Below are 57,127 nucleotides of genomic sequence, written 5' to 3'. Positions count from 1 at the left end.
TGAAGCACATGGTGATGACCACCGGCACGCCCAACGCCACCGACCGCGGTGCCCAGGTGCTGTGCGACAGCGCGTTTGCTATTCGTGCGGCGGTCGACATCCCCATCCAGGGGCAGTGCGAGCCGCCGGACAAAAATGTGTGGTTTGAGCGCATGCGGGCCTCGGGTATCGACACCCTGGGCATGCACCTGGAGGTGGTCACCCCCGCGCTGCGCGAAAAAATCATGCCCGGCAAGGCCCAGGTGCCCATCAGCCGCTACATGGAGGCATTTGAAGCTGCCGTGCGCGTGTTTGGCCGGGGCCAGGTCAGCACCTACATCCTGGCCGGGCTGGGCGATACGCGGGAAGTCATTTTGCAGATCTGCGACCAGCTTCTGGCGCTGGGCGTGTACCCGTTTGTGGTGCCGTTTGTGCCCATCAGCGGCACGCCGCTGGAAGACCACGCAGCCCCCTCGCCCGAGTTCATGCGGTCCATCCTGCAGCCCCTGGGCCGCAGCGTGGCCGAGGCCAATTTGCGCTCCAGCGACATCAAGGCCGGGTGCGGCAAGTGCGGCGCGTGCTCGTCCTTGTCCGTCTACGAAACGTAAGGGGAACGCCATGCTCTGCATCGACAACATCCTGGAAACCCCGCCCGCCTGGGCTCCGGTCGAGTTCCTGGTGCGTGCCGCCTGCCAGGACTGGGAGCGGCGCGAGGCCTTTGCGCTGCGCCGGGCGGTGTTTTGCATCGAGCAAGGCATCTTCACCGGCGACGACCGCGACAGCATCGACGACGATGTCCACCTGCTGGTAGCGATGTCGTGCCGTGGCGGCATGCCCGACCAGGTGGTGGGCACGGTGCGCATCCATGAAAAATCGCCCGGGCTGTGGTGGGGTTCGCGGCTGGCAGTGCACCCTTCGTTCCGCAGCCAGGGCCACCTGGGGGCCACGCTGATCCGCCTGGCGGTAGGCCGCGCCCACGCACTGGGCTGCCACACCTTCCTGGCCCATGTGCAGGCGCAAAACGCACCGATGTTTCGCAAGCTGAACTGGGAGCCACTGGGCGAACTTAGCATCCATGGCCGCCCGCACTGCGAGATGCAGGCGGATCTGGCCGCCTACCCGCCCTGCTTCGACCCGGTCAGCGGCTATGTGACCCGTGCCAGGGCTGCGCGATGAGCGCCGAGCAGCTTTGCAACTTTCTGCGCGATAGCCGGGGCTTTGCCCATAAGCGCGACATCAGCGACATCGTCACCGCACTCGGTGCCGCGCTGCCCGGCGGCAGCGCCGCATTGGCCCAGGCCGTGCCAGTGGGTGACGACTGCGCCGCCATCCCCGACGGCCAGGGCGGCTACCTGCTGTTGGCCATCGAGGGCCTGGTGGAAGACTTCATCACCCGCATGCCCTGGTTTGCAGGCTACTGCAGCGTGATGGTGAATGTGAGCGACATCTACGCCATGGGGGGCCGCCCGACGGCGGTGGTCAATGCGCTGTGGAGCCAAGGCATGGACCCGGCAGGCGCGATGCTGCAAGGCATGGCCCGCGCCTCCCAAACCTACGGCGTGCCCATCGTGGGCGGCCACAGCAACAACCGCAGCGAACGGCCCCAGTTGGCCGTGGCCATCCTCGGGCAGGCCAAGGCACTGCTGACCAGCTTCAACGCCTACCCTGGCGACAAACTGGTGATGGCGATAGACCTGCGCGGCGCGTTCGAGGAGCCGTTTCCCTACTGGAACGCATCCACCACCGCCCCGGCAGCTCGGCTGCGCGGCGACCTGGAGCTGCTGCCGCGTTTCGCCGAAGACCGCCTTTGCGATGCCGCCAAAGACATTAGCATGGCGGGCGCGGTGGGCACGGCCATGATGCTGCTGGAATGCTCGCGGGTGGGTGCCGTGATCGACGCAGATGCCATCCCCCGGCCCCTTGGTGTGCCGCTGCAGCGCTGGCTCACCGCCTTCCCTAGCTATGGCTTTGTGCTGAGCGTGCGGCCCCAGCACCTGGGCGAGGTGCTGACGCGCTTTGCCGTGCGCGACATCGCCTGTGGCGTGGTGGGCGAAGTCACCGCGCGCCGCCAGGTGCACCTGCGCCACGGCGGCAGCCAGGCCCTGCTGTGGGACTTTGCAGAACAGGCTTTCATCGGCGAAGCCACCGGAGTCGCCGCGTGAAAATTGGCCTGCTCACCCATTCGGTGAACCCGCGCGGCGGCGTGGTCCACGCCATTGAACTCGCCCATGCCCTGCAGGATGACGGGCACGATGTGACGGTGATGGCCCCGGCCATGCCCAGCCAGCAGTTCTTTCGCCCAGTGCGCTGCGCCACCGCGCTAGTGCCGGTGGCCAGCACACCTACCGACATGGTGGCGATGGTGGGCAGCCGCATCGACGCGTATGTGGCCCACCTCACACCCCAGCTGGAGCGCGAACCGTTTGACGTACTGCACTGCCACGACGGCATTGGCGGCAATGCCCTGGCCACCTTGCAAGAGCGGGGCCTGATCGACGGCTTTGTGCGCACCGTGCACCACCTGGACCATTTCGCCCAGCCGCAGCTCATGGCCTGGCAGCACCGCTCGGTCCACCAGGCCCGCCAGGTGCTGTGCGTCAGCCGGGTCTGGCAAGCTGCATTGGCCGGGCAAGGCATTGCGGCGCTGGAAGTGCCCAACGGCGTGGATGCCGCCCGCTACAGCCCGCTGGCACAGGCCACCGACACGGCATTGGCCCACCGCCTGGGCATCCGCACCGAGGGGCTGGTGCTGCTGTGCGTGGGCGGTGTGGAGGAGCGCAAGAACACCGTGCGCGTGCTGCAGGCCTTTTTGCAACTGCGCGCGCAAATGCCGGACCTGCAATTGGTCATAGCCGGTGGGGCCAGCCTGCTGGACCACAGCGGCTACGCAAGAGAATTCCACGCCCTGTTGCAATCCAGCGGTGCGGCCCCTGACGTGCTACTGACCGGTCCCCTGCTTGACGCCGACATGCCAGGCCTGTTCCGCCTGGCCGATGTGGTCGCCATGCCGTCCTTGAGCGAAGGCTTTGGCCTGGTGGTGCTGGAGGCGCTGTGCAGTGGCGTGCCGGTGGTGGTGTCCCACATCGCGCCGTTTACCGAATACCTGCAGCCCCAGGATGCCAGTTGGGCCGATCCGCTGGATGCCGCCTCCATCGCCCGCGCCATCCAGCACGCCTTACTGGGGCGCGACGCACACCGCATCCAAGCATCGGCGACACGGCTGGCATCGCAGTTCAGTTGGCAGCGCAGCGCCGGGCTGCACGCAGAGATTTATTTAAAAATGAGAGCACCTTCCCTATGCCAGTAATGCACTTCCACGTTGTCTGGCCCGATAACACGCAAACGCGCTGCTACTCACCGTCACTAGTGGTGCAGGAGTATTTACAGGTCGGCCAGAGCTACCCGCTCACTGACTTTGTGCAGCGCTGCCGCGAGGCGCTGCACATAGCGTCCGAGCGGGTGCGGGCCAAGTACGGCTTTGCCTGTTCGCAGGCCATGGACCAACTGGCCGAGATCGAGCACTTGGCGGCCCCCTTCCAAACCCAGGCCGACGCGCAGGTGTTGGTCACCGCCTTTAGCTAAACACCGAGTACCCACCATGGCCCACATCGCACCCCACACCACCCACTACGCCGTTGCCATCGTCGGGGGCGGCCAGGCAGGCCTTTCGCTCAGCGTCTACCTGCAACAGCGCGGCATCAGCCACCTGGTGCTGGAGAAAAACAAGCTGGTCCACAGCTGGCGCAGCCAGCGCTGGGACTCGTTTTGCCTGGTCACCCCCAACTGGCAATGCAACCTGCCAGGCTGGAGCTACGCGGGGGACGACCCGCACGGCTTCATGGTGAAGGACCAGATCAACGCCTGGCTGGAGGGCTTTGTGGCCCACGTGGATGCGCCCGCGCTGGAGGGGGTGACGGTGCACAAGATCGCCCGGCCCCACGCCCACAAGCCGTTTGCAGTAAGCACCAGCCAGGGCGACTTCACGGCCGACCAGGTGGTAGTAGCCTCGGGCGGCTACCACAAGCCCATCGTGCCGCGCCTGGCCGAGCGCCTGCCAGCACACATCACGCAAATGCATTCGGCCGAGTACCGCAACCCGCAGGCCTTGCCCGAGGGCGCGGTGCTGGTGGTGGGCTGCGGACAGTCGGGCTCCCAAATCGCCGAAGACCTGCACCTGGCGGGCCGCAAGGTGTTTGTGGCCACCGGCGATGCCCCACGCTGCGCCCGCTTCTACCGCGGCAAAGACGTGGTGGACTGGCTGGCCGACATGGACTACTACAACCTGCCCGTCACCCAGCACCCGCTGCGCGAGGGCGTGCGCGACAACACCAACCACTACGTCACAGGTCGCGACGGCGGGCGCGACATCGACCTGCGCCGCTTTGCGCTGGAGGGTATGGAGCTGTACGGCCTGCTCACCGATTTGCAGGGCGACAGCCTGCAGTTCCAGCCCAACCTGCAGGCCCACCTGGACCATGCCGACGGCATTTACAACGGCATCAACGCCAGCATCGACAGGTACATCGCCGCCCACAATATCGACGCACCGCCCGGCGGCCCGTACGTACCCGTGTGGCAGCCCACCGAGGAGCGCACCACGCTGGACCTGGCCGCCAGCGGCATCACCACGGTGGTGTGGTGCATCGGCTTTTTGCCCGACTTCGCCTGGGTGGATGCCCCGGTGTTCAATGGGCGTGGCGAGCCGGTGCATGTGCGCGGCGTAACCCACCAGCCCGGCCTGTACTTTCTGGGTCTGCCTTGGCTGCACACCTGGGGTTCGGGCCGTTTCTCCGGCGTGGCGCGCGACGCAGCGTTTGTGGCCGAGCAGATTGCGGCACAGCTGGATGTGCCCGCAGTGCAACTATCTGAAAAAATGGAAACATTTTCATAGCTACTTGCCTATGCAAAACATGCGCAACCTGCTGATTTAACGCCTTAAAAATGGCAATAAATCTATAGCACCCCTCAACCCCGGGGGTGGTGCGCCGCATGCAGGTCGTGCAGGCGCTGGCGGGCCACGTGGGTGTAGATGGTGGTGGTGGAAATGTCGGCATGGCCCAGCAGCATCTGCACCGCCCGCAGGTCGGCCCCGTGGTTCAGCAAATGCGTGGCAAAGGCGTGGCGCAGCGTGTGCGGCGATAGGGCAACAACGATGTCGGCGGCCAGCGCGTATTTGCGCACCAGCATCCAGAACATCACCCGCGACATCGCGCGCCCGGCTTTTTCGCCGCGCGAGCTGATGAACAAATCATTGGTCTGCTTGCCGTCCAGAATGTCCGGGCGGGCCTCGGCCAGGTAGCGCTCCAGCCAGATGCGGGCGACCTGGCCGAACGGCACCAGGCGCTCTTTGCTGCCCTTGCCCACCACCCGCAGCACGCCGTCGTTCAGGCTGAGCTGAAAGGTTTTGAGCAGCACCAGCTCGCTCACCCGCAGGCCGCTGGCGTACATCAGCTCCAGCATGGCGCGGTCGCGCAGGCCCAGGGGGGTGTCTACGTCGGGTGCGGTCAGCAGGGCTTCGACCTGGGCCTCGGTCAGGGTTTTGATGGCGCGGGGCTGCTGGCGGGCAGCTTGCAGTTTGAGCGTGGGGTCGGCGTGCACCACCCGCTCGCGCAGCGCCCAGCGGAAGTAGCGCTTGAACACCGTCAGCCGCCGGTTCGCCGAGGTGGCCTTGGTCTGGGCGTGGCGGGCGGCAAAGTAGGCCTGGATGTCGTGCTCTTGCGTGGCATCCAGGGCTTTGGGAATGTCGGCCAGCCAGGCGCTGAACAGGCTCAGGTCGCGCCGGTAGGCCGCCAGGGTGTTTTTGGACAGGCCTTGTTCCAGCCACAGGGCATCAATGAAGGCGTCGATTCGGTCGATGGTCACGGTGGAGGGCGGTGGAGGGCGGAGGAATGTGGGGTGAAAAATGGAAGCCAAGCGGCTGGTATTCTCAAGCGCATGAACTATGTGCAGCTCTTGTTTCCTGATTTTTCGCTGATTTTGTGCGGTTACCTGGTGTGCCGTTATACCGGGCTGAACCGCACGGTGTGGGAGCAGGTAGAGAGTCTGACCTACTATTTTTTGCTGCCGGTGCTGCTGTTCCAGTCGATTGTGAAAAACCCGCTGGACCTGCTGGCCGCCTCCAGCCTGATCTTGGCCGGGCTGGGCTTGAGCCTGTGCGCCATCGGCCTGGCCTACGCCCTGCCCTACCTGCCGTGGTTCCGCACCCATATTGATGCCCGTGAGCACGCAGCCAACGCGCAAATCGCCTTCCGCTTCAACTCCTTCATCGCCCTGGCCTTGGCCGAGCGCCTGGCCGGTCCGCAGGGGCCGCAGCTGATTGCGGTGCTGATCGGCGTATGCGTGCCACTGATGAACGTGGCCGCCGTGTGGCCCATGGTGCGGCACGCGCAGGGCGGGTTTGGGGCGGCGCTGCTGCGCAACCCGCTGATTTTGGCCATCGCCGCCGGGCTGGCCGCCAATTTGCTGGGCCTGGCGATTCCGCCCTGGCTGGAGCCCACCACCAGCCGCATCGGCGCGTCGTCCATCACCCTGGGCCTGCTGGCGGCGGGGGCGGGCATGCGCTTTGGCCCGCTGGCACGGGCCAAAGTGCTCGCGGTGTCGGTGCTGGGCATTCGGCATGGTGTATTGCCTGTAGTGGCGCTGGGCCTGGCCTGGGCGCTGGGCCTGAGCCCCTTGCACACCACCGTGCTGCTGGCGTTTTCGGCCCTGCCCACCGCGTCCAGCGCCTACGTGCTGGCGACCAAGATGGGCTACAACGGAGCACTCACCGCCAGCCTGGTCAGCCTGTCCACGCTGCTGGGCATGGCGAGTTTGCCGTTTGCCTTGGGCATGCTACGGTAAATATAGCTACTGGCGTAGGCAGAATATGCGCTAGAGCGCTAAAACACGCTTAATTCTCTAGGGCCCAGGCGACGTGCTCTCGCACCAGCGGGCTGGGATCCTCAACACGCTGCTGCAAGGCCTGGCGGATAACCGCATCCTCCCCCGCCCGCAGCGCATTCCCCATAGCCACCGCCACATTGCGCAGCCAGCGCTCATGGCCGATGCGGCGGATCGGGCCACCTTCGGTGTACCGCAAGAACTCGTCCTCAGTCCACCCGAACAGCGTGCCCAGCTGCTGGCCGCTGAGGCCCCGGCGCTCGTCAAAGTCGGGCAAGGCGCTGCGCTGGGCAAACTTGTTCCAAGGGCAGGCCAGTTGGCAGTCGTCGCAGCCGTAGATGCGATTGGCTATCAGCGGGCGAAATTCCAGCGGGATAGGCCCCGCATGTTCGATGGTCAGGTAGGAGATGCACCGGCGCGCATCCAGCCGGTGCGGGGCCACGATGGCCTGGGTCGGGCACACGTCGATACAAGCGCTGCAACTGCCGCAGTGGCCGGTGGTGGGCTCCGTCGATGGCAAGGCCCGGTCCACATAGATTTCGCCCAAGAAGAACATCGACCCCGCCTCGCGGTTCAGCACCAGGGTGTGCTTGCCACGCCAGCCCTGACCACTGCGGTGGGCCAGTTCGGCCTCCAGCACCGGGGCCGAGTCGGTAAACACGCGGTAGCCCAGCGGGCCCAGCTCGGCGGCGATGCGGTCGCTTAAGCGTTGCAGCCGCGCGCGCAACACCTTGTGGTAGTCCCGCCCCCGGGCGTAGACCGACACAATGCCCTCTCCGGGACGCTGTAACCGGTCAAATTCCATTGCCTGCCAACCCTCGGACGTGCTGCGCGGCAGATAATCCATGCGGGCGGTGATCACGCTGACGGTGCCCGGCACCAGCTCCGCCGGGCGGGCCCGTTTCAGGCCGTGGCTTTGCATATAGGCCATGCTGCCGTGGAACCCAAGGGCCAACCAGGCAGTCAGACCCGCCTCGGCGGACGTTAAATCCACCGGGGCCACGCCAATTTGGGAAAATCCCAGCTCGCGCGCCCATTCCTGTATCCGAGACACCTGTTGGAGATTTTCAAACTGAGCACTGTTCAACACCATCTGCCGATTGTAGAAACACGCCTACTGTGGCCCAGCGAAGCTGCTACCGAGGCCTTCGCCCAGTCGCTGGCCGCCCGGCCGGAGATCCGCCACGCCTTTATCACTCTGCACGGCGACCTGGGCGCGGGCAAAACCACGCTGGTGCGCCACCTGCTGCGCGCCCTGGGCGTGCAGGGCCGCATCAAAAGCCCGACCTACGCCGTGGTCGAACCGTATGAGTTACCGGCGCTGAATCCACCTCTGAACATCTGGCACTTCGACTTCTACCGCTTCAGCGACCCGCGTGAATGGGAAGATGCAGGCTTTCGCGACATCTTCGCCAGCCCCGGCTTAAAAGTAGCCGAATGGCCGCAGAACGCCGGGGCGCTGCTGCCCACACCCGACATTGCTATCTTTATTGACACCATGCCCGACGAATCCCGTATAGCCACCCTCATCGCCGCCACCGCCACCGGCCAAGCCCTGTTGAACGGGCTGGCCGCATGAAGCGCCGCAGCATCTTGCAAAGCGGCACGGTGGTGCTGCTGCTCGGCATCAACGAGCTGGCCCGCGGTGCCAGCATCGTCGCCGTGCGGGTCTGGCCCGCGCCTGAGTACTCGCGCGTCACCATCGAATCGGACACTGCGCTCACCGTGAAGCACAGCTTCGTCGCCAGCCCGCCGCGCCTGGCGGTGGACATCGAGGGCATCGACCTGAACCCGGCGCTGCGCGAACTGGTGGGCCGGGTGCAGGCCGACGACCCCAACATCGCAGGCATCCGCGTAGGCCAAAACGCACCCGGCGTGGTGCGGCTGGTGATTGACCTCAAACGCGCCGCCCGGCCCCAGGTGTTCACCCTGAACCCGGTGGCCGCCTACCAGCACCGCCTGGTGTTCGACCTGTACCCGGCGCAAGAAGAAGACCCCCTGGAGGCACTGATTGCCGAGCGGCTGACCGACCCGGCCCCCACCGCACTACCACCAACGGCACCACCGGCGCCACCACCCATGGCGATGGACGCGCCCGACCCGCTGGCCGAGCTGATTGCCAAGCAAAACACCAAACCGGCTCCCCGCCCCTACGGTGCCCCCAGCCCAGCCCCCGCACCCAGCGCCGCGCCCAAAGACCCTGCTATCGTTGCAATAGCACCTCCCGCACGTCCAGCAATCGCTGGCGGCCCAAATGATGTAAAAAACACCGCCCAGCGCACCGACCGCCTGATCATCATCGCCCTGGACCCCGGCCACGGCGGCGAAGACCCCGGTGCCATCGGCCCCGGCGGCACGCGCGAGAAAGACATCGTGCTGATGGTCGCCCACCTGCTGCGCGAGCGGATCAACGCCACCACCGTCAACGGCAACCCGATGCGCGCCTTTTTGACCCGCGATGCCGACTTCTTCGTGCCGCTGCAGGTGCGGGTGCAAAAGGCCCGCCGGGTGCAGGCGGACCTGTTCGTCAGCATCCACGCCGACGCGTTTTTGACTCCGGCCGCACGCGGGGCCAGCGTGTTTGCGCTCAGCCAGGGCGGGGCCTCCAGCAGCGCCGCCCGCTGGATGGCCAACAAGGAAAACGCCGCCGACGTGATTGGTGGCATCAACGTACAGGCCAAAGACGTGCAGGTGCAAAAAGCCCTGCTTGACATGAGCACCACCGCCCAGATCAACGACAGCCTGAAACTGGGCAGCGCGGTGCTGGGCGAGGTGGGCCGGGTGGGCAGGCTGCACAAACCGAATGTGGAACAGGCCGGCTTTGCCGTGCTCAAAGCCCCCGACATCCCCAGCGTGCTGATCGAAACCGCCTTCATCAGCAACCCCGAAGAAGAAGCCAAGCTCAACAGTGGCGACTACCGCGAGCAACTCGCCGATGCCATCCTGCGCGGCATCCGTGGCTACTTCGCCAAAAACCCGCCGCTGGCCCGCAACCGCGAGGTGTAGGTCGCAATACGCTTTTGATAGCTGCCTACGCCGATGGAATAAGCACCGGGGGCATAGAAGGTACTCAACGGACGTAGTGGCAACCGGTCCAGAAACAGCGCAGAACTGGCTTTGCCAGGCTGCTGCTGTTGCCCCCTGCAAGGGGGTTGGCGAAAGATGCGAAGCACTGCAGCCTGGGGGTGTTTAACAACTCACAACTTGGTTGCGGCCCTGGGCTTTGGCGGCATAGAGGGCCAGATCGGCGCGGTCGATGGTTTGTTCGATGGAATCGCCCGCCTGGTACTGGGTCACGCCGATCGACACGGTGATGCGGATTTCGCTCTCGCCCACCGCCACCACGGCCTGTTCCACCTGGGCCCGCACCCGCTCCAGGCAGGCCAGCGCCAGCGCAAAATCGGTGTCGCTCAGCAGAATCAAAAACTCCTCGCCGCCCCAGCGGGCCAAGCGGTCGGTGGTGCGGATGCTGGACTGCACCACCCGGGCAAAGGCTTGCAGGCAGCGGTCACCTGCTTGGTGGCCATAGCTGTCGTTGACGCGCTTGAAGTAATCGATATCCAGAATCGCCACCATCAAGGTCGCGCGGCTGCGGTCGGCCCGCTGGACTTCCTCACGCATCAGTTCCAGCATGTAGCGGCGGTTGGCCGTGCCAGTGAGTTCGTCGCGGGTGGCAATCTGCTGGATTGTCTCCAGTGCGTGGGTAAGTTGGACTTTTTGGTTGCGGATATGAGTCCGCATTAAGGCCAGACGGCGGGTCAAAACCGTGGTGCTGGTCAACACGATGACCACCATCAAAAAGTAGGCCAGATACAGTATGGCAGGTTCGTCGGTGAGTGCCTGGTCCATCGCCACCAGTATGGCCAAACCAAATAACAACAAGGCATATAGCGCCACGATTACTACCTGGCGCATCGACATACCAAACATGCCAAACATCAAGATCACGGCCAGCAGTGGCAAGCTGATCCCCCGGCCATGCCCGGCCAGCACAAAGGCCGTGGCATTGCAGGCAATGGCGTACAGCATCTGCACAAACGCCAGCGAAGGATCGGCCCAGCGCAGCGAGATGCCACTGCGGATCAGCCCAAAAAAAAGAATCAGCCCTGCGGCACTAAATACCGACCACAGCGCCGCATAGCGTATATCCGCCACGCCATACAAAACCAGCAGATACAGGTTACCTATGCTGGCCACTATCACCACCGAGGCCAACGCAGACTGGCTGGTACGGATGCGCATTGCCTTCTCCGTGCCCAGCAATCTGTCCAGAGCGTATTGAAGCCACGTCTTCCTGGGGTTATCCATGCACAGCTCTCCGGCGCGGCGCGCCAAATTCACCGAAATGGTCGATGGCCAATGGTGGCAAGGCTAACAGCTGGCAGCTAGCAGGGAACACCCGGGTTTCCTGCAACGCCACTAAGGCCAAAAATGCCAGTCCTGCGTGATAAATGCATACGGTTTGTTACCACTACGGGGGTGCCAAGCCTGCCGAAAAAGCGCAACATGTACGCATTATTACAATTCGTAACCAAGTAAGCACAGCCGAAACCTTCAAAGGATGACCGGAACCATGCCCACTCCCATGCCCCACCGCAAAAGCTTGCCGCCCCGCGTCGTCATCTGCCTAGGCTGTCTGTTGGTGTCTAGCTTGTGCGGCGCAGCGCAGGCTGCCGACTTCCTCTACACCGTACAAATCGGCGACCACCCCTGGAATCTGGCCGAGCGTTATTTGAAGAGCCCGTCGCTGGCCCTGGCTCTGCGCCAACGCAACCACATTGCCGACGACCACCGCATCCCGCCCGGCACGCAGTTGCGCATCCCCAAAGAATGGCTGAAGCTGGAATCCACCCAAGTGACCCTGCTGGCCGTGGCAGGCGACACCACCCTGCGCCAGGGCAGCACCCCGGCCCGCGCGGCCGTTGCGGGCGAGCGGCTGCAAGCCCCGTCGGGCCTGCGCACGGGTCCTGACGGCAGCGCCACCCTGCAGTTTGCCGACGGCAGCCGCGTGCTGGTGCGCCGCGACAGCGAACTCCAACTGCAAACCACCCAGAAAACCCTGCTGGGCCAGGCCAGCATCGTGGCCTTGTCGCTGGTACAAGGCAGTGTGGAAAACCAGGTCACTCCGGTGGGCGACAGCGGTGGCCGGTTTGAAATTCACACCCCGGCCGCCATTGCCGCCGTGCGCGGCACCCAATACCGTGTCACCACAGACGGCCAGAGCATGCGCACCGAGGTGGTGACAGGTGCGGTGCAGATCGCCAACCCCACTGGCCAGGTGACGGCCCAGGCTGCCCAGGGCACCCTCGCCCAAAGCGGTCGCAGCCCTGCCACCCCCATTCCGTTATTACCTCCGCCCAGCCTGGACGGACTGCCCGACACCCTTGAGCGCCTACCCATCGCCTGGCCTGTTCCCGCCCTGGCCGGGGCCAGCCGCTACCGCACCCAGCTGGCCGCTACATCCGAATTTAGCGCCATGCTGTCGGACGAGGTGACCGATGCCGCCCGCATCCGCGTGCGCGACATCGAAGACGGCCGCTACGCCGTGCGGGTGCGTGGCATCGACGCGCAAGGCCTGGAGGGCCTGTCGGCTGAGCGCACCCTGGTTATCCACACCCAGCCCGAGCCGCCGCTGCTGATCGACCCGGCCCCTGAAGCCGCCACCACCGCCACCCGCCCCAACCTGCGCTGGACCCAGGGCGATGCCAGCCTGCAATACCGGGTACAGCTCAGCACCGACGGCACGGCGGTAGACGAGCAAGTCGTCGGCAGCGCCAGCGCCCAGCCGCCGCAAGACCTGCCCCCCGGTATCTACCAATGGCGGGTGGCCGCCATCCACCCCGCCAAGGGCCAAGGCCCCTGGGGCGATGCCCAGCCGTTTCGCCGTGTGCTGCCCGGCCCGGGTGTCGATATTCCCCAGCCCCAGGACGGCAGCCTGACCCTGCGCTGGACAGCCCAGCCCCAAACCGCCCACTACCACCTGCAGGTCGCGCGCGACGGCAGCTTCACCAGCCCCCTGGCCGATGCCGACACCGACAGCCCCCAGTTCAGCCTGAAAGACCTGCAGCCCGGCCCCCACCATGTGCGGGTGCAAGCCACCGGCACCGATGGCTATACCGGCCCTTGGGGCAGCACGCAAACCTTTGTCGTCCCGCCTCCCCGCCCCAGCCGCTGGGGGGCCTTGATTCTGCTGATCATCCCTGCCATGGCGATTTTCTGACCCCTCTGCCTGCGCCCACCGGAGGCAGTGCCTCCCACCGGCTCCCGCCCCGCTGGGAGCATGGGGTGCTGCGCGCCCGCTGGTGGTTGGCAGGCATCGCCACGGCCTTGCTGCTGACCTGGCTCAATCCGGCCAGCGTACAGCGGCTGGACCTGCTGGCCTATGACCTGCTGCTGCCGACCCACAGCGCCAGCGCCCAGCCACCGGTAGTCGTGGCGATTGACGATGCCAGCCTGGCCGCACTGGGCCGCTGGCCCTGGCCGCGCGCAGTGCATGCCCAGATGATCGACCGCCTGCGCGAGGCCGGGGCCAGCGCCATCGGCATGGCGGTGCTGTTCTCCGAACCCGACACCCGCAACCCCGCCAGCGATGCAGCCCTGGCCACCGCCATGGCCCGCTACGGCCACGTGGTACTGGCCGTAGCCCCGGCGCAGCAGCCCGACGGCCGCATCGCCGCCGTGCCGCTGCTGCCCACACTGCTCCTGGCCGATGGCAAAACCCCACCCATCTTGGGCCACGTCGATGTAGAAACCGACCTGGACGGCCAGTCGCGCTGCCTCCACCTGATGGCCGGCAACGGCCAGGCCGACACGCCTGCGCTGGCACTGGCGGTGCTGCAACAGGCCGCCCCCGATCCGGTGTGGGAACGGCTGGTCCCCGTGGACACCGTCACCCGCCCGGCCACCACCTGGGTGCGCGCGCACGAAGTCATGCTGCCCCGCATGCGCGGCCTGCCCACACTTTCGTTTGCCAGCGTGTTGCAATCCCCCCAGGCCCTGGAGTTGGTGCGCGGCCGGGCGGTGTTTATCGGCATCACCGCCAGCGGTCTGGGCGGTGAGCTGGCCACGCCGCTGGCAGGCAGCCACACCACCTTGCCCTCGGTCATGTTCCACGCCCAGGCTTTTGAGGCACTGCGCAGCCAGCTCTGGATAGACGCCACGCCCGCGCCGCTGGCGCTGTTGTTTGCACTGCTGTCTGTCAGCAGCCTGGCGCTGGTGCCGGTGTGGCAGAGCCGCCTGCCGATAAAAGGCGGGCTGCTGGCCGTGGGCCTGCTGGCACTGCCGCTACTGGTCAGCGCCGGGCTGCTGCTGGCCACCCGCACCTGGCTGCCACCGGCTACCGCCACATTGGCCCTGGCCGTGGCGCTGGGGTTTTGGCTGGCAGGCACGCTACGGGCCTTGAACCGCACGCTGTCGCGCACCCGCCAGCACGCCCAGGCCACATTGCAGGCCATTGACGATGCCGTCATCACCATCGATGCGCGGCTGCACACCATCCGCTTCGCCAACCCCACCGCCCAGTTGCAAGCCCCTGGCCACAGCCTGCAGGGCCAACCCCTGCATACCGCCTACCCACTGACCGAAGACAGCATGGAGCGCCTGGTGGCCGCAGTATTCGAATGCCTGGGCCGCGGCAGCCGGGTTTATGTGCGCGAACTGCTGCACCTGCCGGGCCCCAGTGGCCTGCGCGTGCTGCGAGCAACTGCCAGCCCCCTGCACAGCCCCGAAGGTACGCTGGATGGCGCGGTGCTGGTGTTTGCCGACGTGACCGATGCCGTAGCCGCCGCCCGCGCACTGGACTTTGCGGCCAACCACGATGCCCTCACCGGCCTGCCCAACCGGGTACTGCTGCACGAGCGGCTGAACCTGGCCCTGTCGCGGGTGCAGCGGCGCGGCGGTAGCGTGGCGGTGCTGTTTCTGGACCTGAACCGTTTCAAGCACATCAACGACAGCCTGGGCCACCGCGCTGGTGACGAAGTGCTGCGCGTCATCGCCGAGCGCCTGCGCGCCCTGTGCCGCGACACTGACACCGTGGCCCGCTGGGGCGGTGACGAATTTGTGCTGCTGCTGGAAGAGGTAAGCGGCCAAGACGGTGCCGCAGCAGCAGCCGCCAAGGTGGTCGATGCGCTGACACAAGACATCGTGCTGAACGAGAACTTTGGCCATATCACCCTGCCCAGCGCGGGCAGCGTGGGGGTGGTGATGGCGCCGCAGGACGGCATTGACATCGACAGCCTGCTGTCCAAGGCCGACATGGCCATGTACCGCGCCAAAGCCCAACCCCAGGCTAGCTTCCAGTTCTGGTCGAACGACCTCAACACCCGCCTGCACGAGCGCCTGGCGCTGGAGATGGACCTGCGCCAGGCCCTGCGTGATGACCTGTTTGTGCTGCATTACCAGCCGCAGTTCTCACTCCACGATTACGCCGTCAGCCAGCGCATGGTCGGCATGGAAGCCCTGATGCGCTGGCAACGCACACCCGGGCAGTTGGTCATGCCCATCGGCTTTATCGAAGTGGCCGAAGAATGCGGGCTGATCGTCGATATGGGGGCCTGGGCCGTGCTGCACGCCGCCCGCCAGGTGGCGCTGTGGCTGCGCGCCGGGCTCCAACCCGTGCCCATCGCCGTCAACATCTCGGCCCGCCAGTGCCTGAACCGCGACCTGGTGCAGGTAGTGCGACTGGCCCTGCAAGAGACCGGCATTCCCCCACACCTGCTGCGCCTGGAGATCACCGAAACCACCGCCATGTCCGATGCAGACCAGGTCATCGGCCTGCTGCACGATATCCGCGCCCTGGGCGTGCGCCTGGCGGTGGACGACTTTGGCACCGGCTATTCGTCGCTGTCCTACCTGAAGCGTTTTCCCATCGAAGAACTCAAAATCGACCGCTCCTTTGTGAACGACATCGCCACCGACAAGGACAACGCGGCCATCGTGCGCGCCACCATCGCCCTGGCCCACGGGCTGGGCCTGCAGGTGGTGGCCGAAGGCGTAGAAACCGAAGAACAAAGTCGCTTCCTGGCCGACCTGCACTGCGACATCGTGCAAGGCTACCTGTATGGCCGTCCGCAGCCGCTGGATACCGTAACGCGGTGGCTGTAGAGAGATACTACATTTTTGATAGCGTCTAGCGCATGTTTTATATGCGCCAGAGGCACTTTTTATATATAAATAGCGGAGTACGCTGGATGGTATGGACCAGCGCCGACAATACCGCGCATGCACACCCTTTCCCAACTCCGCTCTGGCCAACTGCAGGGCATCCGGCGGTTGGACCTCTCCGACGGACTGACCCACTTCCCACGCGAAATTTTTGACCTGGCCGACACGCTGGAGGTGCTGAACCTCTCTGGCAACACCCTCACCGCCCTGCCCGACGACCTGCCCCGGCTGCACCGCTTGCGGGTGATTTTTTGCTCCGGCAACCCTTTCGCCGAGCTGCCCGCCGTGCTGGGCCAGTGCGCACAGTTGGAAATGGTGGGCTTCAAGTCCTGCCAGATCCGCCATGTGCCCGCCGCCGCCCTGCCGTCCCGGCTGCGCTGGCTGGTATTGACCGACAACCACATCCACGCCCTGCCCGCCGAGATCGGCCAGTGCCCGCAGCTGCAAAAGCTGATGCTGGCGGGCAACCAGTTGCAGCACTTACCGCCCGAGCTGGCGCAGTGCCAGCAGCTGGAGCTGCTGCGCATCTCGGCCAACCCCCTGGCAGATGCAGGCACCCTACCCGACTGGCTGCTGCAAATGCCACGGCTGGCCTGGCTGGCGCGGGCAGGCATACCGCACATGGCCCCTTCCACCACGCCCATCCGCTGGACGGACTTGGCGGTACAACAGCCCTTGGGCGAAGGTGCGTCCGGCGTGATCCACCAGGCCCAATGGCGCGGCGACACCGTGGCGGTAAAGCTGTTCAAGGGTGCCGTCACCAGCGACGGCTGGCCGCAGAGCGAGCTGGCTGCCTGCCTGGCGGTGAACGCACACCCGCACCTGATCGGCACTCTGGGCCCGCTGACAGCGCACCCGCAAGGCACGGCCGGGCTGGTGATGCCCTGTATTCCGCCGCACTTCACCACCCTGGCCGGGCCACCCAGCCTGATTAGTTGCACCCGCGACGTGTACCCGGTGGGCACGGTGTACGCACTGGACAAAGTACTGCGCATCGCCCAGGGCGTGGCCTCGGCCGCTGCCCATCTGCACGCCAGCGGCTTGCTGCACGGCGACCTGTACGCGCACAACCTGCAGTGCAGTGCCGACGGCCACTGCCTGCTGGGCGACATGGGCGCAGCCTCTTTCTTGCCCGCCGATGCAGCACAGGCTGAGGCTTTGCAGCGCCTGGAAGTGCGGGCGTTTGGCTGCCTGCTGGAAGAGTTGCTGGCGCACTGCCCGGAAAATTCCGCCGACCTCAGCCTGCTACGGAACGATTGCCTGCAAACGGCATTCGCACCAAGGCCCCTGTTTGCGCAGATCGTGCAGCGTCTACATTCCATCGAACTTCACAAGGATCTGGCCGATGCTGCATAGCACCCCTCTCATCACCACCATCGCCACCGCACTCGGGCTGGCGCTGGTCTTTGGCTTTCTGGCCGTGCGGTTCAAGCTACCGGCATTGGTGGGCTACCTGCTGGCCGGGGTGTTGATTGGTCCGTTCACGCCCGGCTTTGTGGCCGATGCACAAATCGCCGCCGAGCTGGCCGAAATCGGCGTAATGCTCCTGATGTTTGGCGTGGGCATGCACTTTTCGATGGACGACCTGATGTCGGTGCGCAAGATCGCCGTGCCGGGCGCGGTACTGCAGATCGCCGTGGCCACCGCCATGGGCGCAGGCGTGGCCCATTTCTGGGGCTGGCCGCTGGGCGAAGGCCTGGTATTTGGCCTGGCCTTGTCGGTGGCCAGCACCGTGGTACTGCTGCGGGCGCTGGAGGCACGCGGCGCGCTGGATTCGCTGAACGGCAAGATCGCGGTGGGCTGGCTGGTGGTGGAAGACCTGGCCATGGTGCTGGTGCTGGTGCTGTTGCCCCCGCTGGCGGGCTGGCTGGGCGGCAAGGTGCCGGGCGAAGCCGAAGGCGGTGGCGGCAATTTGTGGCTGACGCTGGGGATCACGCTGCTCAAGGTGTCGGCCTTTGTGGCCCTGATGCTGGTGGTGGGCCGCCGCGTCTTTCCCAAGCTGCTGTGGCTGGTGGCCCGCACTGGTTCGCGCGAACTGTTCACCCTGTGCGTGATCGCCGCTGCGGTCAGCATTGCCTACGGTGCGGCCATGCTGTTTGGCGTGTCATTTGCGCTGGGCGCGTTTTTTGCGGGCATGGTGATGCGCGAATCCGAGTTCAGCCACCGCGCTGCCGAAGATTCGCTGCCACTGCGCGAAGCCTTTGCGGTGCTGTTCTTTGTGTCGGTGGGTATGCTGTTTGACCCGATGGTCATCGTCAAGCAACCGCTGCAGGTGCTGGCCGTGCTGGCCATCATCATCGTTGGCAAGTCCATCGCCGCCGCCGCGCTGGTGCTGGTGTTTCGCTATCCGCTCAACACCGCCCTGAACGTGTCTGCCAGCCTGGGCCAGATTGGCGAGTTCTCGTTCATCCTGGCCGGGCTGGGGGCAAGCCTGGGCCTGCTGCGGCCCGAAGGGCAGAGCCTGATTTTGGCCGGTGCCTTGCTGTCTATTGCGGTGAATCCGCTGGTCTTCAAAGCCGCCGACTGGCTGGAGCTGTGGCTACAGGCCCACCCCGCGCTGGCCACCAAATTCGCCCGCAGCACCGACCCGCTGTCCGAGCTACCCATGGCCACCGACGAAAAATACCTGTCCCAGCAGGTGGTGCTGGTGGGTTACGGCCGCGTGGGCAAGCGCCTGGCTGTGGAGATGGACGCGCAAGACATCCCCTTCGTGGTGGTCGAGCAAAACCGCGAACGCGTGGAGCAGCTGCGCGCCAGCGGCATCACCGCCGTGTCGGGCGATGCCGCCGATGCCGCTGTACTTATCCAGGCGCACATCGCCCGCGCCAGCATGCTGCTGATCGCCACGCCCGATGCCTTCAACGTGCGCCAAATGGTGGCCCACGCCCGCATGCTGAATCCGCACATTGAAACCGTGGTACGCACCCACAACGAGGCAGAAGCCGCCCTGCTAACGCAAGAAAATATTAGCCGTGTGTTTCTGGGCGAAGACGAGCTGGCACACAACATGGGGCGCCATGTGCTGGAGCGGTTTGGCAAGGCGGGGTAACCCCCCCCCCCACAAGACTTTTAGACGATGACGGTCAGATCGGTAGAGTTCACCAGACTGGAGCCTGCACGGGGCCATTCGACCAGCACGCCCTTGTCGGTCTGTGCCAGTACGTAGCCGTCGGTACGCTCAATGCTGCCGCGGCGCACCAGGTTCACGCGCTCGCCGGGATTGAACTGGATCTGGGCAACGGCGAACAGGGATTTGATGAAATACAGAACTTGCATGGTGAAACTCCAAAAAGAATCAGGCGCTGTGCCTGGTATTAAAAATAGCGTGAGCAGATAACAGAGCCAGAGCGCAAGCCCCCCAGAAACACCGCAGAACTGGCTTTGCCAGGCTGCTGGTGTTGCCCCCTGCAAGGGGGTTGGCGAAAAGTGCGCAGCACTGTAGCCTGGGGGTGAGCCAGACCTATTGCGACTGCAGCCAGTGGCGTTCGCGGGATTCAAGGTCGGCAAACGACTGGGATTTGCCGAGGTAACTGTCCACATCGCGCTGGTCTTGCTGGTCCAGATGGCGGCCCACTGCGTGGGCGGCGTTGCGTGCGGAGAACCAAAATAAATAAAGAATATGCATAGCCAAAGTGTCCTGGGGTAAAAACGTTCCCTGTTTTTCAGGGTTAACCCTAGTATCGCACAAGGCCGGTGCGCGGGCGCACGAAAAAATGCACATTAGTTACTCTTGTTTGGTATAAGACACGGTTTTGCCTCAACTTGGTGCATTACCTAAGTGCCTCGCCAGTACACATGGCTTTTGAAAATTTATAAGAAATAGGATTCCAGCGCATACTCCATATACGCTAGTAGCTATTTATTTAATAGCAATCACCACAATTGCTCCAACTGCCCCGCAGCCAGCCGCATGCCGCGCGTAGCCATGGCTTGGGCTTCGGCTTCGTCGTGGGTTACCAACACCGTGGCCATACCTGCGGCGGCGATGCGCTGGCGGAACTCGGCCTGCAGGTCCCGGCGCAGGGCGGCATCCAGGGCAGAAAAAGGCTCGTCCAGCAGCAGCGCACGCGGCGCGGTGATGAGCGCGCGGGCCAGGGCCACACGCTGTTGCTCACCACCCGACAGCGTCCAGACCCGGTGGCGGGCGTGGTTGGCCAGACCGAAGCGCTCTAGCAGGGCCTCGGCGCGCTGGCGTGCTGTGGCTTTGGCGACCCGCTGCTCGACCAGGCCAAAGGCCACGTTGTCGCGCACGTCCAGATGCGGAAACAGCGCAAAGTCCTGGAACATCAGCGCAAAACCGCGCCGTTCGGGCGGCTGGCGGCTGATGTCTTCGCTGTCGAACCAGACGCTACCTGCCTCGGCGGCTTCCAGCCCAGCGGCGATTTTCAGCAAGGTGCTTTTGCCGCTGCCCGAGGGGCCGAGCAAAGCGACTATTTCGCCCTCGGCGACTTGCAGGCTGAGCCGGTCTGCCAGTAGGCGCGAACCGTAGTGTTTGGTAATAGAGCGCAGTTCAAGCATGGGAAGATTCTGTCCGGCGTGGGCCTTCGATCAACGCGAATGCGGCCAGTGCCAGCGCCATCAGCACGCAGGCCAGCACCAGCGCCGCGTCGCCATTGGCCGCCCCTGGACGGCCCAGGCGCTGGTAGATCAGCGTGGTCAGCGTGGCCCATTCGGGACGGGATAAAAACAGGGTCACGGCGAATTCGCCCAGCGCCGTGGCCGCCGCGAAGGCCATGCCCCGGCGCAGTGCGGGGGCTACCAGCGGCAGGGTGACGCGCCAGAACACCCGCCAGGGCGTGGCACCCAGACTGCGGGCGGCCTGGGGCAGGTGTTCGGGCAGGCTGTCCAGTGCGGATGCCAGTGATTTGGCAACGAACGGGTAGGCCAGCACGGCATAGGCGCAGAGCAGCAGCGGCAGGCTGGCGGTCCACTGCGGGTACAGCAGCAGCAGGCCGAAAGCCACGGTGATGGGCGACACCACGAACGGCAAAAACGCGGCAGCACGCATCGCCACCGAGCTTTGGGCGGCCAGCGCGTGCAGCACGCCCAGCACGGTGGCCAGCAGCAGCGCAACGAAAGAAAAGCGCAAGGTGTTCCACAGCGCGGCCAAGGTCTCTTCATCGGCCACCAGCGCCCAGGTATCCCAGCCTGCATGGGCGGCCCGCCAGACAATCGCCACCAGCGGCGCAGCGCAGAAAAAAGCCAGCACGCCGAGCGCCGCAGCCACCCTCAGCCAGTGCGCCGGGCGGCTGGGGCGCTGGGGGGCGATGGGCTGCACGCGGGTGGGCGTGGCCAGGCGCTTTTCAATCAGTGCATAGCCCCAAGCCACCGCACCGGTCAGCAGCAGCATCCACAGCGCCAACAGGCTGGCCGGGACCAGTTGCAGCTCATGGGCCACCAGGGTGTAGATCTCGACTTCCACCGTGGCGTAACGCTGGCCGCCCAGCACCAGGGCCAGCCCAAACCCGGCAAAGCAGTACAAAAAGACGAGGCACAGGCTGGACGCGAGCCAAGGCAGGATGGCGGGCCATTCGACCCGCCAGAACGCCCGCCACGGCGTGGCACCCAGGGTGCGTGCCGCCGCCACGCGCGGCGCGCTGACATGCTCCAGCGCATCCACCCCGGCGCGCACCACTACGCACAGGTTGAAGAACAGATTGCCGTACAGCAGCAGCCAGGGCGTGTCTTGCAGGTGCAAGTCCAGCCAGCCGCTGAACACACCACGCGGACCCCACAGCGCCAGCACGCCCAGCGCGGCGACCAGGGTAGGCACTACAAACGGCAGCATCAAAAGGCGTAGCACCAGGCCGCGGCCCGCAAACTCCCAACGCGCAAGCACCCAGGCCACGGGCAGACCCAGCAGCAGCGCGGCAACACAGGTGGCAGCCGCCTGCAGCACCGACCACAGCACCCGCCAGCGCAGGTAGGGGTCGGTCCACAGCGCCCAGAGGGAGGTGGGAGTTTGCGTAGCCAGTTCGCCCCACCAGCCCTCGCCCGCCAACCGCAGCACCGGGGCCACCAGCAGCACGGCCAGGGCCAGCAGCGGCACCAGCGCCAGCAGCCAACGGCGCATTTATTTCAGAACGATTTGCGTCCAGCGTGCGACCCAAACGCTGCCTTTTTCGGCAATCGTCTCGGCAGGCAGGCTGTCAAAAGCGGTGGGCTCCACGGCGTGCTTCATCACATCGGCCAAGGGGGTGTGGGCTTCGATCGGGTACATCCACATGCTGGTTTGCAAAGCCTCTTGCACACCGCCGGAACGCATGAAGCGGATGAACTTGGCTGCAGCCTCGCGCTGGCCACCACCGGCCACCAAAGCTACGCCCTCCACCTGGCGGAACACGCCGCCCTTGAGGAACAGGTTGCCGGTGGGCGATTCGCTGATTTTTTCCTTGCTGTAGAACACCTCGGCCGCCGGGCTGCTGGCGTAGCTGACGACCAGCGGGCGGGTGCCGCCGTTGCGGCTGAATTCGGTGTAGTAGGCCTCGGTCCAGCCCTTGACGGCCTTCACGCCGTTGCCACGCATGCGGGCCCACCAGTCAAAAGCTTTTTCTTCGCCCATGCCCGCAATGGTGGCCAGCAAGAACGCGTAGCCGGGGCTGGAGGTGGCGGGGTTGGGCACCACCAGCAGATTGCGGTACGCGGGCTGGGCGAGGTCTTCCAGGCTTTTGGGCAGCGCGAGGCCGCTCTTGGCGAAGGCAGCCTTGTCGAAGTTCAGGTTAACGAAGCCGTAGTCCACCGGCACCACATTGGCACCGATCTGGGCCGTGGCCGAGCCCTGGGTGTATTGCAATGGCTCCAGCACCTTGGCGGCCTGGGCCTTGGCGACCAGGGCGTTGTCCAGGCCAAACACCAGGTCGGCGATGGGCTGTGCACGGGTGAGGATGAGCTTGTTCAGCATCTCGCCCGCATCACCGGCCTTGATGATGCTGAGCTTGACACCGGATTCGGCTTCAAACTGGGCCAGCAGCGGCTTGGGCAGCGAGAACGAGCTGTGCACCAGCACCCGCAGCGTGTTGTCTTGGGCCCATGCGGGAAGAGATACGAGTACGGCCAGCGCGGTGGCGGCCAGGGTAAAAGCGCGACGGTGCAGCATGAGTGTCTTTCAATGCGCCAGCGGCGGGCGCATGAAAGGGCCAAAAGGGTGACCCATCACGCTCCCTACGCTGGCATGACCCAGATCAGGTAGTGGGGTATTTCTCAGTCCGCTACGGCGCAGCAGACACCCCCGGTGAAGGCGCAAATTGTAGTGCTTGGCGCAGGGCTCCAAGTTCTCCCTGCCAACACTGGATAAACATGTGGATAACCCGGACAAGCACTTGTATAGGGCGGTTAAGTGCTTGATTTACAAAGACAAAGCTTATGGCGCTTAAAATTTAAGCATCATACGCTGGGCAGCTTGCGGGACATGCGCCCCTTCAGCGCGCCCAGCACGATGATGGCGCCGGGAATCAAAATCATGGCCCAGATGATTTTGTCCAGGTGCTGCTTCACCCAGGGGAAATTACCAAAGAAGTAGCCAATGGTCACGATGCCCACCACCCACAGCAGGCCGCCCAGCACGTCAAAAAATGCGAACTTGGCCCGGCTCATCTGCGCCACCCCGGCCACAAAGGGCGCAAAGGTGCGCAAAAACGGCATGAACCGCGCAGCCACCAATGTCACGCCACCATAACGTTCGTAAAACGCATGGGCCTGGTTAAAAGCCTGTTTGTTGAAGAGTTTGGAGTTTTCCCACTGGAACACCTTGGGGCCACAAAAGCGGCCAATCGCGTAGTTGCACTGGTTGCCCATGATGGCTGCTGCCAGCAGCAGGCCTACCGCGATGGGGTAGGACATCAGCCCCACGCCGCACATGGCACCCACCACAAACAGCAGCGAATCGCCGGGCAGAAATGGCATCACCACCACCCCGGTCTCCACAAAAATGATCAGAAACAGCAGCGCATAGACCCAGGGGCCGTAGCTGATCACAAAGGCCTCCAGGTGTTTGTCAATGTGCAGGATGAAATCGAGAAGTTGCATAAGAATGTCCATGGGGCGCGATTATCACGGGTGGCTGCTGTCATCATGTGACATTGCCTCCACCTACCCGAGTTGAAACATGAGCCTGCTCTGCCCCGCCTGCAAAACCGACAACGACAGCGACGCGACCGTGTGCACACACTGTGCCGCCGTCCTGCCCGTGCCCCAACGCCTGTCTCGGCTGGAACAGGCCATGGCGAAACCCGCCGCCACACCTTTCGCGAAACCTGCAACGCCTCCGCCCCCACTCCCACTCCCACTCCCACCTACCCCTGCGCCGCAACCTGCTCCGGCACCCGCGCCAGCAGCCACCAAACCACCACCAACACCCCTCCCCGCACCGCCCCCCACCATGCCGCCCCAGCGACTGGTGCACCGGGCCCGCCGCCGCAGCCGCGCGCCCTGGATTCTGGCCGCGGTGCTGTTGCTGGCCTTGCTGGGGGCACTGGCTTACGAACAATTACAAATTCGTGGCCTGTCTCTCCCATTCCTGCCCACCGCCCGCCCCTGATAGAGACCGAAGCCGCCATGACGCACCACACCCACCTGCTCATCATCGACCCGCAAAATGACTTTTGCGATTTGCCAGGCTCCGCCCTGCCCGTGGCCGGTGCCGATGCCGACATGCAGCGCCTGGCGGCCTTCATACGCTGCCACGGGCCACAGCTGACCGACATCACCCTCACCCTGGATTCGCACCACCGCATCGACATTGCCCACCCCACCTTCTGGCAGCAAGCCGATGGCAGCGCGGTGGCACCGTTCACCACCATCACCGCCGCCGCCGTGCACGCAGGCCAGTACCTGCCGCGCCAGCCCCCGGCGCTGGGCCGCACCCTGGCCTACCTGGACGCGCTGGAAGCCCGGGGCCGCTACACGCTGATGGTCTGGCCGGTGCACTGCGAAATCGGCACCTGGGGCCACAACGTGCACGCCGATGTACGCGCTGCCTACAACGCCTGGGAAGACCAGCAAGGCCGCAACGTGACCAAGCTCACCAAAGGCAGCAATCCCTGGACCGAACACTACAGCGCCGTCATGGCCGAGGTGCCCGATGCGCATGACGAAGCCACCCAACTCAACCACGCGCTGATGACCGCCATGGACCAGGCCGACGTGCTGCTGATCGCGGGCGAGGCCAGCAGCCACTGCGTACGCGCCACCACTGAGCACATCACCCTGCACCTGGCCCGCCAGAAGCTCCAGCGCATCGTGCTGCTCACCGACTGCATGAGCCCGGTGGCCGGTTTCCAGACCCAGCACGACGCGTTTTTGCAAACCATGCAGGCCCAGGGCCTGGAGCTGGCAACCAGCAAACAGGTCCAACTATAGATTTTTTAAATGCGAACGGTTATCATTTAAAGGCCTGAATACGCAAAACTCCATTCAACGCAAAGGGCCCGGTGCTGCCACCTGTGGCACCGGCTCCATGGATGTTTTGCATGACCAATTCTTCAGCATCTTCAGCATCTTCAGCGCCTTCCCAGCCTAAACGCACGCCACGCCTGCTGCGCAAACTGCTCGGCGGCTGCATCGCGCTGCTGGGCGCGGGCGTGCTGGTCGGCGACTTCTGGCACTACTGCCTGGCCCATCCCGTGGTGCTGAACGCGCTGATCGGCGGCTCGGTGGCGGCGCTGGCCACCGCGCTGGGCACACTGCCGGTGGTGTTCTCGCACAAGCTCTCCGGGCGCACCCAAGACACGCTCTTTGGCTTTGGTGCCGGGGTGATGCTGGCGGCCAGCGCGTTTTCGCTGATCATCCCCGGCCTGGCCGCGGCCCGCGCCACCGGGGCCAGCGGCTGGGGCGCCGGCGGCATGCTGGGCGCATCCATCTTGTTGGGCGGGGCGGTGCTGCTGGCCATGGAACGCTTGCTGCCGCATGAGCACTTCATCAAGGGCGTGGAAGGCCCGCAAGGCCCGCGCTCTCGGGTGCTGCGGCGCACCTGGCTGTTTGTGTTTGCCATCACCCTGCACAACCTGCCCGAGGGCCTGGCGATTGGCGTGGCCTACGCCGCTGCTGACCCGCTGCGCGCCACTGCGCTGGCCACCGGCATCGCCATCCAGGACGTGCCCGAAGGCCTGGTGGTCGCTGTGGCGCTGCTGGCTGCGGGCTACAAACGCCGCTTTGCGGTGCTGCTGGGCATGGCCTCCGGTCTGGTAGAGCCGCTGGGTGCCGTGCTGGGTGCTGCCGCCATCAGCCAGTCGGCCAGCCTGCTGCCTTGGGGCCTGGGCTTTGCGGCCGGTGCCATGCTGTTTGTGATCAGCCACGAAATCATCCCCGAATCGCACCGCAAAGGCCACGAGGCCTGGGCCACTGGCGGGCTGATGCTGGGCTTTGTGCTGATGATGCTGCTGGACACGGCACTGGCCTGAACAACACCCAGGGCACACCCGCAACACCGCCGTGGGTCTGGAATCACAAAATCACCTGGCAGCTAAAGACTTGATTAAGCGCGCCCGTTCGACTACACCTGCGGTAAGGAAGACGGGGCGCAGGCAGACCGTAAATGGGCCGTGGGATGTACTATATGGTGGAATCACACTCCATTCTTCACACAGCATTTATATGCAATTGACCGAACCGAATGTGAGCCGGAGTAATTTTCATACCAAGGAGTTATGCAAATGGCCACCACCAGAAGTATGGGCAAAAAATCATTGGCAAATTCCAAGTCCAAATCTAGTTCCAAATCTAAATCCATTGCCGATCTCGCGTCAGACAACGAGAAGGTGACAGGCGAACTTCAGGTCGTTGCCGACGAACTCAAAGTCGTCCACACGGTTCTCGATGTAAAGGTGCCCGATACCGCACGCCAGGGAGACGTTAACGCAGCAATTGCGCGTACAGACGAATTGGAAAAGAAATTATCCGACTCGATCGAGGTGTTGGAGGTAACCACAAAGATGCTCAAGAAAAAATCTTGAGTCCAGTGCGCGGGTAGAAACTATATTTTTATAGATATTCTCTAAATTAAAAATTTGTAAATATTTGAGAAAATTAAAACTGCCTGTAAATACCAAGGGCACACATTCCACATAATTCGAGAAAATACAGCGCCTGCATGGCCGCCAAACCTGTGTTCTCGTTAAATGACATTGGCTTTATTCACAGCTTCCCGCATAAGTACGCGGCGTTTTCCTACAGTTGCATGGCCCCATCCCAAGTGAAATTGAAGTTCACAAAGAGGGCTTGCCCATGTTACTTTCAAACCGAAAAATGCCGTCACATGCGCAGCGTGTCACAAGCATTCAAAACTTCACAATTCCTTCAAATCCTTTAGGGCCAGATTACCTGTATTTCTCGGCAGTGTTGGCTCCCAGCACGCAGGTGCAGCCATGATCGGCATCGTGGTTCCGGCGCACGACGAAGAAGACTGCATCGGGCGCTGCGTGCAATCCTTAATCCACGCTGCCCATGATCCGCGTCTGCAAGGCGAGGCCGTGTTTGTGATTGTGGTGCTGGACGCTTGCTCGGACACTACCGAAGCCATTGTGCGTGGGCTCGGGGTGCGCTGCGCAGCGGTGCAGGCCCGCAATGTCGGGGTTGCCCGAGCCAAAGGCGCTGAAATCGCGCTGGGCGAAGGCGCGCGCTGGCTGGCCTTTACCGATGCCGATACCGTGGTGGCACCCGACTGGCTGTATGCCCACGTATCACAGGGTTCAGACGCCGTGTGTGGAACGGTTGGGGTGGATGACTGGGGCGAATACGGCGAGCCCATGCGCACCCACTTTGCCAATACCTATACAGATGCCGATGGGCACCACCACATCCATGGTGCCAATTTAGGAATCAGCGCGGCGGCATACCGCGAGGTGGGTGGCTTCAGTCCGCTGGAAAGCAGCGAAGACGTTGCCTTGGTGGACGCATTGCAGCGCCATGGTGCCTCGATTGCGTGGACTGCTGCACCCCGCGTGATGACCAGCTCACGCCGCAATTACCGCGCTCCCCTGGGCTTTGGTGCCACGCTGGAACGCATTGCCCGTGATGACGGGCATTCACCCGAACGCAAACCCACATGATGCAGCGCTACACGCCACACGGCCCCAGCCTACTGCAACAGGCCTTGGCTGATAGCCTGGACTTGGGCGCGTCCGATCGGCTCAAAAAATTGGTCGATGGGGAACTGGACCGCCTGCCTGCACCCGGCGGTGGTGCCACCCTGCAGCGCTGGCAGGCCTTGGCGGCGGTGGCCCAAAGCGACCTCTCGTTGGTGAAATTGTTTGAAGGCCATACCGATGCTTTAGCCACCATCTTTGAGTTGGGTGGGCCATCGCCGACCCCAGGCGGTGTGTGGGGCATGTGGGCCGCCGAAGTTCCCGGACACCGGGTCACCATAGCGCCTTCAGCCGATGGGCAGATTTATATCGACGGCTCCAAAGCATGGTGCTCTGGCGCGGCCAGCGCAAGCCACGCCCTGCTGACGGCCTGGTACCCCGATGGCCGCGGCCCGCAACTGGTGCAAGTGCCACTCCAGCAGCCGGGGGTGATGGTGTGCAGCGACACATGGCAAGCGGTCGGAATGCAAGCCAGTGCCAGCTTTGGGGTGCGATTTCAGCAGGTCAGGGCTGCGCTGGTGGGCAGCCCGGGCGATTACCTGCAACGGCCAGGCTTTTGGCAAGGGGGTGCAGGCATCGCCGCCTGCTGGTACGGGGGCAGCCTGGCCCTTGCTTCGGCGCTGTGTGCGGCCATGGGCCCACCTGCCGCCACTGGATCGCATCCATTCCGATGGGCGGCCTTGGGCAAGGTCGATCTGGCCCTGCAAGGCACGGCCGCCTTGCTAAGGCAAGCAGCACATGCGATAGATGAACAACCGCGCAGGGATGCCAGTGCCCTGGCTTTGCGTGTGCGCCAATCGGCAGAGGGTACGGCACGCCTGGTACTGGACGAGGTTTCCCGCGCGCTGGGCGCAACGCCACTCTGCCAAAACCGGCACTTCGCCCGTGCGGCCGCCGATTTACCCGTGTTTATCCGGCAAAGCCACGCGGAACGGGATTTCGCCGCCCTGGGTGAGCGTGTCGGTGCCGAGGGGGCCAATGCATGGACGCTATAAATCTGCCACCGCGCTTCATTGCCGCAAGCGGAACCCCCGAATCTGTGTGGAAAGACTCACCACAGCTCGCAGCAGCGCCCTGCCATCCGCTGGACTGGTGGCTTGTCCAGGATGCCCGGCTGGTGGTACTGGCACCCCACCCGGACGACGAAGTTTTGGCCTGTGGCGCGCTATTGCAGCAGCACGCCCAACGAGGGGGCGAATGCCTGGTGATTGCCGTGACCGACGGAGAAGCCAGCCACCCGCCCACGGCCGAGCGCAGCGCTTCGCAACTGGCTTTGACGCGCCAGGCTGAAACACTGAACGGGCTGTACAGGCTGGGATTGCACCCAGAAAACGTGCTGCGGCTGGGCCTGCCAGATGGCCAGGTGCAGGCATATTTTGAGAATCTGTGCAGCGCATTGGAAGTGTGTCTGCGCCCCACAGATTTGCTCGTTACCACCTACCAGCTCGATGGCCATCCCGACCACGAGGCTTGCGGCAACGCCGCGGTGCATGCCAGCCGCAAAGCCGGTTGCCGCCTGGCGCAAGCGCCGGTCTGGCTATGGCATTGGGCGACACCCGGCGAACCTGCAGTGCCGTGGGATCGACTCCATGGCTTTCCTGTTGCGCAGGCCAGCCTGGCGCTCAAGTTACAGGCCCTCGCAGCACACGCTTCACAAACCACAAACCCCGCAAACGATGGCTCCCCCATTTTGGGCGCGTCGATTTTGCAGAGGGCAGAGCGCGCTATTGAATACTTTTTTGTCTGAACCCCATGAACAATTTTGACCTTGCAGCGCCAGCCGCTTATTTTGAAGCCATGTTTTCCAGCACCGAAGATCCTTGGGGATTTCGCACACGTTGGTATGAATCGCGCAAACGGGCATTGACCCTGGCCAGCCTCCCCGCTGCCCGTTACGCAAATGCCTATGAACCCGGCTGCGCCAACGGTGAACTGGCGGCCGAGCTGGCCGCACGCTGCGACCAGTTGCTGGTGTCCGACGGCTCCGCCAGGGCGGTGGAAGCCGCGCGAAAACGCCTGGTCAATCTAGACAACGTCCGCGTGGTGCAAGCATGGCTGCCCGAAGATTGGCCGACAGAGCAATTTGATCTGATCGTCGTAAGTGAGCTGGCCTATTACATGGATGCGCCAGATTTGACCCGGTTGGCAGCAAGAATTTCCATGTCCCTGCGGGATGGTGGCACCGTGCTGGCGTGCCACTGGCGAAAGCACATTGCAGGCTGCACTTTCACTGGCGATGCGGTGCATGAACAACTGCACACCCTTTTAGAAATGCCGCACATCGGCCACACACAAGATGCCGACATGCGCATCGATGTGTGGTGCCAGGATGCCCGCTCCGTAGCCGAGCGGGAATTGATTGCATAAATCGAGCCCTTGCCCCCGCCCCAAGCAGCGCAAGGAAACACCACAAAAAGCCACAAAATAAATAGCAACATGTGCAGGCGGAATATGCGCTACCGCCTTCTTTTCTTTAAATTTTACCCACCTAACGGAAATCTGAAATGACCAAACCCAAAAGCATCCCCTCCCGTACCTCCTCCCGCACCAGCTCCAAGACCGACATGGCCGTAGCCAGTGCGAAAAACACCGACAGTGGCCCAGCCCAAGTCCCTGGGCCCAAAGAGCTGCGGGATGGGGCCGCCCAAAAGATGGCCGAAACGCAGGCCATGGTGGCCGCCGTGCCGTTCAACGCACTGAAAGCCTCGGAGCACGGCTTTGAAAATGGCATCTCGCCCCCGGTGGGCCAGACGGTGGCCGCGCCGTCACAAATGACTACCGCCAGCACCGTATCCGAGTCCTACCACGACAACAAAGTTGGCACGGTGGCCAAGCCAGGGCTGAACGCGGGCAACCGCTCGCTGGACGGCGTGCGCGTCGACTCCAGTGGCCAACAGCTCACCACCAACCAGGGCGTAGCCATCGCCGATAACCAGAATTCGCTGAAGGCCGGCGTGCGTGGCCCGGTGCTGCTGGAAGACTTCATCCTGCGCGAGAAGCTGACGCACTTCGACCACGAGCGCATCCCAGAGCGCATCGTGCACGCGCGCGGCTCGGCGGCGCATGGCTTCTTTGAATGCTACGCACCGCTGACCGAGCACACCAAGGCCGCGCCGTTCAAGGAAGCAGGCAAAGTAACACCGGTGTTTGTGCGCTTTTCTACCGTCGCTGGCGAGCGCGGGTCCAAAGACACGGCGCGCGATGTGCGCGGCTTTGCCGTCAAGTTCTACACCGATGAAGGCAACTGGGACCTGGTGGGTAACAACATGCCGGTCTTCTTCATCCAGGACGCGATGAAGTTTCCGGACCTGGTGCATGCCGTCAAACCCGAGCCGCACCACGGCATGCCACAGGCGGCCAGCGCGCATGACACCTTTTGGGATTTTGTGTCGCTGATGCCTGAATCTACCCACATGCTGATGTGGGTCATGAGCGACCGCGCCATTCCGCGCAGCTACGCCACCATGCAGGGCTTTGGCGTGCACAGCTACCGCTTTGTGAATGACGCCGGTGCGTCCGTATTTGTTAAATTCCACTGGCAGCCCAAGTACGGCACCTGTTCGCTGGTCTGGGACGAAGCCGTCAAAATCTCAGGCGCCGACCCCGACTACCACCGCCGCGATCTGTGGGAACGGATTGAGTCTGGTGTGTTCCCTGAATGGGAGCTGGGTGTGCAGATCTTCACCGAAGAACAAGCCGAAGCCTTCAGCTTTGACATCCTCGACGCCACCAAGCTGATTCCCGAAGAACTGGTGCCGGTGCAGCTGATCGGCCGCATGGTGCTGAACCGCAACCCCGACAACTTCTTTGCCGAAACCGAGCAGGTGGCGTTTTGCACCGCGCATGTGGTGCCGGGCATCGACTTCAGCAACGACCCGCTGCTGGCCGGGCGCATCCACTCGTATGTGGACACGCAAATTTCCCGCCTGGGCGGCCCCAACTTCCACGAGATCCCGATCAACGCCCCCATTGCCCAGGTACACAACAACCAGCGCGACGGCATGCACCGCCAGGCCATTCCGCGCGGACGGGTGTCTTACGAGCCAAATTCGCTGGCGGGCGGCTGCCCGTTCCAGGCCGGTGCGGCACAAGGCTTTGTCAGCGTGCCTGCACGGATGGAAGCCAAGGAAGCGCAGGATAAAGTCCGCGCCAAACCAGAAAAATTTGCCGACCATTACACCCAGGCCACGCTGTTCCTGGACAGCCAGACCGAGGTGGAGCGGGCCCATATTGCCGCAGCATTCCGCTTTGAGCTGAGCAAGGTGACGGTGCCGGCCATCCGCCAGCGTATGGTGGCCTCGCTGCGCAATGTGTCCGAAAACCTGGCGAACACGGTCGCCGCCGGTCTGGGCATGTCGCCACTGCCTGAGCCGCTGCCCCGTGCGATAGAAACGGTGGAAACCCCGGAAGTCACCGTCTCGGCCGCCTTGTCGCTGAAGGCCCGGCCGGGTGACGGCTCGATTGCTGGTCGCAAGGTTGCGCTGCTGGTGGCCGATGGGGTGGACGGCGAAAGCCTGCTGAAGATCCATGCCGCCCTGTTGGCCCAGGATGCTGTGCCCCGCTTTGTGGCACCGCACATTGGCCGGGTGGTCACCAGCGATGGGACCGAGATCGAAGCCGATGCTTCGCTGGAAAACGAGCCCGGTTTCCTGTTCGATGCCTTGGTGCTGCCCAATGGCGCGGCGGGCGTTGAGGCATTAACCAGAGACGGCCACACCGCCGAATTCATCAAAGACCAGTACCGCCATTGCAAGCCGATTCTGGTGCTGCCGGGCTCGCATAAATTGTTCTCGCATGCGGGCGGCTCTGACCTGACGCCCAGCGGTGCACAAGACCCCGGCATTTTCATCGGCGCGTACCGCAACTCCACCGTGCAAGCCTTCCTGAAAGGCATCGGCCAGCACCGCCATCCGGAGCGCGAAACCGATCCGCCGCGGGTGTGATGCGGTGTTGCACTCTGTGCACGTACGGGCAAATCTCTTATTTCTTTAAAAAACGGTGTTCCGATGATTCCAAAAACTCTACCTACCCTGTTGCCGCAGATTCGCCTTTTCGGCAAGGTGAATGAAGGCATGCTGTCTGAATTTCTTCGCCAGCAAGCGGCTTTGCCTTTCGGCGAACCGGTTGTATTTGAACTGAGCACCTCGGGCGGCGATGCCGATGTGGGGCGCCGTATCGCCCAAGAACTTCGGCTATGGCAGGAAAAGGACCACCGCGAGGTGTTCTTCTTTGGCAAGACCTATGTGTTTTCGGCAGGGGTCACCATCATGTCTGTCATACCGCCAAGCCACCGGTTTTTGACGCTGGACTGCGAACTGCTGATCCACGAGCGCAAGATGCAGAAGACACTGACCCTGGAAGGTACGCTTCGCGGGTGCAAGGCCGTGGTGATGGACGCACTGGCCGAAATCGAATCGGGCCAACGCTTGGAGCGGGAAGGATTTGCCACGCTGGTGAAAGGTACCCGGCTCGCCGTCGAGGAGCTGGAACAAAAAGTCTTTCACCAAGACTGGTACGTGAGCGCCCAGGAAGCGGTGGATATAGGTTTGGTGGCGGCAACCGTGTAAGCACCACGGGCAAATGGGACCGCCGCGAAAAATTGGCCCGGCCAGAAAACTTACTGCAACTTTTTATCTTCGCGTTTGGCGTTTTCCATGGCCTCGGGCTCCAGCTCTTCTGCAGAACGGTTCAGGTGAACGAATACGCCCCACGCGGCCAGCATCAAAGCGGTAGCCACCAGTATGCTGGCCGCATAGGGCAGGTGCGTAGGGTCTTCGTGCAGTGCCTTGAACGTGGCCACCAGGCCCTCGATGGCCAGGGCCACAATCACCACCACAAAGAAGCGCGATAGAAATCGCCGCACCCGCGTCGGCGCACTGATATCGGCATCTCGGATCACCTCTTCTTCGGTGATGGTTTCGGCAATTTGCAAAGCCATCACGGCCGCCGCCAGCAGCCCGATCGCCTCAATGACGGCCAGCGCCGCCGCGCCATCCCAGCCGCTGGCAAACGCCAGCCAGCCCATGCGGGCGGCAATGGCAATCAGCATGAGCGCAGCGCAAGCAAACAACAGGGCCAGCAGCGCATGGACCATTCTGAACACGGACAGCAGTAATTTCATGGAACCCATCTTGGCACGGAAGCCATGGCCAGAACCCTGCAGCCAGGGTCTTGCCGGGTTACCAGTTGTTTTTTGTCTGCAATGGGCCGTTGCTTTGTAGAAGGGCTGCAGCAGCCGTTTCCCGGCGCTGGCACTGCGGGAGCCAAGGGCACACCCAGCCCCCTAAAATCAAGCGGTGAACGCACCTATTCCCACTCCTTCATCTCCCAACTCTCCTCGCCGCACTATCCGCGAGCTGCCCGACGAACTCATCAGCCAGATTGCCGCAGGCGAAGTGGTCGAACGCCCCGCCTCTGTCGTGCGCGAACTGGTCGACAACGCGCTGGACGCGGGGGCCACGCAAATCACCCTGCGGCTGCTGGCGGGCGGCGTGCGCCTGATTGCGGTGGAAGACGACGGCGGCGGCATCCCCATGGAAGAACTGCCCATCGCCCTGAAGCGCCACGCCACCAGCAAGATCAGCAACCTGCAAGACCTGGAATCGGTGGGCACCATGGGGTTTCGCGGCGAAGCCCTGGCCGCTATCAACTCGATAGCTGACATGGCAATACTGTCGCGCGCCAGCGGCCAATCTAATGCATTCTTACTGGATGGCCGCAGCGGCGAACTGAAACCCGTAGCCCGCAGCACCGGCACCACGGTGGAGGTGAAAGAGCTGTTTTTCAGCACCCCGGCGCGGCGCAAGTTTTTAAAGACCGATGCCACCGAACTGGCCCACTGCGTGGAAGCGGTACGCCGCCACGCCCTGGCCCGGCCCGACGTGGGCTTTGCCATTTGGCACGAGGGCAAGCTGGTCGAACAATGGCGCGCTTGTTCGGCCCCGAACAACATCGATGCCATCAGCGCTCGCCTGCGCGATGTGCTGGGCGACGACTTTGCCGACCGCTCGGTGGCGGTGGACCACCTGAGCAGCATGCGGGATGACGGCGGCCAGGCGGTGCGCGTCTGGGGCCGGGTCGGCATTCCCGATGCCGCCCGCGCCCGGCCCGACCAGCAGTTTGCCTATGTGAATGGCCGCTTCGTGCGCGACAAGGTCATCACCCACGCCGCCCGCAGCGCCTATGAAGACGTGCTGCACGGCCAGCGCCAGCCGATTTACGCGCTGTACGTGGAAATCGACCCGACCCGGGTGGACGTGAACGTGCACCCCACCAAGATCGAGGTGCGCTTTCGCGACAGCCGCGAAGTGCACCAGGCCGTGCGCCGCGCGGTGGATGCAGCCCTGGCGGCCCCGCGTGCAGCAGCGGCAGCCCTGGCGGCGCCAGCGAGTGCCGTCGCAGCAGCACCCGACTTTTTTAAAGAAAGTAGGCCGCTAGCGCAGGTACTACCTACGCAAGCAGCTATGCAGTTTGTAGCACCCATCACGTCGACAACCCACCGCGTGTCCGACATGGAGGCGCTCTGGCACATCCAGCCCGCTACTGCCGTGCGCCCGCCAGTACCTGTGCCTGCGCAGCCCTTGCCCGCTGCCGCATCTACGGAGGTGTGGCCCCTGGGCCGCGCCATCGCCCAGCTGCAAGGCATTTACATCCTGGCCGAAAACGCCCAGGGCCTGGTCATCGTGGACATGCACGCCGCGCACGAGCGCATCGTCTACGAGCGCCTGAAAACCCAACTGGTGGATGCGCGTATCACCAGCCAGCCGCTGCTGATCCCGGTGACCTTCGCCGCCACGCCGCAAGAGGTGGCTACCGCCGAAGCCCATACCGAGACGCTGGCCACGCTGGGCCTGGAAATCACCCCGTTCTCGCCCAAAACCCTGGCTGTACGGGCCGTGCCTACCAGCCTGGTACAGGGCAACGCCACCGAACTGGCCCGCAGCGTGCTGGCCGAACTTGCCCAACACGAGGCCAGCACCGTGGTCCAACGCGCCCAGAACGAACTGCTCGGCACCATGGCCTGCCACGGCGCGGTGCGCGCCAACCGCCGTCTCACGGTCGATGAAATGAACGCCCTGCTGCGCCAAATGGAAACCACCGACCGCTCCGACCAATGCAACCACGGCCGACCGACGTGGCGGCAAATCACCATCAAGGAACTCGATGCCCTCTTTATGCGTGGACGCTAAACCATGAAACGCGTACGACAACACTTGCTACTGCTGGCCGCGTTGACCTACGGCATTGCCCAGGCCGAAACCGTAGCCTGCCACGTAAGCTACGGTGGTGAAACCCAAATCATCCGCGCCCAACCCGCTGCCAGCCCGTACACCGTGGCACCACTCTCCATCGGCTCGTACTTCATGTTCCGCCTGGTGTTCGAGCGCCAGCCGCCTGGCCTGGCCGCCATCAAAATCTACACCTACGCCGACCGTGAGCCACCGCAAGGCGCGGTGCTGTTGCACCAGGCCGACTACCTGTATCCGCCGCCCAAGAATGGCCCCTACGGCTTCACCGGCCTGCAACGCGTCTATGAACCCATACGCGATGGTGAACTCTATTACTGGTGTGGATGGACAAAATGATGAAAAACACCTTGCTTGCCGCGCTGCTCTGCCTGCCGTTGCTGGCCCACAGCGCCCCGCCCAAATCGCCCACCGTTCAACTCATCTTCGGCGGCGACGTAATGCTGGACGATGGCCCAGGCCGCCTGATTGCTGCGGGCGGTGACCCGCTGGCCCCCATCGCCCCGCTGCTGCAGGCGGCCGACGTGGCCATTGGCAATCTGGAAACGTCCATTGCCAGCACCACCACTGGCACGCCGCTGGACAACAAAATCTACACTTTCCGCGCCGCGCCCAACACCGTCAACGTGCTCAAAGGCCGCTTTGCCGCGATGTCGGTGGCCAACAACCACAGCGGCGACTTTGGCCGCGAGGCCTTCATGGAAACCCTGTCCCACCTGCGCACGGCAGGCATTGCGGGCTTTGGCGGCGGGGCAAACCTGACCGAGGCGCACAAGCCCTATTGGATCGAAAAAAACGGCATCCGCATCGCCCTGCTGGGCTACGACGAATTCAAACCCCGCTCTTTCGAGGCCGGGGCCACCTGGGCCGGCGTGGCCTGGAGCGAAGACAGCCTGGTAGTGGCCGACATCCGCGCCGCCAAAGCCGCCGGCGCCGACGTGGTGATTCCCTTCATGCACTGGGGCTGGGAGCGCGAACCCGAGCCCAGCCAGCGCCAGCGCGACCTGGCAAAAATCATGGTTCAGGCCGGAGCCGACGCTGTGGTGGGCAGCCACCCGCACGTCACCCAGGGTGCCGACATGGTTCTGGGCAAGCCGGTGATCTGGAGCCTGGGCAATCTGGTGTTTGACGGCTTCGAACTGCCTGCTGCCAAGCTGGGCTGGCTGCTGCGTATGGCGGTGGACAAGCAGGGCATTCGCAGTTGGAGCACCGTGGCCGTGCGAATGGACGAGGACGGCACCCCCACGCCCGACCCCAGCACCCGCACGCCCTGCGGTGCACGCGGCAAGGCACTGCGCCATGCCTGCTGATCCGTTAGTGAACGCCACCCTACCCCGCTGCATCGCCCTGGCTGGCCCTACCGCTACTGGCAAAACCGCCGCCGCCCTGGCCATTGCACAGCGCTGGCCGGTGGAGGTCATCAGCGTCGATTCGGCCCTGGTCTACCGGGGCATGGACATTGGCACGGCTAAACCCAGCGTTGCCGAACTGGCCCAGGTGCCGCACCACCTCATCAACATCCGCGACCCGCTGCAGGCCTACAGCGCTGCCGAATTCGTGCGCGATGCAGAAGCTTTGCTGGCCGACATCCACCGCCGGGGCCGCCTGCCACTGCTGGTGGGCGGCACTATGTTGTATTTCAAGGCCTTGTTCGATGGCATTGACCCCATGCCCGGCGCCGACCCGGCACTGCGCGCCGCCATCGAAGCCGAGGCCACCGAGCACGGCTGGCCCGCCATGCATGCCCAGTTGGCGCTGGTAGACCCAATCACTGCCGCCCGCCTGCAGCCTATGGACACCCAGCGCGTCCAACGCGCGCTGGAAGTGTGGCGCGCCTCCGGCCAGCCATTGTCCAGCTTTCATGCTACAAAAGACATAGCTACTCGCGCAGACAGAATAAGCGCTACCACCCTTATTTCCTTGGAACCTGACGATCGCGCCTGGTTGCACGAACGCATCGCCCTGCGCTTTGACCAGATATTGGCAGCAGGTTTTTTGGACGAGGTCCACGCCTTGCGCGCCCGCGGCGACCTGTACGCCGACCTGCCCAGCATGCGCTGCGTCGGCTACCGCCAGGCCTGGGAAGCTTTGGAAGGCACCCTGCCGATGGAAGAGCTGCGCGACCGCGGCATCTTCGCCACCCGCCAACTGGCCAAACGCCAGATCACCTGGCTGCGCTCCATGCCGCAGCGCCACATCGTCGCCTGCGATGCGCCGGATGCGCTGCAGCAGGTCCTTACCCTGGTTGCACAAGCCGTATGAGCCTGCGTATTGAAAATTTGGGCAAACGCTACGGCGACAGCACCGTATTCGCCAATGTCTCGCTGCAGGTGGAGCCCGGCGAGTTCGTCGCCATCGTCGGTGAATCCGGCGTAGGCAAATCCACCTTGCTCAACTGCATGGCCGGGCTGGACAGCTGGGATACCGGCAGCGTGCACATCGGTGGCGTGGATTTGGGCGGCCTCAGCGGCGACCAGCGCGCCCTACTGCGGCGGCAACAGGTGGGCTTTGTGTTCCAGGCCTTCCACGTCTTGCCGCACCTGGACGTAGCCCAAAACGTGGCCCTACCGCTGATGCTGCTGGGTCAGCTAGACGATGCCCGCGTGCAAAGTCTGCTGGCCGCGGTGGGTCTGGAAGGCCTGGGCACGCGCCTGCCCCAGCAGCTCAGCGGCGGCCAGCTCCAGCGCGTCGCCATCGCCCGCGCCCTGGTGCACCGCCCGGCCCTGCTGCTGGCCGACGAACCCACCGGCAACCTGGACCCCACCACCGCGGCCAAGGTGATGGATGCATTACTGGCCCAAACCCGCGCCCAAGGCGCAGCCCTGGTGCTGGTGACGCATTCGCAGGCCGCCGCCGCGCGGGCCGACCGGGTGCTGCAGCTGCGGGTAGATGGAATGCAGGATTAAGAGCGATCCAATACGATGCCGTTTATAGTCTTGGCACTGCACCCAGGAGGCCCCCATGCAAGCCAATCTCCCCTTTGAATTAGCCCAATTGCCCGCCATAGAACGCCGGCAGCTTGCACAAGAACTGCTGGAGAGCGTGGCCAGCGAACAAAGCGGCTTTGCCTTGTCTGCCGCACACCGACACGAGGCGCAAGAGCGACTGGCTGCGCACCGGCGTAACCCCGATGCACCGAGCTACTCACTGGCGCAGATAAAGGCTTCGCTAGGCATTGCATAGTGGCATTACACGCCTACGAGGTCCGCTACACCGCACTGGCAACTTTCGAGCTGACAGAAGCCTATGGCTGGTACCTGGAGCGAGAGCCCGCTGCCGCCATCGGCCTCATGCAAGAGGTCAGCCGTGCGGAGACTTTTCTGGAACGCAACCCCCACCTGTACCAGCGTGTCGCCCCCGACATCCGGCATGTGGTGCCCCGGCACTTCCCCTACGCGCTGATCTACACCGTGTTGGTCCCATCCACCGACGGCGTGGGTACGGTGCTGGACATGGGTTGCTTTCACAGTAGCCGCCAGCCCATCACCCACACCGAATTTGAAGCGCGGATGCGCCGCTGATGGCAACCCACTCCCCCTTGCACACCGTTCGCGCCCTACTGCGCACCTATTCCTGGCAAGAGCTCAAACACCACCCCTGGCGCAACGCAGCCGCCGTGGTGGCGGTGATGCTGGGGGTGGCGCTGGCGTTTTCGGTGCAGCTCATCAACGCGTCGGCGCTGAGTGAATTCTCCAGCGCCGTCAGTGCCGTGGGTGGCCAGCCGGACCTGGAGCTGCGGGCCACGCAGGGCCGGTTCGACGAGACGATTTTTGAACGCGTCGCCACCCACCCCGACGTGGCCGTGGCCAGCCCGGTGCTGGAGGTGGCCACCTTTGCGCTGGACACCGCCGGGCAACGTGTGCCGCTGAAGGTGCTGGGCGTGGATGCCCTGGTGGTGGCGGCTGTGGCCCCTGGCCTGATGCCGGTGCCCAACAAAGATGCCGACCGCCTGGCCTTGTTCGCCCCCGACACGGTGTTTTTGAACCCCGCCGCCCAGCAGGCGCTGGCCCAGCCGGTTCGTTTGCACAAAGGGCCCACCCTGCAAGTAGCAGGCTCAGTGGCGGCCACCGGCCCGGCGCTGGCGGTGATGGACATTGGCGCGGCGCAAGGCGCATTCAACGCGCTGGGCCAGCTCTCGCGCATCGACCTGCGGCTGCGCGCCGGGGTGGACCACGCGGCATTTTTGCAGGCGCTGGCCTTGCCGCCCGGCATCACCGCCGCCGAGCCGGGCGATGCGGCCCAGCGGGTCAGCAATCTGTCGCGGGCCTACCGGGTCAACCTGACGGTGCTGGCCCTGGTGGCGCTGTTCACCGGGGCGTTTTTGGTGTTCTCGGTGCTGTCGCTCAGCGTGGCCAAGAGAGCGCAGCAGTTTGCGCTGCTGGGCGTGCTGGGCCTGACCGGGCGCGAGCGGCTGCAACTGGTGCTGGCCGAGTCGCTGGTGCTGGGCGGCATCGGCAGCCTGGCGGGCATTGCGCTGGGCACGGGGCTGGCGGCGCTGGCCCTGCGCGTACTGGGCGGGGATTTGGGCGGTGGATATTTTGCCGGGGTGGCCCCGCGCCTGCAGTGGGACGCTAGCGCCGCGCTGGTGTACGGGGCCTTGGGCGTGGCGGCCGCGGCTGTGGGCGGCTGGTGGCCGGCACGGGCGGCACAGCGCCTGCCTGCGGCGCAAACTCTCAAAGGACTGGGCGCAGATTTGGGGCGTGCATCTGCAAGCTGGGCCAGCTGGGGTTTGATCGCGCTGGGCCTGCTGTTGGCACTGGCTCCGCCGGTGTTCGGCATACCACTGGGCGCCTACCTGTCGGTGGCCTTGCTGCTGGTGGGTGGCATCACCGCCTTGCCCTGGCTGATCGCCCTGTTGTACGACCGTCTCGCCCCGTTTTTGAACCACCGACTGCTGCCCATGCTGGCGATAGAGCGGGCGCGCCGGGTGCGGCAGAGTGCCGCCGTGGCCGTGAGCGGCGTGGTGGCATCGCTGAGCCTGGCAGTGGCGCTGACGGTGATGGTGGCCAGCTTTCGCGATTCCATGGTGCAGTGGCTGGACGTGGTGCTGCCCGCCGACCTGTATGTGCGCAGCCCCACCGCCAGCGCGGGCAATGACGCGCTGACGCTGCCGCCCACATTCGTGCGGGCCGTGGGCCAGATTCCCGGCGTGCAGCGCGTGGCCACCCAGCGCAGCCGCGCCCTGCTGCTCGACCCCGGCAAACCCAGCGTAGCGCTGATCGCCCGGCAGATCGGCGACCCGGCCCGCAGCCTGCCGCTGGTGGGAGCCGCGCTGCCCGTGCCACCGGGGCAGATCGGCATTTACGTGAGCGAGCCGATGGTGGATTTGTACGGTGCACGGCCCGGCACCACCTTTGCCCCACTTTTTAAGGCTTTTATGCCTCTAGCGCAGACAGTATCTACGCAACCCGCTACTTTTTTTGTAGCAGGCGTATGGCGTGACTACGCCCGGCAGTTTGGTGCCATCAGCATGGAGCAGGCGGATTTTGAGCGGCTCACGGGCGACGCGCAGGTGAACGACATGGCGCTGTGGCTGCAAGACGGCGCGCAAGAAGCCGAGGTGCAAACTGCCATCCGCGCCCTTAGCGATGCGCCGCTGGAGTTCTCTTCGGTGGGCCAGATCCGCGCCATCTCCTTGAAGATTTTTGACCGCAGCTTCGCCGTAACCTACTGGCTGCAGGCCATCGCCATCGCCATCGGCCTGTTTGGCGTGGCGGCCAGCTTCAGCGCCCAGGTGCTGGCGCGGCGCAAGGAATTCGGCCTGCTGGCCCACCTGGGGCTGACGCGGCGGCAGATCTTGACCGTGGTGGCTGGTGAGGGTGCCGCATGGACGCTGATCGGCTCCATAGCCGGGCTGGCGCTGGGCCTGGCCGTGTCCATGGTGCTGGTGTTTGTGGTGAACCCGCAAAGCTTTCACTGGACCATGGACCTGCATCTACCCTGGCCCCGCCTGCTGCTGCTGTGTGCTGCGGTGGTGCTGGCGGGCACGGTGACGGCCTGGCTGGCCGGGCGGGCAGCGGCGGGGCAAGATGCCGTGCTGGCGGTGAAGGAGGATTGGTGATGCAACCTTACTCCGCACACCCCCAGGCTGCAGTGCTTCGCATCTTTCGCCACCCCCCTTGCAGGGGGCCACACCAGCAGCCGGGCAAAGCCCGTTCTGCGGTGTGCCTGGAAGGCTTGCTATCAACTTGCGTGGAACCTGAGCAATGACGATGCAACGGCGCAACTACTTAATCCTGGCCTTGTCCAGCTTGGGCGGAAGTGCGTTCGGCTTGTCTCCTGCTGCCATGCGCTTCCCAAGCGACCTGGGCAGCCACCCGGACTTCGGCACCGAGTGGTGGTACGTCACCGGGCGGGCACTTAGCGCCAATGACAGCGGCAGCCGCGAGTTCGGCTTTCAGCTCACCTTCTTCCGCAGCCGCGTGGCCGCCACCCAGGCCATGGCCTCGCGCTTCGCCGCCAAGCAACTGTTGTTCGCCCACGCCGCCATCACCGACGTGCAGGGTAAAAAACTCTGGCACGACCAGCGCATTGCCCGCGCCGGTTTTGGCGTGGCCGAGGCTAGCGAGACCGACACGGCGGTGCGCCTGCGCGACTGGTCGCTGGTGCGCACGGGCACCACCTACACCGCAGACCTGCCCGCCCAAGACTTCGGCCTGCACCTGCAGCTCGCCCCCACCCAGCCGCTGGTGCTGCAGGGCCAGCAAGGCCTGTCGCGCAAAGGCCCCCAAATCGACCAGGCCAGCTACTACCTGAGCCAGCCGCAACTGGCGGTCAGCGGCCATTTGCAACTGCAAGGCCAGCGCTTCGAGATCGCCCCCGACACCAGCCGCGCCTGGCTGGACCACGAATGGAGCAACGCCTACCTGCACCCCGAAGCCGTGGGCTGGGACTGGCTGGGCATGAACCTGCAAGACGGCAGCGCCCTGATGGCCTTCCGCATCCGCCGCAAGGACGGCAGCACCCTGTGGGACGGCGGCTCGCACCGCACTGCCCAGGGCGCACTCACCATCTTCCCGCCTGGTGCAACCCGTTTCACCCCCGGCCGCGTCTGGACCAGCCCGGCCAACCAGGCGCGCTACCCGGTCGAATGGGCGCTGGAAACGCCGATGGGCCGGTTCAGCGTGCTGGCCGTGCTGGACAACCAGGAGCTGGACAGTCGGGGGTCCACGGGTGCCGTGTACTGGGAAGGCCTTAGCCGCCTGCTGGACGCGCAGGGGCTTTTGATCGGGCATGGGTATCTGGAGATGACGGGGTATGCGGGGGCGTTGCGGATGTGAGAAGTGGATTTTCAGGTTTTGGGTCTGTTTTTAGGCACTAAAACGGCTGCCACCGCTTATGGCATGGGCGCAAGCCGCTGCGGTTTTTTACTGTCAAAAGAGAAGCATCTCTGACGGTTGCACGGACGCTAGCCAATGGGGTCGGATCGCGATTGCGCGCTGAGAAGTCTGCTGCCACGCCGCCTGTCAACCCGCATTCGTGTCCGACCCCTTTGGCGGATTGGCGTTGCCGCACGCCCTCCAGCCCCCACGAACCCCAGCCCGATTGCGTGCATTGAATTTGTTGCACTTGGGGTTGAAACCGCCCCCTCAACCATGGTGGGCGCGCCAAGCTTGCAGCAGGCCGTTCTCCAACGACTGGGTCAAAGCCCGAGATCTCTGCGTCAGCGAGGAGGCCATGCGCTCCCTGAGCGCAGCCCGCACACCCGCTAATTTTTCGTGGTCTTGCGACAAACGAACGGCTTGTGCAACGTACTGGGGAACATCCTGCGCAATAAAGTCGTGCAGGCCAAACCCACCCATGGTGGCTGCGCCGGCTCTCTCGACCGGCAAGCTCCCTTCCAGTGTCAGCACCGGTATGCCCATCCAGGCCGCGTGCAAAGTGGTGGTTCCGCCGTTGTAGGGAAAGGTGTCCAGGCAGATATCGATGCGGTGGTGCAGCGCCAAATATTCGCCTAACGGCTTTTTCTCGACAAACAGCAGGCGCTCTGTGGCGATCTGTTGCTCGCGGAAGAAGCGCGACAGTGACTCCACGGCATCTTTCGCCACATTGCCCAGCAGCAGCCTGGCCGTTGGCACAAGCCGCAGAATTTCAGCCCACGCGTGCATGACATCGGGGGTAATTTTGGCGGGGTTATTCAAACATCCGAAGGTACAAAATCCGTTGTGCAGGGCCGGTAAAGCATTCACAGCAGGGCTCTCTGCCGCAGGCTGGAAACAGGCGGCACTTTCCAGGCGCAACAGCTTTTCGGAATGGTATTGCTCGGTCATGCCGGGCGGGTCCATGGACGCATCCGTGATCCGGTAGTCGATGGAGGACAGGCCTGTGGTGGACTGGTAGCCCAGCCAGGTCGCCTGCAGCGGCGCAGGTTTGCGCGCAAACGTCAAGAGCCGGTGGTGCCCAGTGTGGCCAGACAGGTCGATCAGGATGTCGATGCGGTCATCGCGTATCTGCTGCGCCAAGGTCTCATCGTCTAGATCGCTACAGGAGCGCCAGTGGTCTGCCAGACCGCGCAACCTGTCCGTTACAGCATCGTGCACCGGATAGGTGTAGTAGCAAAAAACCGTAACCACCGCGCGGTCATGGGCGCGCAACACAGGCTCTATGAAAAAAGCCATGGAGTGGTTACGCAAGTCGCCCGATACGTAACCGATGCGCAAAGCTGCCTGGGCATCCTGCCTGGGGGGATGGGGCAGCCGCTGGGCTAGCAGCGGGGCCTCAAAACGCTGCGCAAACCGCAGATGCTCTTCGAACAAGGCCTGTCGGCTCAACTTGCCTTGGTAGAGCCAGGTGAGCAACAGATTGCTGTGCCAAGCCACGCGGTCTGGCTGCAGCGCAATCGCTTGTTGCAGATGGGTGATGGATGCTTCCACGGCTCCCAAGCTGCGCTCGCAGCCGCCCAGGTTGGCAAGCGCTTCCGGGTGGCCGGGCTGCAAGGACAGGGTTTTTTGAAAACAAGTAACGGCTTCCTGGTAAGCCGCCCCTTCGGCAAAAAGATTCCCCTGGAAAAAATGCAGATCCGCACGGCGAGGGAAATGGAGCAAGCCCTGTGCAACGATGACGTGGGCCTGGGCCAAACGACCCAATCGAAACAGTGACAGGCAGAGATCGGCATAGGCATGCTCGAAGAGGGGGTCAATGTCCAGCGCCGCGCCCATTTCACAGGCCACGCCCGCGTCGTCATTGCGTTGCAGTGCGATATTACCCAGCATGAAGTGCGCATCCACGCTGCGCGGATTGAGCCTGACAGCTTGCTGCAATGCCATTTCAGCGTCATCCAGCAACTGCATTTCCAACAGGGCGTATCCCAGCGCCACATGCGCGTCAGCCTGTTCAGGCTGCAGTGCCACGGCAGTTTTGTAGTGCGACACAGCTTCAGCCAACTTACCCTGTCCAAGCAATGTATTGCCTTGGCTGTGCTCCAGGCGGGCCTGTTCGCGCGTATTCACGGGTGGCGGTGACATCGGCGCTGGTGGAGCAGCCGGTGATGGTCCAAAGGCCTTCTTCAGAAACCCAAACATGCAACTACTCCGTGGTTCAAAATTTGCGCAATACCCAAGCGGTCAATACATCGACGTATTCCGCGTCATACCGTTTTTGGTCGAGCAAAACCCATTTAAAGGCATTTCCCAGCTGCGCCTTGGTGTAGATGTTCAGGGTGTGGTTCTTTCGAAAAGCGGCAATGTGCTTTTCAAGCTGGAACAAAGCCGCCTCATGTTTTTTGCTCAGCTTTTTTTCAGTGAGGGCTTGAGAGCCGGTGGGTGTGCGTTCCAGCACCAATTGCGCCAGGGACGCACCAAATTTCTTGGCCTCGCTGGCATCGAACCATTTCAACATCGGGACTACTCCAGTTTTCAATAAGCTTAGGGTACAGCTGAACAAGCTGATTAAAGCGCCATTTTGGTGTGCGAATGCCGAGAATCCATCAAATCTGGCCAAAGCAATCCTCTTCCTGGCAGCTTACCTCTGCGCAAACCGTCCCGCCGCCTGCTGTCGATACTGCGTCGGCGTCATTCCCTTCACCTCCAAGAACCGCCGGTTGAAATTCGCCACGTTGTTGAACCCCACCGCGTAGCACACGCTGGACACATAGCTGTCGCGCTCCATCAGTAGTTGGCAGGCGCGGTTGACGCGCAGGCGGTTGACGTAATTGGTAAACGTCAAACCCGTGCTCTTGCTGAAAAACCGCGAAAACGCGCTCTCGCCCATGCCGACCAAGTCACCCATCTCGCCCAGCGGCAGGGCCTCGGCGTAGTGGGTGTTCACAAAGGTGACAACCTTGTTGATGGCGGACAGGGTGAGGTCGGGGCCGGTCACCGGCAGGTAGTCGCTGGAGAGCAGGCGGTAGTCGGTGCAGCGGCCCAGCAGGCACAGCAGTTGGGTGAACTCGGCAAAGCGCTCCAGGCCGTGGCTTTGGCGGATGAGGTAGAAGCGTTCTCGCACGGCCTCGCTGATGCCGAAGAATTCAATGCCGTGGCGGGCACGCTCTAGCAGCGGCAGGGCCTCTTCCAGCTCGTGGATTACGCGCATGCCGTCGCGCAACGGCCCTTCGCGGAACTGGACTACCAGGCTGCGCACGGCCAGGCCGTCGGGCGGCAGATCGGTACTGACCCAGTTGTGCGGCAGGCGCGGGCCAGTCAGTACCAGGTGGCCGGGCTCGAAGAAACCCACGTAGTCGCCCACAAAGGCCCGTCCGTGCGCGCCGTTGATAAGCTGTAGCTCGTACTCGTCGTGGCAGTGCCAACGCTCCAGCGGCGTGGGGCTGCCGTGCTCGACGCAACGCACGAACTCACGGTCCACAGGGGCCTCGTAGCCCAGGCGCGGATCGCGCACCAGGTCGTGCTCGATCTCGGGGGCAATGTTGCGGCGCTGGGTAGGTGCTTGTGGCATGGGTGTGAAAAGGTTGTGCTTTTATACGTCGCGGATGCCACTCCGCACACCTCTCGTGCAGACAGAACGCCCCCCATCCAGAAACACCGCAGAACTGGCTTTGCCAGGCTGCAGGTGTTGCTCCCTGCAAGGGGGTTGGCGAAAGATGCGTAGCACTGCAGCCTGGGGGTGAGCCAGTTAGGTAGGTGCGTCGCTGCGTACGAGGCCTGCGGCTTTCAGCTCCGCCCAGAACGCTGCGGGGATGGGCAGCGTCATCCAGCGGGCGTTCTGCTCGGCCTCGGCCCGCGACTTGGCACCTGGGATCACAGTGGCTACCGAGGCGTGGCCCAGCACGAACTGCAGCGCGGCGGCGGCCAGCGGCACTTGGTGGGCGGCACACACTTGCTCGATTTTGGCGACCTTGGCTTTGATCTCATCGGTGGCGGGCAGGTAGTTGTAGCGGGCATCGGGCGTGGCACCGGTGACCAGAATGCCCGAATTGAACGGCGCGCCCAGAATGACGGACACGCCTTCCTTTACGCAGCGCGGCAAAAAGGTGTCGAGCGCGCCCTGCTCCAGCAGCGTGTAGCGCCCGGCCAGCAAGAAGCAGTCGAAGGGCCCCAGGTCCATCAGGTCTTCGCAGGCCTCGAACTGGTTGACACCGGCACCATAGCCGCCGATCAGGCCCGCGCTTTTGAGCTCTTGCAGGGCCTTGAGCGCGCCGGTTTCCACGGTTTTCAGGGCGGTACGGTAGTTAGCACCCTGCGACCATTCGTCGCAGTCGTGGATCAATAGCAGGTCAATGCGGTTCAGACCCAGGCGCTGCAACGAGTCTTCAAACGAGCGCATGGTGGCGCTGTATGAGAAATCGAAGTGCGGCGAAAACGGCAGTTCATCCACAAACAGGCCACCCTCGGACGGCTTGAGGCGGGGCGGCGGCACGCGGCCATGGGGCTTAAGCAAGCGGCCGACCTTGGTGGACAGCACAAACGACTCGCGCGGCAGCGCCCGCAGGGCATCGCCCAGGCGGCGCTCCGACAGGCCGTGGCCGTACAGCGGGGCGGTGTCGAAGCAGTTCACGCCGGACTGCTGGGCGGCCAGCACGGTGTCTTTGGCGGCCTCGTCGGGCACGGCGGCATACAGGTTGCCGAGCACGTTGCCTCCGAAGCCGAGAGTGGTGATGTGTACGTCGGTGGTGCCGACCTGGCGCTGGGGAATGGCGTTTGTCATGGGTTGCATCCTGGAGTGGTGTGTTCAGTGGTGCAACGATAAACACAAACGCCCACGCGCCTGGTACGGAAATGCACGATGCCGATACGCGTTTGTAGCCGCAAATTCAGTAATAACCCGATCTACCGCCTGCAAACCGCCTGCGCCTCAGAGCGTGCCGCCGTAAGGCTACAGCGGGCTGTCGATGCGGATCCAGGTGGTCTTCAGCTCCGTGTACTTGTCAAACGCGTGCAGCGACTTGTCGCGCCCTACACCGCTTTGCTTCACGCCGCCGAAGGGCACGGTGATGTCGTCTTCGTCGTACTGGTTGACGTGCACCGTACCGGCTTTGAGGGCGCGGGCCACGCCATGGGCTTTGTTGATGTCGCGGGTCCACACTGCAGCCTGCAGGCCGTAGATGCTGTCGTTGGCGATGCGCACTGCCTCAGCGGCATCGGTGAACGACAGCACCGACAACACCGGTCCGAAGATTTCTTCCTGGGCGATGCGCATGCGGTTGGTCACGCCGTCAAAAATTGTGGGTTCCACATAAAAACCGCCGCTAGCGCCCATGACCTGTGCGCCACCCGCTATCAATTTTGCACCGTCTTGCTGGCCCGCCGCAATGTAGCCCAGCACGGTGTCCATCTGCGTCTTGTCGACCAGCGCGCCCATGATGGTGTCGGGCAGGAGAGGGTTGCCGGGAGCGTAGCGTGGCACCAGGGCCAGGGCTTTTTCCAGAAAGACATCTTTGATTGAAGCTTCGACCAGCAGGCGCGAGGGGGCGTTGCAGCTTTCGCCCTGGTTGAAGAACACGCTGCCCACAGCCGCCTCTACGGCCCGGTCCAGGTCGGGGCAGTCGGCAAAGACGATGTTGGGCGACTTGCCGCCCAGCTCGGTCCAGGCGCGCTTGAGGTTGCTCAGGCCCGCCATCACGTGGATGCGCCTGCCGACCTTGGTGGAGCCGGTAAAGGCGATGCAGTCCACGTCCATGTGCAGGGCCAGCGGCTCACCGGCTTCCAGGCCAAAGCCGGGCACCACGTTGAACACGCCGGGGGGAATGCCCGCCTCCAGCGCCAGCTCGGCCAGGCGCAGCGCGGTGAGTGGCGACTTTTCGCTAGGCTTCAAGACAATGGAATTGCCCGCGGCCAGGGCCGGGGCGATCTTCCAGGCGGCCATGATCATGGGGTAGTTCCAGGGCACGATAACGCCCACCACCCCCACCGGTTCGCGGGTGATCAAGGCCAGCGACTGGTTGCCGGTGGGCGCGATTTCATCGTAGATCTTGTCTACCGCTTCGCCGTACCAGCGGATGCAGTTGGCGGCGCTGTTCACGTCCACGGCGCGGGCGTAACGCACGGGCTTGCCCATGTCCAGGGTTTCGGTCAGCGCCAGTTCGTCGGCATGGGCCAGCAGCTGGTCGGCAAACTTCACCATCACCCGCTTGCGCTGCGCCGGGGGCAGGCCGCGCCAGCGGGCATCGTCAAAGGCGGCACGGGCGGCCTGCACGGCCAGGTCGATCTCGGCCTCGCCCCCCCGGGTCACCTCGGCCAGCACGCGGCCATCGACCGGCGAGGTTTTGGTGAATGCGGCACTGCCCTGCACGCGCTGGCCGTTGATGAGGGCGCGACCGTCCAGCTTTAAATCAGCGACATTGAACATTCAAATAATCCTTATATGGGCTTAGGCCGCCGTGGCCGCTTGCATCTCACGTGCACGGCGGGTTTGCTGGCGAGCCATGAGGACGCTGTAGACGATGATGCCGATGCTGACCACGGTGATCAAAATGGCTGCCGCAGCATAGATCGAAGGGTTCACGCCGCGCCGGGCGTAGCCAAAAATCACCTGCGGCAACGTGGTCACCCCCGGGCCGGACAAGAATTCCGAGATCACCACGTCGTCGAACGACAGGGTGAAGGTCAGCATCCAAGCCGCCACCAGCGACGGCGCGATATTGGGCAGCGTGACCAGAAAGAACACCTGGAACGGGCGGCAACCCAGGTCCATGGCGGCTTCTTCGATGGAGCGGTCCATTTCGCGCAGGCGACCGGTGATGACCACGGTGGCGTAGGCCATGCCCAGCAGGGTGTGGCCCAGCACGATGGTGATCGCGCCCCGGTCCGGCCAGCCCAGCGCCCGCTGCACAGCCACCATCAGCAGCAGCAAAGACAGGCCAATGATCACCTCGGGCATCACCAGCGGCGCACTGACCAGCCCGGCAAACAGGGTGCGCCCCTTGAATTTGAGGAAGCGCACCAGCACAAAGGCCGCAAATGCGCCCAGGATGGTGGACAGCGTGCCGGTGACCACAGCCACCTTGAGTGACAGGAAGAAGCCCTCCACCAGCCGCGAATCGCCCATCAGCGCGGTGTACCAGCGCAGCGAAAACCCGGTGAACACACCATCTTGCCTCGTGCTGTTAAACGAGAAAACGATCAAAAACAACAGCGGGATGTACAAGAACAAGTACACCGCCGCCAGCCAGAAGCGGCCGAAATATTGCTGGATGAAGCGTGCCATGTCAGCTTTCCTTGGGCGCGTTGGCCGCGTCGCTATACCGGTTATAGATAGCCATAGGAACCAGAATGAACAAAATCATCACGATGGCCAGGGCCGAGGCGCGCGGCCAGTTGTTGCTGCTGAACATTTCGTCCCACACCACGCGGCCGATCATCAGGTTCTCGGCCCCACCCAGCAGGGACGGAATCACAAACTCGCCCACACTGGGGATGAACACCAGCATCGACCCGGCGATGATGCCCGCCTTGCTCAGCGGCACGGTGATCAGCCAAAACGCATGCCAGGGGGAGGCGCCCAGGTCGTGCGCAGCCTCCAGCAGACGAAAGTCCATCTTGGTCAGGTTGGCGTACAGCGGCAGGATCATGAACGGGCAGTACACGTAGGTCATGCCGACCAGCATGGACACATCGGTGTAGAGCATCTGGATCGGCTCGTGGGTAATACCGACCCACATCAGCAGGTTGTTGAGCACACCCTGGTCGGCCAGAATGCCCTTCCAGGCGTAGACGCGCAGCAGAAAAGATGTCCAGAACGGTAGCATCACCAGCATTAGCAGCGCGGGCTGCAAGCTGGCTTTGGCGCGGGCAATGAAATAGGCAAACGGGTAACCGATGACCAGGCACAGCACCGTGGTCCAGAAGGCGTATTTCACCGAGGTGATGTAAGCCTCGATGTAGATAGTCTGGCCCCATACCATCACGCCGTCATCTCCCGGCTCGCCCACGATGGACAGGTAGTTGTGGTATTTCAGCAGGATGTGCCACACGCCGTCCACCGCCGTCATAAGCGGCGCAAACGGGTCTACACCGTTGCCCATGTCGGTCACGCTGATGCGCACCAGAATCAAAAACGGGGCCACAAAGAACAGCACCAGCCACAGGTAGGGCACGCCGATGACGAAGCGCGCGCCGGGAACCAGCCGGGCCCATTTCAAGAAATGCATAGCAAACTCTCCTTACTGGGTGAGCGTGACAGGGGCTACATCGTCCCACCAGAAGAAGACTTTGTCGTCCCAGGTGATGTCGCTGTTGTCGTGGCGGCTCTGGTTGGCCTCGGTCACCTTGACGCGGCGGCCACCGGGCATTTCCACAATAAAACTGCTGTAGCTGCCAAAGTAGGCAATCTCGCGCACCGTGCCGCTAAACAAGTTGTAGCCCACGTCGGCGGGCTTTTCCTTGGAGATGGAGATTTTCTCGGGCCGCACCGCCACCGCCAGCGGCATGCCCAATGTGCCGCTGATGCCGTGGCCCACGCGCACCACGCCCTGCTCGGTGGTGACCTCGCAGCGGTCGGGTTCGTCCAGACTGAGGTGGCCGTCAAACAGATTGATGTTGCCAATGAAGTCCGCCACAAAGCGGTTGGTGGGGTGCTCGTAAATTTCTTTGGGCGTGCCCACCTGCAACACCTTGCCCTTGCTCATCACCGCGATGCGCGAGGCCATGGTCATGGCTTCTTCCTGGTCGTGGGTGACCATCACCACCGTCACACCCACCGATTCGATGATGTTGACCAGCTCGAACTGGGTGCGTTCGCGCAGCTTTTTGTCTAAAGCGCCCAGAGGTTCGTCCAGCAGCAAGAGCTGGGGTTTCTTGGCCAGGCTGCGGGCCAGGGCCACGCGCTGCTGCTGCCCGCCAGAGAGCTGGTGCGGTTTGCGCTTGGCAAAGTCTGTCAGCTGCACCAGGTTCAGCATCTCGTCCACGCGGGTCTTGATCTGCGCGCTGGGCATGCCTTCGCGCTTGAGGCCAAAGGCAATGTTCTCCCAGATATTGAGGTGCGGAAAAAGGGCGTACGACTGGAACATCATGTTGATGGGCCGCTCGTAGGGCGGCATCTTGGCGATGTCCACGCCATTGAGCATCACCGCGCCGGTGGTCGGTGTTTCAAACCCAGCCAGCATGCGCAGCAAGGTGGATTTGCCGCAACCCGAACTGCCCAGCAGCGCAAAGATCTCGCCCTTCTGGATCGACAGCGTCACGTTGTCCACAGCGGCCACGCCATCGAAACGCTTGACCAGGTTTTCGGTGCGCAAGAAGCCTTCAGGGCGGGGTTTCGGCAAGTTCATAAAAATTTTGGCTCACCCCCAGGCTACGCTGCGCTCCTCCAACCCCCTTGCAGGGGGCGATACCAGTGGCCTGGCAAAGCCAGTTCCACGGTATCTCTGGCACTGCACGCTCGGTATCAACCTTGGATGGGTAACGTTGGTTAGGTTAATCAAAAAAAGCCGTGCACCCCCGATAACGACGGTGCACGGCTTGTCGCTCAAACAGTCACGACCGTTTATTTGCTCTTTTTAAACAGCGTGTAGACGTTGCTCATGGACTCGCGGGTTTCGTTGCTCAGGCTGGTGGGCGAAACCATCTTGGCCATGTTGTCGGCATCGACAAAGGTGGTCTTGTCGCCTGCGATTTCAGGCTTGACCTTGTCGATGCTGGCCTTGTTGGCCGTGGGGTAGCTCAGCTCGTTGGTCAGCGAAGCCGACACTTCGGGGCGCAGGAAGTAGTCCATGAAGGCCATGGCGTTTTGCGGGTGCTTGGCATCGGTAGGAATGGCCAGGTTGTCAAAGAAGATCAAGCCGCCATTTTTGGGCAGCAGCACTTCGATGTCGTTGCCGTTTTTGTTCTCGATGGCACGTGCCTTGGCGATGTTCAGGTCACCCGCCCAGCCCAGGCCCACGCAGGCCTTGCCACCGGCCATATCGTCGATCATGGTGCTGGAGAACAAGCGGATGTCCTTGCGCACCTTGGCCAGCATCGCGCCTGCGGCCTTGTGGTCCGCCACATCGGCCGAGTACGGGTTCTTTTCCAGGTAGTGCAGCGCGGGCGGAATCACCTCGGTGGGCGAATCCAGGTAGGCAATGCCGCAGGACTTGAGCTTGGAGGTGTAGGTGGGGTTGAAGACCAGGTCCCAGACGTTGTCTGGCAGTGGTGTGGAGCCCAGGGCCTTGGCCACCTTGCCCTTGTTGATGGCTACGGTGGTGTAGCTCCAGGCCCATGGCACCAGGTGGTCGTTGCCCGCATCGACACCTGCGACCTTGCCCATGATGATGGGGTCGAGGTTGGCCAGGTTGGGGATCTTGCTTTTGTCGAGCTTCATCAGCAGGCCACCGTCGATCTGCGACTTGGCGAACACCGCACCGGGCACCACGATGTCAAAACCACTGTTGCCCGCCACCAGCTTGGCCTGCAGGGCTTCGTTGTTCTCAAAAGTTTGGTAGTTGACCTTGATGCCTGTTTCTTTTTCGAAGTTGGCCACCATGTCGGCCGCGATGTAGTCGGGCCAGTTGTACACATTCAACACCTTTTCCTCGGTGTTGGCAGGCGGTGCAGCCGGGGCCGAAGCCACCGGGGCGGCAGGAGCAGGGGCGGCGGCTGCAGGAGCCTCTTCCTTCTTACCGCAGGCACCCAACATCAGGGCGGACAGTGCAATCACCAGGGCTTGCTGTTTCATGTGTCAAAACTCCAAAAAATGGGGAAACGAAAAATATTGTAGGGATTAATCAAACCCAACTAAACGTGTCCGGCGGCCTTCAGCTCCTGCCAGGTCAGATCCAGACATAGCAAGATCAGCGCCACCATCTCGTCAATCTGGGCGTGTGTCATCACCAGCGGCGGGGCGATGATCATGCGGTCGCCCACGGCGCGCATCACCAGGCCATTGGCAAAGCAGTGCTTGCGGCACAGCATGCCCACCGACAAGCTTTCATCAAAGCGCTCGCCGGTCTGCTTGTTTTTCACCAGCACCAGCCCGGCCACAAAACCGCAGGTTTCGGCATGCGCCACCAGCGGGTGCCTATTGAGTGCGCCGTATTTTTCCGCCAGGTAGGGGCCGATATCGGTGCGTACCCGCTCGGGCAGGTTTTCGTGCTCCATGATGGCGATATTGGCCAGCGCCACCGCGCAGGCCACCGGGTGGCCGCTGTAGGTGTAGCCGTGGTTGAACTCACCGCCCTTCTCAATCAGCACCTTGGCCACGCGGTCGCCCACCAGCACGCCGCCCAGCGGGATGTAGCCGCTGGTCACGCCCTTGGCGAAGGTCACCAGGTCGGGCTTGTAGCCAAACTTTTCATAGGCAAACCAGTGGCCCAGGCGGCCAAAGGCGCAGATCACCTCGTCACTGATTAGCAAGATGCCGTATTTGTCCACGATGCGCTGGATTTCCGGCCAGTAAGTGGCGGGGGGAATGATCACCCCGCCCGCGCCCTGCACCGGCTCGCCGATGAAGGCGGCTACCTTGTCGGGGCCGACCTCCAAAATCTTGGCCTCCAGCCAGCCCGCCGCGCGCAGGCCAAACGCGTCTGCGCTCTCGCCCGGTTCAGCGTTTTCAAAGAAATACGGCTGTTCGATGTGGGTGATGTTGGGAATCGGCAGGTCGCCCTGGGCGTGCATGCCCGACATGCCACTGAGCGAGGCCGCCGCCATGGTGCTGCCGTGGTAGCCGTTGTGGCGGCTGATGATGACCTTGCGCTGCGGCTGGCCCAGCAAATCCCAGTAGCGGCGCACCATGCGCACGTTCGAGTCGTTGCTTTCGCTGCCGCTGCAGGAATAAAACACGTGCTCAAAGCCGGGGGCCAGGCTGGCCAGCTTGGCCGCCAGGGTGGCGGCAGGCACATTGGTGGTCTGGAAGAAGCTGTTGTAGTAGGGCAGCGTCAGCATTTGCTGGTAGGCGGCATCGGCCAGCTCTTTGCGGCCATAGCCCACGCTGACGCACCACAGGCCGCTCATCGCGTCCAGCAGGCGGTTGCCTTCGGAATCCCAGATGTAGATGCCATCGGCACGGGTGATCACCTTGGCACCGCGTGCGTTCAGGTCCTGGAAGTCGGTGAAGGGATGCAGGAAGTGGGCGCTGTCCAGCGCCTGGATTTCGGCGGTATTGATTATGTTTTTCATAGCAGACTATCCAGCCTATACGTGGAGTAACAAGTGTTCGCGCTCCCAAGGCGAAATCACCTTCATGAACTCTTCAAACTCCAGCTCTTTGATCTCTGTGTAGACGGTGATGAACTCCTTGCCCAGGATGTCGTGCAGGTCGGTCTCACCGCGCAGCAGGTCCAGCGCCTCGCCCAGGCTGCGCGGCAGCGAAAACGGGGCCAGGTAGGCATCGCCCTTCATCTCGGCCTTGGGTTTGATCTTCTTTTGCATGCCCAGGTATCCGCAGGCCAGGGTCATGGCCATGGCCACGTAGGGGTTGGCATCCACGCCGATGACGCGGTTTTCTACCCGCCGCGCCTCGGGGCTGGAGATCGGCGAGCGGATGCCGACGGTGCGGTTATCAAAACCCCATTCGGTGTTGATAGGCGCGGCGGTGTTGCGCGACAGGCGGCGGTAGCTGTTGACGTACGGGGCCACCAGGGCCATGGCGGCGGGCTGGTAGCGCTGCAAGCCACCGATGTAGTGGAAGAAGGCCTCGGACGGCGTACCGTCGTCGTTGCTGAAAATGTTCTTGCCCGTGGCTTTGCTGACCAGGCTTTGGTGCACATGCATGGCGCTGCCAGGCTCGCCCTCGATGGGCTTGGCCATAAAGGTGGCATACATGTCGTGGCGCAACGCCACCTCGCGCACCGTGCGCTTGAAGAAAAACACCTCGTCGGCCAGGCCCAGCGGATGGGCGTGGAAGAAGTTGATCTCCATCTGCCCGGCACCGGCTTCGTGGATCAGGGTGTCCACGTTCAGCTCCATCTTGTCGCAGAAGTCGTACAGCTCTTCAAACAGCGGGTCAAATTCATTCACCGCATCAATGCTGTAGGACTGGCGCGAGGTTTCGGCCCGGCCGCTGCGGCCAATCGGCGGGCGCAGCACGGTGTTGGGGTCGGTGTTGCGGGCCACCAGGTAAAACTCCAGCTCGGGTGCCACCACCGGCTCCAGACCCAGCTCGGCGTACAGGTCGCACACGCGGCGCAGCACGCTGCGCGGGGCAAACGGCACCAGCTTGCCTTCGCGGTCGTAACAGTCGTGGATCACCTGCGCCGTGGGGTCGGTGGCCCAGGGGACGATGCGCACGGTGGATGCGTCGGGGCGCAGTTGCATGTCACGGTCGGTGGGGTTGACCACATCGTAGTACGGGCCCTGCGACGGCAACTCGCCGGTTACGCCCATGGCCACCACGGCCTCGGGGATGCGCATGCCGCGGTCTTCGGTGAACTTGGCGCGGGGCAGGATTTTGCCGCGCGCCACACCAGTCAGGTCG

At 63.6% G+C, this 57,127-nt stretch carries 53 protein-coding genes and 1 riboswitch (2 of these 54 only partly in view); of the genes, 32 read left to right on the top strand and 21 right to left on the bottom strand.

The annotated features are described in order from the left end of the window. The 6 genes in view from AC097L_RS00775 to AC097L_RS00750 are tightly spaced (at most 16 nt apart) and all read left to right on the top strand, a layout consistent with a single transcriptional unit that may run on beyond the window. On the top strand, nt 1-587 hold the 3' portion of the coding sequence (locus tag AC097L_RS00775; RefSeq protein WP_479584452.1) for an MSMEG_0568 family radical SAM protein. The gene continues 484 nt to the left of window position 1, outside the view; only the last 587 of its 1,071 coding nucleotides appear in the window; the start codon falls outside the window, past its left edge; its stop codon occupies nt 585-587. A gap of 10 nt (nt 588-597) precedes the next feature. Continuing rightward, nucleotides 598-1,155: an MSMEG_0567/Sll0786 family nitrogen starvation N-acetyltransferase gene (locus tag AC097L_RS00770; protein ID WP_479584203.1), complete on the top strand. Its 558-nt coding sequence runs from the start codon at nt 598-600 to the stop codon at nt 1,153-1,155. Then, on the top strand, nt 1,152-2,141 hold the full coding sequence (locus tag AC097L_RS00765) for a sll0787 family AIR synthase-like protein (protein WP_479584202.1): 990 nt from the start codon (nt 1,152-1,154) through the stop codon (nt 2,139-2,141). The genes AC097L_RS00770 and AC097L_RS00765 overlap by 4 nt, the downstream gene beginning before the upstream one ends. Beyond that, nucleotides 2,138-3,286 (top strand): MSMEG_0565 family glycosyltransferase, encoded by a 1,149-nt coding sequence (locus AC097L_RS00760; RefSeq protein WP_479584201.1) that lies wholly within the window; start codon nt 2,138-2,140, stop codon nt 3,284-3,286. Before AC097L_RS00765 ends, AC097L_RS00760 begins: the two co-directional genes overlap by 4 nt. Further along, complete coding sequence (locus AC097L_RS00755) at nt 3,277-3,561, top strand: MSMEG_0570 family nitrogen starvation response protein (protein ID WP_479584200.1); 285 nt, start codon at nt 3,277-3,279, stop codon at nt 3,559-3,561. Before AC097L_RS00760 ends, AC097L_RS00755 begins: the two co-directional genes overlap by 10 nt. Before the next feature lie 16 nt (nt 3,562-3,577). Continuing rightward, nucleotides 3,578-4,870, top strand: coding sequence for an MSMEG_0569 family flavin-dependent oxidoreductase (locus AC097L_RS00750; protein WP_479584199.1), 1,293 nt, complete (start codon nt 3,578-3,580; stop codon nt 4,868-4,870). 74 nt (nt 4,871-4,944) lie between these two features. On the opposite strand, the gene xerD is transcribed toward AC097L_RS00750, so the two are convergent. Beyond that, entirely contained in the window at nt 4,945-5,841 is an 897-nt protein-coding gene (xerD, locus tag AC097L_RS00745; RefSeq protein WP_479584198.1) for a site-specific tyrosine recombinase XerD, read from the bottom strand. A gap of 72 nt (nt 5,842-5,913) precedes the next feature. Between xerD and AC097L_RS00740 the strand changes: the two genes are divergently transcribed. Then, a complete protein-coding gene (locus AC097L_RS00740) occupies nt 5,914-6,819 on the top strand; it encodes an AEC family transporter (protein WP_479584451.1) in 906 nt (301 codons plus the stop codon). Nucleotides 6,820-6,868: 49 nt separating this feature from the next. Here AC097L_RS00740 and queG read toward each other — a convergent pair whose 3' ends face one another. After that, complete coding sequence (gene queG, locus AC097L_RS00735; protein ID WP_479584197.1) at nt 6,869-7,951, bottom strand: tRNA epoxyqueuosine(34) reductase QueG; 1,083 nt, start codon at nt 7,949-7,951, stop codon at nt 6,869-6,871. Between queG and tsaE the strand changes: the two genes are divergently transcribed. Both tsaE and AC097L_RS00725 read left to right on the top strand, forming a co-directional pair. Beyond that, on the top strand, nt 7,931-8,437 hold the full coding sequence (gene tsaE, locus AC097L_RS00730) for a tRNA (adenosine(37)-N6)-threonylcarbamoyltransferase complex ATPase subunit type 1 TsaE (protein ID WP_479584450.1): 507 nt from the start codon (nt 7,931-7,933) through the stop codon (nt 8,435-8,437). The genes queG and tsaE overlap by 21 nt on opposite strands. Further along, the gene (locus AC097L_RS00725; protein WP_479584196.1) at nt 8,434-9,864 is read left to right on the top strand and encodes an N-acetylmuramoyl-L-alanine amidase; all 1,431 of its coding nucleotides are present in this window, start codon (nt 8,434-8,436) and stop codon (nt 9,862-9,864) included. The genes tsaE and AC097L_RS00725 overlap by 4 nt, the downstream gene beginning before the upstream one ends. A 183-nt stretch (nt 9,865-10,047) precedes the next feature. On the opposite strand, the gene AC097L_RS00720 is transcribed toward AC097L_RS00725, so the two are convergent. After that, complete coding sequence (locus AC097L_RS00720) at nt 10,048-11,100, bottom strand: GGDEF domain-containing protein (protein ID WP_479584195.1); 1,053 nt, start codon at nt 11,098-11,100, stop codon at nt 10,048-10,050. A 343-nt stretch (nt 11,101-11,443) separates the two neighbouring features. Here AC097L_RS00720 and AC097L_RS00715 point away from each other — a divergent pair, with 343 nt between their 5' ends. The 4 genes from AC097L_RS00715 to AC097L_RS00700 all read left to right on the top strand — a co-directional run bounded on the left by AC097L_RS00715 (nt 11,444) and on the right by AC097L_RS00700 (nt 19,069). Next, nucleotides 11,444-13,078: a FecR family protein gene (locus tag AC097L_RS00715; protein WP_479584194.1), complete on the top strand. Its 1,635-nt coding sequence runs from the start codon at nt 11,444-11,446 to the stop codon at nt 13,076-13,078. Nucleotides 13,079-13,143: 65 nt separating this feature from the next. Next, complete coding sequence (locus AC097L_RS00710; protein WP_479584193.1) at nt 13,144-15,960, top strand: EAL domain-containing protein; 2,817 nt, start codon at nt 13,144-13,146, stop codon at nt 15,958-15,960. A gap of 117 nt (nt 15,961-16,077) precedes the next feature. Next, nucleotides 16,078-17,376 carry a leucine-rich repeat-containing protein kinase family protein gene (locus AC097L_RS00705; protein WP_479584192.1) on the top strand — a complete coding sequence of 433 codons (1,299 nt, stop codon included), beginning with the start codon at nt 16,078-16,080 and terminating at the stop codon, nt 17,374-17,376. Beyond that, complete coding sequence (locus tag AC097L_RS00700; protein ID WP_479584191.1) at nt 17,366-19,069, top strand: cation:proton antiporter domain-containing protein; 1,704 nt, start codon at nt 17,366-17,368, stop codon at nt 19,067-19,069. The genes AC097L_RS00705 and AC097L_RS00700 overlap by 11 nt, the downstream gene beginning before the upstream one ends. A gap of 20 nt (nt 19,070-19,089) precedes the next feature. Here the strand turns inward: AC097L_RS00700 and AC097L_RS00695 are convergent, their stop codons facing one another. The 6 genes from AC097L_RS00695 to AC097L_RS00670 all read right to left on the bottom strand — a co-directional run bounded on the left by AC097L_RS00695 (nt 19,090) and on the right by AC097L_RS00670 (nt 24,057). Then, complete coding sequence (locus tag AC097L_RS00695) at nt 19,090-19,296, bottom strand: hypothetical protein (protein WP_479584190.1); 207 nt, start codon at nt 19,294-19,296, stop codon at nt 19,090-19,092. Nucleotides 19,297-19,480: 184 nt separating this feature from the next. After that, the gene (locus tag AC097L_RS00690) at nt 19,481-19,645 is read right to left on the bottom strand and encodes a hypothetical protein (RefSeq protein ID WP_479584189.1); all 165 of its coding nucleotides are present in this window, start codon (nt 19,643-19,645) and stop codon (nt 19,481-19,483) included. 248 nt (nt 19,646-19,893) lie between these two features. Further along, entirely contained in the window at nt 19,894-20,538 is a 645-nt protein-coding gene (locus AC097L_RS00685) for an ABC transporter ATP-binding protein (RefSeq protein ID WP_479584188.1), read from the bottom strand. Then, nucleotides 20,531-22,093, bottom strand: coding sequence for an ABC transporter permease (locus AC097L_RS00680; RefSeq protein ID WP_479584187.1), 1,563 nt, complete (start codon nt 22,091-22,093; stop codon nt 20,531-20,533). Before AC097L_RS00680 ends, AC097L_RS00685 begins: the two co-directional genes overlap by 8 nt. Then, on the bottom strand, nt 22,094-23,116 hold the full coding sequence (locus AC097L_RS00675) for a thiamine ABC transporter substrate-binding protein (protein ID WP_479584186.1): 1,023 nt from the start codon (nt 23,114-23,116) through the stop codon (nt 22,094-22,096). A gap of 44 nt (nt 23,117-23,160) precedes the next feature. Then, a riboswitch (TPP riboswitch) is annotated at nt 23,161-23,260 on the bottom strand. A 143-nt stretch (nt 23,261-23,403) separates the two neighbouring features. Beyond that, nucleotides 23,404-24,057 carry a VTT domain-containing protein gene (locus AC097L_RS00670; protein ID WP_479584185.1) on the bottom strand — a complete coding sequence of 218 codons (654 nt, stop codon included), beginning with the start codon at nt 24,055-24,057 and terminating at the stop codon, nt 23,404-23,406. Between the two features lie 340 nt (nt 24,058-24,397). Here AC097L_RS00670 and AC097L_RS00665 point away from each other — a divergent pair, with 340 nt between their 5' ends. The 10 genes from AC097L_RS00665 to AC097L_RS00620 all read left to right on the top strand — a co-directional run bounded on the left by AC097L_RS00665 (nt 24,398) and on the right by AC097L_RS00620 (nt 33,667). Beyond that, complete coding sequence (locus AC097L_RS00665) at nt 24,398-24,556, top strand: hypothetical protein (RefSeq protein WP_479584184.1); 159 nt, start codon at nt 24,398-24,400, stop codon at nt 24,554-24,556. 17 nt (nt 24,557-24,573) lie between these two features. Next, nucleotides 24,574-25,377: a cysteine hydrolase family protein gene (locus AC097L_RS00660; protein ID WP_479584183.1), complete on the top strand. Its 804-nt coding sequence runs from the start codon at nt 24,574-24,576 to the stop codon at nt 25,375-25,377. A 110-nt stretch (nt 25,378-25,487) separates the two neighbouring features. Beyond that, on the top strand, nt 25,488-26,417 hold the full coding sequence (locus AC097L_RS00655; RefSeq protein ID WP_479584182.1) for a ZIP family metal transporter: 930 nt from the start codon (nt 25,488-25,490) through the stop codon (nt 26,415-26,417). Between the two features lie 252 nt (nt 26,418-26,669). Next, on the top strand, nt 26,670-26,969 hold the full coding sequence (locus tag AC097L_RS00650; RefSeq protein WP_479584181.1) for a hypothetical protein: 300 nt from the start codon (nt 26,670-26,672) through the stop codon (nt 26,967-26,969). 411 nt (nt 26,970-27,380) lie between these two features. Further along, nucleotides 27,381-28,064: a glycosyltransferase family 2 protein gene (locus tag AC097L_RS00645; RefSeq protein ID WP_479584180.1), complete on the top strand. Its 684-nt coding sequence runs from the start codon at nt 27,381-27,383 to the stop codon at nt 28,062-28,064. Beyond that, nucleotides 28,061-29,095, top strand: a complete 1,035-nt coding sequence (locus AC097L_RS00640; protein WP_479584179.1) for an acyl-CoA dehydrogenase — start codon at nt 28,061-28,063, stop codon at nt 29,093-29,095. Before AC097L_RS00645 ends, AC097L_RS00640 begins: the two co-directional genes overlap by 4 nt. After that, nucleotides 29,083-29,847: a PIG-L deacetylase family protein gene (locus tag AC097L_RS00635; RefSeq protein ID WP_479584178.1), complete on the top strand. Its 765-nt coding sequence runs from the start codon at nt 29,083-29,085 to the stop codon at nt 29,845-29,847. The genes AC097L_RS00640 and AC097L_RS00635 overlap by 13 nt, the downstream gene beginning before the upstream one ends. 5 nt (nt 29,848-29,852) lie before the next feature. Then, nucleotides 29,853-30,467, top strand: a complete 615-nt coding sequence (locus tag AC097L_RS00630; RefSeq protein WP_479584177.1) for an SAM-dependent methyltransferase — start codon at nt 29,853-29,855, stop codon at nt 30,465-30,467. A 137-nt stretch (nt 30,468-30,604) separates the two neighbouring features. Next, nucleotides 30,605-33,043: a catalase gene (locus tag AC097L_RS00625; protein ID WP_479584176.1), complete on the top strand. Its 2,439-nt coding sequence runs from the start codon at nt 30,605-30,607 to the stop codon at nt 33,041-33,043. Between the two features lie 90 nt (nt 33,044-33,133). Further along, nucleotides 33,134-33,667 carry an ATP-dependent Clp protease proteolytic subunit gene (locus AC097L_RS00620; RefSeq protein ID WP_479584175.1) on the top strand — a complete coding sequence of 178 codons (534 nt, stop codon included), beginning with the start codon at nt 33,134-33,136 and terminating at the stop codon, nt 33,665-33,667. 50 nt (nt 33,668-33,717) lie between these two features. Here AC097L_RS00620 and AC097L_RS00615 read toward each other — a convergent pair whose 3' ends face one another. Next, complete coding sequence (locus AC097L_RS00615; protein WP_479584174.1) at nt 33,718-34,221, bottom strand: hypothetical protein; 504 nt, start codon at nt 34,219-34,221, stop codon at nt 33,718-33,720. Nucleotides 34,222-34,396: 175 nt separating this feature from the next. Here AC097L_RS00615 and mutL point away from each other — a divergent pair, with 175 nt between their 5' ends. The 9 genes from mutL to AC097L_RS00570 all read left to right on the top strand — a co-directional run bounded on the left by mutL (nt 34,397) and on the right by AC097L_RS00570 (nt 43,626). Beyond that, nucleotides 34,397-36,289, top strand: coding sequence for a DNA mismatch repair endonuclease MutL (gene mutL, locus AC097L_RS00610; RefSeq protein WP_479584173.1), 1,893 nt, complete (start codon nt 34,397-34,399; stop codon nt 36,287-36,289). Between the two features lie 3 nt (nt 36,290-36,292). Beyond that, complete coding sequence (locus AC097L_RS00605) at nt 36,293-36,685, top strand: hypothetical protein (RefSeq protein ID WP_479584172.1); 393 nt, start codon at nt 36,293-36,295, stop codon at nt 36,683-36,685. Next, a complete protein-coding gene (locus tag AC097L_RS00600; protein WP_479584171.1) occupies nt 36,685-37,656 on the top strand; it encodes a CapA family protein in 972 nt (323 codons plus the stop codon). The genes AC097L_RS00605 and AC097L_RS00600 overlap by 1 nt, the downstream gene beginning before the upstream one ends. After that, complete coding sequence (gene miaA / locus AC097L_RS00595; protein WP_479584170.1) at nt 37,646-38,608, top strand: tRNA (adenosine(37)-N6)-dimethylallyltransferase MiaA; 963 nt, start codon at nt 37,646-37,648, stop codon at nt 38,606-38,608. Before AC097L_RS00600 ends, miaA begins: the two co-directional genes overlap by 11 nt. Next, nucleotides 38,605-39,252, top strand: a complete 648-nt coding sequence (locus tag AC097L_RS00590; RefSeq protein ID WP_479584169.1) for an ABC transporter ATP-binding protein — start codon at nt 38,605-38,607, stop codon at nt 39,250-39,252. The genes miaA and AC097L_RS00590 overlap by 4 nt, the downstream gene beginning before the upstream one ends. A 55-nt stretch (nt 39,253-39,307) precedes the next feature. Further along, nucleotides 39,308-39,529 (top strand): addiction module protein, encoded by a 222-nt coding sequence (locus tag AC097L_RS00585; RefSeq protein WP_479584168.1) that lies wholly within the window; start codon nt 39,308-39,310, stop codon nt 39,527-39,529. Further along, nucleotides 39,529-39,867: a hypothetical protein gene (locus AC097L_RS00580; protein ID WP_479584167.1), complete on the top strand. Its 339-nt coding sequence runs from the start codon at nt 39,529-39,531 to the stop codon at nt 39,865-39,867. Before AC097L_RS00585 ends, AC097L_RS00580 begins: the two co-directional genes overlap by 1 nt. After that, the gene (locus AC097L_RS00575; protein ID WP_479584166.1) at nt 39,867-42,407 is read left to right on the top strand and encodes an ABC transporter permease; all 2,541 of its coding nucleotides are present in this window, start codon (nt 39,867-39,869) and stop codon (nt 42,405-42,407) included. The genes AC097L_RS00580 and AC097L_RS00575 overlap by 1 nt, the downstream gene beginning before the upstream one ends. Nucleotides 42,408-42,552: 145 nt before the next feature. Next, nucleotides 42,553-43,626, top strand: coding sequence for a lipocalin-like domain-containing protein (locus AC097L_RS00570; RefSeq protein WP_479584165.1), 1,074 nt, complete (start codon nt 42,553-42,555; stop codon nt 43,624-43,626). A 309-nt stretch (nt 43,627-43,935) separates the two neighbouring features. On the opposite strand, the gene AC097L_RS00565 is transcribed toward AC097L_RS00570, so the two are convergent. The 11 genes from AC097L_RS00565 to AC097L_RS00515 form a co-directional block, all read right to left on the bottom strand. Next, nucleotides 43,936-45,795, bottom strand: a complete 1,860-nt coding sequence (locus AC097L_RS00565; RefSeq protein ID WP_479584164.1) for an O-linked N-acetylglucosamine transferase, SPINDLY family protein — start codon at nt 45,793-45,795, stop codon at nt 43,936-43,938. Nucleotides 45,796-45,883: 88 nt separating this feature from the next. After that, the gene (locus AC097L_RS00560; RefSeq protein ID WP_479584163.1) at nt 45,884-46,285 is read right to left on the bottom strand and encodes a hypothetical protein; all 402 of its coding nucleotides are present in this window, start codon (nt 46,283-46,285) and stop codon (nt 45,884-45,886) included. A 21-nt stretch (nt 46,286-46,306) separates the two neighbouring features. Beyond that, a complete protein-coding gene (locus AC097L_RS00555; protein ID WP_479584162.1) occupies nt 46,307-47,236 on the bottom strand; it encodes an AraC family transcriptional regulator in 930 nt (309 codons plus the stop codon). Nucleotides 47,237-47,413: 177 nt separating this feature from the next. Then, nucleotides 47,414-48,445, bottom strand: a complete 1,032-nt coding sequence (locus tag AC097L_RS00550; protein ID WP_479584161.1) for an aldo/keto reductase — start codon at nt 48,443-48,445, stop codon at nt 47,414-47,416. 168 nt (nt 48,446-48,613) lie between these two features. Beyond that, the gene (locus AC097L_RS00545) at nt 48,614-50,086 is read right to left on the bottom strand and encodes an aldehyde dehydrogenase (RefSeq protein WP_479584160.1); all 1,473 of its coding nucleotides are present in this window, start codon (nt 50,084-50,086) and stop codon (nt 48,614-48,616) included. A gap of 21 nt (nt 50,087-50,107) precedes the next feature. Beyond that, nucleotides 50,108-50,944: an ABC transporter permease subunit gene (locus AC097L_RS00540; protein WP_479584159.1), complete on the bottom strand. Its 837-nt coding sequence runs from the start codon at nt 50,942-50,944 to the stop codon at nt 50,108-50,110. Between the two features lies 1 nt (nt 50,945). After that, nucleotides 50,946-51,887: an ABC transporter permease gene (locus tag AC097L_RS00535; RefSeq protein ID WP_479584158.1), complete on the bottom strand. Its 942-nt coding sequence runs from the start codon at nt 51,885-51,887 to the stop codon at nt 50,946-50,948. 12 nt (nt 51,888-51,899) lie between these two features. Beyond that, nucleotides 51,900-53,006 (bottom strand): ABC transporter ATP-binding protein, encoded by a 1,107-nt coding sequence (locus tag AC097L_RS00530; protein ID WP_479584157.1) that lies wholly within the window; start codon nt 53,004-53,006, stop codon nt 51,900-51,902. 215 nt (nt 53,007-53,221) lie between these two features. Next, entirely contained in the window at nt 53,222-54,391 is a 1,170-nt protein-coding gene (locus tag AC097L_RS00525; RefSeq protein ID WP_479584156.1) for an extracellular solute-binding protein, read from the bottom strand. A gap of 59 nt (nt 54,392-54,450) precedes the next feature. After that, a complete protein-coding gene (locus AC097L_RS00520) occupies nt 54,451-55,830 on the bottom strand; it encodes an aspartate aminotransferase family protein (RefSeq protein WP_479584155.1) in 1,380 nt (459 codons plus the stop codon). A gap of 15 nt (nt 55,831-55,845) precedes the next feature. Continuing rightward, nucleotides 55,846-57,127, bottom strand: the 3' portion of a protein-coding gene (locus AC097L_RS00515) for a glutamine synthetase family protein (RefSeq protein WP_479584154.1). Its footprint extends 92 nt past the window's final position; the window shows 1,282 of its 1,374 coding nt (coding positions 93-1,374); its start codon lies beyond the right edge, outside the window; its stop codon occupies nt 55,846-55,848.

The organism is Rhodoferax sp. RT5P35 (genome assembly GCF_056521385.1).
This window is presented reverse-complemented; position numbering and strand designations above follow the sequence as displayed.

Excerpts from the sequence above, each read along its gene's own strand:
- AC097L_RS00770 (WP_479584203.1), top strand. The coding sequence starts at position 598 with ATGCTCTGCATCGACAACATCCTGGAAACCCCGCCCGCCTGGGCTCCG.
- AC097L_RS00765 (WP_479584202.1), top strand. The coding sequence starts at position 1,152 with ATGAGCGCCGAGCAGCTTTGCAACTTTCTGCGCGATAGCCGGGGCTTT.
- AC097L_RS00755 (WP_479584200.1), top strand. The coding sequence starts at position 3,277 with ATGCCAGTAATGCACTTCCACGTTGTCTGGCCCGATAACACGCAAACG.
- AC097L_RS00750 (WP_479584199.1), top strand. The coding sequence starts at position 3,578 with ATGGCCCACATCGCACCCCACACCACCCACTACGCCGTTGCCATCGTC.
- AC097L_RS00740 (WP_479584451.1), top strand. The coding sequence starts at position 5,914 with ATGAACTATGTGCAGCTCTTGTTTCCTGATTTTTCGCTGATTTTGTGC.
- queG (WP_479584197.1), bottom strand. The coding sequence starts at position 7,951 with ATGGTGTTGAACAGTGCTCAGTTTGAAAATCTCCAACAGGTGTCTCGG.
- AC097L_RS00725 (WP_479584196.1), top strand. The coding sequence starts at position 8,434 with ATGAAGCGCCGCAGCATCTTGCAAAGCGGCACGGTGGTGCTGCTGCTC.
- AC097L_RS00720 (WP_479584195.1), bottom strand. The coding sequence starts at position 11,100 with ATGCGCATCCGTACCAGCCAGTCTGCGTTGGCCTCGGTGGTGATAGTG.
- AC097L_RS00715 (WP_479584194.1), top strand. The coding sequence starts at position 11,444 with ATGCCCCACCGCAAAAGCTTGCCGCCCCGCGTCGTCATCTGCCTAGGC.
- AC097L_RS00705 (WP_479584192.1), top strand. The coding sequence starts at position 16,078 with ATGCACACCCTTTCCCAACTCCGCTCTGGCCAACTGCAGGGCATCCGG.
- AC097L_RS00700 (WP_479584191.1), top strand. The coding sequence starts at position 17,366 with ATGCTGCATAGCACCCCTCTCATCACCACCATCGCCACCGCACTCGGG.
- AC097L_RS00695 (WP_479584190.1), bottom strand. The coding sequence starts at position 19,296 with ATGCAAGTTCTGTATTTCATCAAATCCCTGTTCGCCGTTGCCCAGATC.
- AC097L_RS00690 (WP_479584189.1), bottom strand. The coding sequence starts at position 19,645 with ATGCATATTCTTTATTTATTTTGGTTCTCCGCACGCAACGCCGCCCAC.
- AC097L_RS00685 (WP_479584188.1), bottom strand. The coding sequence starts at position 20,538 with ATGCTTGAACTGCGCTCTATTACCAAACACTACGGTTCGCGCCTACTG.
- AC097L_RS00680 (WP_479584187.1), bottom strand. The coding sequence starts at position 22,093 with ATGCGCCGTTGGCTGCTGGCGCTGGTGCCGCTGCTGGCCCTGGCCGTG.
- AC097L_RS00675 (WP_479584186.1), bottom strand. The coding sequence starts at position 23,116 with ATGCTGCACCGTCGCGCTTTTACCCTGGCCGCCACCGCGCTGGCCGTA.
- AC097L_RS00670 (WP_479584185.1), bottom strand. The coding sequence starts at position 24,057 with ATGGACATTCTTATGCAACTTCTCGATTTCATCCTGCACATTGACAAA.
- AC097L_RS00665 (WP_479584184.1), top strand. The coding sequence starts at position 24,398 with ATGCCGCCCCAGCGACTGGTGCACCGGGCCCGCCGCCGCAGCCGCGCG.
- AC097L_RS00660 (WP_479584183.1), top strand. The coding sequence starts at position 24,574 with ATGACGCACCACACCCACCTGCTCATCATCGACCCGCAAAATGACTTT.
- AC097L_RS00655 (WP_479584182.1), top strand. The coding sequence starts at position 25,488 with ATGACCAATTCTTCAGCATCTTCAGCATCTTCAGCGCCTTCCCAGCCT.
- AC097L_RS00650 (WP_479584181.1), top strand. The coding sequence starts at position 26,670 with ATGGCCACCACCAGAAGTATGGGCAAAAAATCATTGGCAAATTCCAAG.
- AC097L_RS00645 (WP_479584180.1), top strand. The coding sequence starts at position 27,381 with ATGATCGGCATCGTGGTTCCGGCGCACGACGAAGAAGACTGCATCGGG.
- AC097L_RS00640 (WP_479584179.1), top strand. The coding sequence starts at position 28,061 with ATGATGCAGCGCTACACGCCACACGGCCCCAGCCTACTGCAACAGGCC.
- AC097L_RS00635 (WP_479584178.1), top strand. The coding sequence starts at position 29,083 with ATGGACGCTATAAATCTGCCACCGCGCTTCATTGCCGCAAGCGGAACC.
- AC097L_RS00630 (WP_479584177.1), top strand. The coding sequence starts at position 29,853 with ATGAACAATTTTGACCTTGCAGCGCCAGCCGCTTATTTTGAAGCCATG.
- AC097L_RS00625 (WP_479584176.1), top strand. The coding sequence starts at position 30,605 with ATGACCAAACCCAAAAGCATCCCCTCCCGTACCTCCTCCCGCACCAGC.
- AC097L_RS00615 (WP_479584174.1), bottom strand. The coding sequence starts at position 34,221 with ATGAAATTACTGCTGTCCGTGTTCAGAATGGTCCATGCGCTGCTGGCC.
- AC097L_RS00605 (WP_479584172.1), top strand. The coding sequence starts at position 36,293 with ATGAAACGCGTACGACAACACTTGCTACTGCTGGCCGCGTTGACCTAC.
- AC097L_RS00600 (WP_479584171.1), top strand. The coding sequence starts at position 36,685 with ATGAAAAACACCTTGCTTGCCGCGCTGCTCTGCCTGCCGTTGCTGGCC.
- miaA (WP_479584170.1), top strand. The coding sequence starts at position 37,646 with ATGCCTGCTGATCCGTTAGTGAACGCCACCCTACCCCGCTGCATCGCC.
- AC097L_RS00590 (WP_479584169.1), top strand. The coding sequence starts at position 38,605 with ATGAGCCTGCGTATTGAAAATTTGGGCAAACGCTACGGCGACAGCACC.
- AC097L_RS00585 (WP_479584168.1), top strand. The coding sequence starts at position 39,308 with ATGCAAGCCAATCTCCCCTTTGAATTAGCCCAATTGCCCGCCATAGAA.
- AC097L_RS00575 (WP_479584166.1), top strand. The coding sequence starts at position 39,867 with ATGGCAACCCACTCCCCCTTGCACACCGTTCGCGCCCTACTGCGCACC.
- AC097L_RS00570 (WP_479584165.1), top strand. The coding sequence starts at position 42,553 with ATGACGATGCAACGGCGCAACTACTTAATCCTGGCCTTGTCCAGCTTG.
- AC097L_RS00555 (WP_479584162.1), bottom strand. The coding sequence starts at position 47,236 with ATGCCACAAGCACCTACCCAGCGCCGCAACATTGCCCCCGAGATCGAG.
- AC097L_RS00550 (WP_479584161.1), bottom strand. The coding sequence starts at position 48,445 with ATGACAAACGCCATTCCCCAGCGCCAGGTCGGCACCACCGACGTACAC.
- AC097L_RS00545 (WP_479584160.1), bottom strand. The coding sequence starts at position 50,086 with ATGTTCAATGTCGCTGATTTAAAGCTGGACGGTCGCGCCCTCATCAAC.
- AC097L_RS00540 (WP_479584159.1), bottom strand. The coding sequence starts at position 50,944 with ATGGCACGCTTCATCCAGCAATATTTCGGCCGCTTCTGGCTGGCGGCG.
- AC097L_RS00535 (WP_479584158.1), bottom strand. The coding sequence starts at position 51,887 with ATGCATTTCTTGAAATGGGCCCGGCTGGTTCCCGGCGCGCGCTTCGTC.
- AC097L_RS00530 (WP_479584157.1), bottom strand. The coding sequence starts at position 53,006 with ATGAACTTGCCGAAACCCCGCCCTGAAGGCTTCTTGCGCACCGAAAAC.
- AC097L_RS00525 (WP_479584156.1), bottom strand. The coding sequence starts at position 54,391 with ATGAAACAGCAAGCCCTGGTGATTGCACTGTCCGCCCTGATGTTGGGT.
- AC097L_RS00520 (WP_479584155.1), bottom strand. The coding sequence starts at position 55,830 with ATGAAAAACATAATCAATACCGCCGAAATCCAGGCGCTGGACAGCGCC.